At 39.4% G+C, this 56557-nt stretch carries 69 protein-coding genes and 3 pseudogenes (1 of these 72 only partly in view); 24 read left to right on the top strand and 48 right to left on the bottom strand.

The window, feature by feature from the left end; genetic code table 11:
• From AMD27_RS07010 to AMD27_RS06820, 39 genes are all read right to left on the bottom strand, one after another.
• Positions 1-820, bottom strand: partial view of a phage tail protein gene (locus AMD27_RS07010; protein WP_067658214.1) — the beginning only. It extends 1670 nt beyond the left edge of the window; the window shows 820 of its 2490 coding nt (coding positions 1-820); its start codon is at positions 818-820; its stop codon lies off the left edge, out of view.
• A 1-nt stretch (position 821) separates the two neighbouring features.
• Positions 822-1244, bottom strand: a complete 423-nt coding sequence (locus AMD27_RS07005; protein WP_171254787.1) for an NlpC/P60 family protein — start codon at positions 1242-1244, stop codon at positions 822-824.
• A 50-nt stretch (positions 1245-1294) separates the two neighbouring features.
• Positions 1295-4348 carry a hypothetical protein gene (locus AMD27_RS07000; RefSeq protein WP_067658208.1) on the bottom strand — a complete coding sequence of 1018 codons (3054 nt, stop codon included), beginning with the start codon at positions 4346-4348 and terminating at the stop codon, positions 1295-1297.
• A 58-nt stretch (positions 4349-4406) separates the two neighbouring features.
• Positions 4407-5264, bottom strand: a complete 858-nt coding sequence (locus AMD27_RS06995) for a DUF2163 domain-containing protein (RefSeq protein WP_067658205.1) — start codon at positions 5262-5264, stop codon at positions 4407-4409.
• The gene (locus tag AMD27_RS06990) at positions 5261-5908 is read right to left on the bottom strand and encodes a DUF2460 domain-containing protein (protein ID WP_067658202.1); all 648 of its coding nucleotides are present in this window, start codon (positions 5906-5908) and stop codon (positions 5261-5263) included. The genes AMD27_RS06995 and AMD27_RS06990 overlap by 4 nt, the downstream gene beginning before the upstream one ends.
• Before the next feature lie 12 nt (positions 5909-5920).
• On the bottom strand, positions 5921-9682 hold the full coding sequence (locus tag AMD27_RS06985) for a tape measure protein (protein WP_067658199.1): 3762 nt from the start codon (positions 9680-9682) through the stop codon (positions 5921-5923).
• A 143-nt stretch (positions 9683-9825) separates the two neighbouring features.
• Positions 9826-10380 (bottom strand): hypothetical protein, encoded by a 555-nt coding sequence (locus AMD27_RS06980; protein WP_067658196.1) that lies wholly within the window; start codon positions 10378-10380, stop codon positions 9826-9828.
• An 83-nt stretch (positions 10381-10463) separates the two neighbouring features.
• Positions 10464-10940, bottom strand: a complete 477-nt coding sequence (locus tag AMD27_RS06975) for a zinc ribbon domain-containing protein (RefSeq protein WP_067658193.1) — start codon at positions 10938-10940, stop codon at positions 10464-10466.
• Between the two features lie 75 nt (positions 10941-11015).
• A complete protein-coding gene (locus AMD27_RS06970; RefSeq protein ID WP_067658190.1) occupies positions 11016-11243 on the bottom strand; it encodes a hypothetical protein in 228 nt (75 codons plus the stop codon).
• A 26-nt stretch (positions 11244-11269) separates the two neighbouring features.
• The gene (locus tag AMD27_RS06965) at positions 11270-11581 is read right to left on the bottom strand and encodes a hypothetical protein (protein WP_067658187.1); all 312 of its coding nucleotides are present in this window, start codon (positions 11579-11581) and stop codon (positions 11270-11272) included.
• A gap of 6 nt (positions 11582-11587) precedes the next feature.
• Positions 11588-12355: a hypothetical protein gene (locus tag AMD27_RS06960; protein WP_067658184.1), complete on the bottom strand. Its 768-nt coding sequence runs from the start codon at positions 12353-12355 to the stop codon at positions 11588-11590.
• A 64-nt stretch (positions 12356-12419) separates the two neighbouring features.
• Complete coding sequence (locus AMD27_RS06955; protein WP_067658181.1) at positions 12420-12860, bottom strand: hypothetical protein; 441 nt, start codon at positions 12858-12860, stop codon at positions 12420-12422.
• On the bottom strand, positions 12853-13329 hold the full coding sequence (locus tag AMD27_RS06950) for a hypothetical protein (protein ID WP_067658178.1): 477 nt from the start codon (positions 13327-13329) through the stop codon (positions 12853-12855). The genes AMD27_RS06955 and AMD27_RS06950 overlap by 8 nt, the downstream gene beginning before the upstream one ends.
• Positions 13330-13336: 7 nt before the next feature.
• Positions 13337-13522, bottom strand: coding sequence for a hypothetical protein (locus AMD27_RS06945; protein ID WP_067658175.1), 186 nt, complete (start codon positions 13520-13522; stop codon positions 13337-13339).
• Between the two features lie 9 nt (positions 13523-13531).
• Positions 13532-13915 carry a DUF4054 domain-containing protein gene (locus AMD27_RS06940; RefSeq protein ID WP_067658172.1) on the bottom strand — a complete coding sequence of 128 codons (384 nt, stop codon included), beginning with the start codon at positions 13913-13915 and terminating at the stop codon, positions 13532-13534.
• 8 nt (positions 13916-13923) lie between these two features.
• Positions 13924-14316 carry a hypothetical protein gene (locus AMD27_RS06935; RefSeq protein ID WP_067658169.1) on the bottom strand — a complete coding sequence of 131 codons (393 nt, stop codon included), beginning with the start codon at positions 14314-14316 and terminating at the stop codon, positions 13924-13926.
• A gap of 13 nt (positions 14317-14329) precedes the next feature.
• Entirely contained in the window at positions 14330-15325 is a 996-nt protein-coding gene (locus AMD27_RS06930) for a DUF2184 domain-containing protein (protein ID WP_067658166.1), read from the bottom strand.
• 6 nt (positions 15326-15331) lie between these two features.
• Positions 15332-15802 carry a hypothetical protein gene (locus tag AMD27_RS06925; RefSeq protein WP_067658163.1) on the bottom strand — a complete coding sequence of 157 codons (471 nt, stop codon included), beginning with the start codon at positions 15800-15802 and terminating at the stop codon, positions 15332-15334.
• Positions 15803-15816: 14 nt separating this feature from the next.
• Positions 15817-17001: a DUF2213 domain-containing protein gene (locus AMD27_RS06920; RefSeq protein WP_067658160.1), complete on the bottom strand. Its 1185-nt coding sequence runs from the start codon at positions 16999-17001 to the stop codon at positions 15817-15819.
• Between the two features lie 25 nt (positions 17002-17026).
• On the bottom strand, positions 17027-17260 hold the full coding sequence (locus AMD27_RS06915) for a hypothetical protein (RefSeq protein WP_067658157.1): 234 nt from the start codon (positions 17258-17260) through the stop codon (positions 17027-17029).
• Positions 17261-17331: 71 nt separating this feature from the next.
• Positions 17332-18180: a hypothetical protein gene (locus AMD27_RS06910; RefSeq protein ID WP_067658154.1), complete on the bottom strand. Its 849-nt coding sequence runs from the start codon at positions 18178-18180 to the stop codon at positions 17332-17334.
• Positions 18181-18235: 55 nt separating this feature from the next.
• Complete coding sequence (locus tag AMD27_RS06905) at positions 18236-19045, bottom strand: phage minor head protein (RefSeq protein WP_067658151.1); 810 nt, start codon at positions 19043-19045, stop codon at positions 18236-18238.
• A complete protein-coding gene (locus tag AMD27_RS06900; RefSeq protein ID WP_081405943.1) occupies positions 18999-20378 on the bottom strand; it encodes a DUF1073 domain-containing protein in 1380 nt (459 codons plus the stop codon). Before AMD27_RS06900 ends, AMD27_RS06905 begins: the two co-directional genes overlap by 47 nt.
• 8 nt (positions 20379-20386) lie before the next feature.
• Positions 20387-21913 carry a phage terminase large subunit gene (terL, locus tag AMD27_RS06895; RefSeq protein ID WP_067658148.1) on the bottom strand — a complete coding sequence of 509 codons (1527 nt, stop codon included), beginning with the start codon at positions 21911-21913 and terminating at the stop codon, positions 20387-20389.
• Positions 21891-22364, bottom strand: a complete 474-nt coding sequence (locus AMD27_RS06890; protein WP_067658145.1) for a DUF2280 domain-containing protein — start codon at positions 22362-22364, stop codon at positions 21891-21893. The genes terL and AMD27_RS06890 overlap by 23 nt, the downstream gene beginning before the upstream one ends.
• A 60-nt stretch (positions 22365-22424) precedes the next feature.
• On the bottom strand, positions 22425-23066 hold the full coding sequence (locus AMD27_RS06885; RefSeq protein ID WP_067658142.1) for a putative metallopeptidase: 642 nt from the start codon (positions 23064-23066) through the stop codon (positions 22425-22427).
• On the bottom strand, positions 23035-23499 hold the full coding sequence (locus tag AMD27_RS06880) for a hypothetical protein (RefSeq protein WP_067658139.1): 465 nt from the start codon (positions 23497-23499) through the stop codon (positions 23035-23037). The genes AMD27_RS06885 and AMD27_RS06880 overlap by 32 nt, the downstream gene beginning before the upstream one ends.
• A 72-nt stretch (positions 23500-23571) precedes the next feature.
• Positions 23572-24420 carry a hypothetical protein gene (locus AMD27_RS06875; protein ID WP_067658136.1) on the bottom strand — a complete coding sequence of 283 codons (849 nt, stop codon included), beginning with the start codon at positions 24418-24420 and terminating at the stop codon, positions 23572-23574.
• Positions 24421-24530: 110 nt separating this feature from the next.
• On the bottom strand, positions 24531-24965 hold the full coding sequence (locus AMD27_RS06870) for a hypothetical protein (protein WP_067658133.1): 435 nt from the start codon (positions 24963-24965) through the stop codon (positions 24531-24533).
• A 141-nt stretch (positions 24966-25106) separates the two neighbouring features.
• Entirely contained in the window at positions 25107-25433 is a 327-nt protein-coding gene (locus AMD27_RS06865) for a hypothetical protein (RefSeq protein ID WP_067658130.1), read from the bottom strand.
• Between the two features lie 58 nt (positions 25434-25491).
• Entirely contained in the window at positions 25492-25971 is a 480-nt protein-coding gene (locus tag AMD27_RS06860; RefSeq protein ID WP_067658127.1) for a hypothetical protein, read from the bottom strand.
• Between the two features lie 2 nt (positions 25972-25973).
• Entirely contained in the window at positions 25974-26378 is a 405-nt protein-coding gene (locus AMD27_RS06855; RefSeq protein ID WP_067658124.1) for a hypothetical protein, read from the bottom strand.
• Positions 26375-26635: a hypothetical protein gene (locus AMD27_RS06850; RefSeq protein WP_067658122.1), complete on the bottom strand. Its 261-nt coding sequence runs from the start codon at positions 26633-26635 to the stop codon at positions 26375-26377. Before AMD27_RS06850 ends, AMD27_RS06855 begins: the two co-directional genes overlap by 4 nt.
• Entirely contained in the window at positions 26632-27567 is a 936-nt protein-coding gene (locus AMD27_RS06845; RefSeq protein WP_067658119.1) for a helix-turn-helix domain-containing protein, read from the bottom strand. Before AMD27_RS06845 ends, AMD27_RS06850 begins: the two co-directional genes overlap by 4 nt.
• Positions 27564-27902: a hypothetical protein gene (locus AMD27_RS06840; protein WP_067658116.1), complete on the bottom strand. Its 339-nt coding sequence runs from the start codon at positions 27900-27902 to the stop codon at positions 27564-27566. Before AMD27_RS06840 ends, AMD27_RS06845 begins: the two co-directional genes overlap by 4 nt.
• A complete protein-coding gene (locus AMD27_RS06835) occupies positions 27899-28195 on the bottom strand; it encodes a hypothetical protein (RefSeq protein ID WP_067658113.1) in 297 nt (98 codons plus the stop codon). Before AMD27_RS06835 ends, AMD27_RS06840 begins: the two co-directional genes overlap by 4 nt.
• Complete coding sequence (locus AMD27_RS06830; protein ID WP_067658110.1) at positions 28192-28449, bottom strand: hypothetical protein; 258 nt, start codon at positions 28447-28449, stop codon at positions 28192-28194. Before AMD27_RS06830 ends, AMD27_RS06835 begins: the two co-directional genes overlap by 4 nt.
• 48 nt (positions 28450-28497) lie before the next feature.
• Positions 28498-28758, bottom strand: coding sequence for a hypothetical protein (locus tag AMD27_RS06825; RefSeq protein ID WP_067658107.1), 261 nt, complete (start codon positions 28756-28758; stop codon positions 28498-28500).
• On the bottom strand, positions 28755-29003 hold the full coding sequence (locus AMD27_RS06820; RefSeq protein WP_067662837.1) for a YdaS family helix-turn-helix protein: 249 nt from the start codon (positions 29001-29003) through the stop codon (positions 28755-28757). Before AMD27_RS06820 ends, AMD27_RS06825 begins: the two co-directional genes overlap by 4 nt.
• Positions 29004-29101: 98 nt before the next feature.
• On the opposite strand from AMD27_RS06820, the gene AMD27_RS06815 reads away from it, so the two are divergent.
• The 15 genes from AMD27_RS06815 to AMD27_RS06750 all read left to right on the top strand — a co-directional run bounded on the left by AMD27_RS06815 (position 29102) and on the right by AMD27_RS06750 (position 36132).
• A complete protein-coding gene (locus tag AMD27_RS06815; RefSeq protein ID WP_228140726.1) occupies positions 29102-29851 on the top strand; it encodes an XRE family transcriptional regulator in 750 nt (249 codons plus the stop codon).
• A 10-nt stretch (positions 29852-29861) separates the two neighbouring features.
• Positions 29862-30077: a hypothetical protein gene (locus tag AMD27_RS06810; protein ID WP_067658104.1), complete on the top strand. Its 216-nt coding sequence runs from the start codon at positions 29862-29864 to the stop codon at positions 30075-30077.
• Positions 30078-30172: 95 nt separating this feature from the next.
• On the top strand, positions 30173-30475 hold the full coding sequence (locus AMD27_RS06805) for a hypothetical protein (protein WP_067658101.1): 303 nt from the start codon (positions 30173-30175) through the stop codon (positions 30473-30475).
• 55 nt (positions 30476-30530) lie between these two features.
• Positions 30531-30902, top strand: a complete 372-nt coding sequence (locus AMD27_RS06800; protein ID WP_067658098.1) for a hypothetical protein — start codon at positions 30531-30533, stop codon at positions 30900-30902.
• Positions 30903-30989: 87 nt separating this feature from the next.
• On the top strand, positions 30990-31214 hold the full coding sequence (locus tag AMD27_RS06795; protein ID WP_067658095.1) for a hypothetical protein: 225 nt from the start codon (positions 30990-30992) through the stop codon (positions 31212-31214).
• A 340-nt stretch (positions 31215-31554) separates the two neighbouring features.
• Entirely contained in the window at positions 31555-31986 is a 432-nt protein-coding gene (locus AMD27_RS06790) for a hypothetical protein (RefSeq protein WP_067658092.1), read from the top strand.
• A complete protein-coding gene (locus tag AMD27_RS06785) occupies positions 31986-32282 on the top strand; it encodes a hypothetical protein (protein ID WP_067658090.1) in 297 nt (98 codons plus the stop codon). The genes AMD27_RS06790 and AMD27_RS06785 overlap by 1 nt, the downstream gene beginning before the upstream one ends.
• An 11-nt stretch (positions 32283-32293) precedes the next feature.
• Positions 32294-33028, top strand: a complete 735-nt coding sequence (locus tag AMD27_RS06780) for an ERF family protein (protein WP_067658087.1) — start codon at positions 32294-32296, stop codon at positions 33026-33028.
• A 15-nt stretch (positions 33029-33043) separates the two neighbouring features.
• Positions 33044-33982 (top strand): hypothetical protein, encoded by a 939-nt coding sequence (locus AMD27_RS06775; RefSeq protein ID WP_067658084.1) that lies wholly within the window; start codon positions 33044-33046, stop codon positions 33980-33982.
• Positions 33979-34122 carry a hypothetical protein gene (locus AMD27_RS18710; protein WP_171254786.1) on the top strand — a complete coding sequence of 48 codons (144 nt, stop codon included), beginning with the start codon at positions 33979-33981 and terminating at the stop codon, positions 34120-34122. Before AMD27_RS06775 ends, AMD27_RS18710 begins: the two co-directional genes overlap by 4 nt.
• Before the next feature lies 1 nt (position 34123).
• Complete coding sequence (locus AMD27_RS06770) at positions 34124-34366, top strand: hypothetical protein (protein ID WP_067658081.1); 243 nt, start codon at positions 34124-34126, stop codon at positions 34364-34366.
• Between the two features lie 3 nt (positions 34367-34369).
• Positions 34370-34969, top strand: coding sequence for an HNH endonuclease signature motif containing protein (locus tag AMD27_RS06765; RefSeq protein WP_067658079.1), 600 nt, complete (start codon positions 34370-34372; stop codon positions 34967-34969).
• 76 nt (positions 34970-35045) lie between these two features.
• Positions 35046-35438, top strand: coding sequence for a hypothetical protein (locus AMD27_RS06760; RefSeq protein WP_067658076.1), 393 nt, complete (start codon positions 35046-35048; stop codon positions 35436-35438).
• A complete protein-coding gene (locus AMD27_RS06755) occupies positions 35435-35911 on the top strand; it encodes a class I SAM-dependent methyltransferase (protein WP_067658073.1) in 477 nt (158 codons plus the stop codon). The genes AMD27_RS06760 and AMD27_RS06755 overlap by 4 nt, the downstream gene beginning before the upstream one ends.
• Positions 35911-36132, top strand: coding sequence for a hypothetical protein (locus AMD27_RS06750; RefSeq protein ID WP_067658070.1), 222 nt, complete (start codon positions 35911-35913; stop codon positions 36130-36132). The genes AMD27_RS06755 and AMD27_RS06750 overlap by 1 nt, the downstream gene beginning before the upstream one ends.
• 131 nt (positions 36133-36263) lie before the next feature.
• On the opposite strand, the pseudogene AMD27_RS06745 reads toward AMD27_RS06750, so the two are convergent.
• Positions 36264-36716, bottom strand: a pseudogene (locus tag AMD27_RS06745) (SOS response-associated peptidase family protein); the annotation flags it as partial.
• Positions 36717-36755: 39 nt separating this feature from the next.
• Here AMD27_RS06745 and AMD27_RS06740 point away from each other — a divergent pair.
• The gene (locus AMD27_RS06740; RefSeq protein WP_067658068.1) at positions 36756-37724 is read left to right on the top strand and encodes a hypothetical protein; all 969 of its coding nucleotides are present in this window, start codon (positions 36756-36758) and stop codon (positions 37722-37724) included.
• Positions 37725-37757: 33 nt separating this feature from the next.
• Here AMD27_RS06740 and AMD27_RS06735 read toward each other — a convergent pair whose 3' ends face one another.
• Together AMD27_RS06735 and AMD27_RS06730 are read right to left on the bottom strand one after the other, a co-directional pair.
• Positions 37758-39200, bottom strand: coding sequence for an aldehyde dehydrogenase family protein (locus tag AMD27_RS06735; RefSeq protein ID WP_067658064.1), 1443 nt, complete (start codon positions 39198-39200; stop codon positions 37758-37760).
• Positions 39201-39375: 175 nt separating this feature from the next.
• Positions 39376-41538 carry a malate synthase G gene (locus AMD27_RS06730; protein ID WP_067658061.1) on the bottom strand — a complete coding sequence of 721 codons (2163 nt, stop codon included), beginning with the start codon at positions 41536-41538 and terminating at the stop codon, positions 39376-39378.
• 521 nt (positions 41539-42059) lie between these two features.
• Between AMD27_RS06730 and AMD27_RS06725 the strand changes: the two are divergent.
• Positions 42060-42815, top strand: a pseudogene (locus tag AMD27_RS06725) (IS5 family transposase).
• Positions 42816-43102: 287 nt separating this feature from the next.
• The gene (gene alr, locus AMD27_RS06720; protein WP_067658060.1) at positions 43103-44176 is read left to right on the top strand and encodes an alanine racemase; all 1074 of its coding nucleotides are present in this window, start codon (positions 43103-43105) and stop codon (positions 44174-44176) included.
• Positions 44177-44236: 60 nt separating this feature from the next.
• Here alr and AMD27_RS06715 read toward each other — a convergent pair whose 3' ends face one another.
• The 5 genes from AMD27_RS06715 to AMD27_RS06695 form a co-directional block, all read right to left on the bottom strand.
• The gene (locus AMD27_RS06715; protein ID WP_067658058.1) at positions 44237-44674 is read right to left on the bottom strand and encodes a BLUF domain-containing protein; all 438 of its coding nucleotides are present in this window, start codon (positions 44672-44674) and stop codon (positions 44237-44239) included.
• Between the two features lie 77 nt (positions 44675-44751).
• Positions 44752-45486: a proteasome-type protease gene (locus tag AMD27_RS06710; RefSeq protein ID WP_067658056.1), complete on the bottom strand. Its 735-nt coding sequence runs from the start codon at positions 45484-45486 to the stop codon at positions 44752-44754.
• A 19-nt stretch (positions 45487-45505) separates the two neighbouring features.
• On the bottom strand, positions 45506-46285 hold the full coding sequence (locus tag AMD27_RS06705; RefSeq protein WP_067658053.1) for a transglutaminase family protein: 780 nt from the start codon (positions 46283-46285) through the stop codon (positions 45506-45508).
• On the bottom strand, positions 46282-46884 hold the full coding sequence (locus AMD27_RS06700; RefSeq protein WP_067658050.1) for an alpha-E domain-containing protein: 603 nt from the start codon (positions 46882-46884) through the stop codon (positions 46282-46284). The genes AMD27_RS06705 and AMD27_RS06700 overlap by 4 nt, the downstream gene beginning before the upstream one ends.
• Before the next feature lie 33 nt (positions 46885-46917).
• Complete coding sequence (locus tag AMD27_RS06695) at positions 46918-48471, bottom strand: circularly permuted type 2 ATP-grasp protein (protein WP_067658047.1); 1554 nt, start codon at positions 48469-48471, stop codon at positions 46918-46920.
• A 228-nt stretch (positions 48472-48699) separates the two neighbouring features.
• On the opposite strand from AMD27_RS06695, the gene AMD27_RS06690 reads away from it, so the two are divergent.
• Positions 48700-49695, top strand: a complete 996-nt coding sequence (locus AMD27_RS06690) for a helix-turn-helix transcriptional regulator (protein ID WP_067658045.1) — start codon at positions 48700-48702, stop codon at positions 49693-49695.
• A 375-nt stretch (positions 49696-50070) separates the two neighbouring features.
• On the opposite strand, the gene mnmG is transcribed toward AMD27_RS06690, so the two are convergent.
• On the bottom strand, positions 50071-51954 hold the full coding sequence (gene mnmG / locus AMD27_RS06685) for a tRNA uridine-5-carboxymethylaminomethyl(34) synthesis enzyme MnmG (protein WP_067658042.1): 1884 nt from the start codon (positions 51952-51954) through the stop codon (positions 50071-50073).
• 256 nt (positions 51955-52210) lie between these two features.
• Here mnmG and AMD27_RS06680 point away from each other — a divergent pair, with 256 nt between their 5' ends.
• The 5 genes and pseudogenes from AMD27_RS06680 to AMD27_RS06660 all read left to right on the top strand — a co-directional run bounded on the left by AMD27_RS06680 (position 52211) and on the right by AMD27_RS06660 (position 56121).
• Entirely contained in the window at positions 52211-52558 is a 348-nt protein-coding gene (locus AMD27_RS06680; protein WP_067658036.1) for a hypothetical protein, read from the top strand.
• Between the two features lie 301 nt (positions 52559-52859).
• Complete coding sequence (locus AMD27_RS06675; RefSeq protein ID WP_067658032.1) at positions 52860-53756, top strand: bile acid:sodium symporter family protein; 897 nt, start codon at positions 52860-52862, stop codon at positions 53754-53756.
• Between the two features lie 107 nt (positions 53757-53863).
• A pseudogene (locus AMD27_RS06670) lies at positions 53864-54249 on the top strand (YiaA/YiaB family inner membrane protein).
• Between the two features lie 357 nt (positions 54250-54606).
• Entirely contained in the window at positions 54607-55536 is a 930-nt protein-coding gene (locus AMD27_RS06665) for a reductase (RefSeq protein ID WP_067658030.1), read from the top strand.
• A gap of 21 nt (positions 55537-55557) precedes the next feature.
• Positions 55558-56121, top strand: coding sequence for a flavoprotein (locus AMD27_RS06660; protein WP_067658028.1), 564 nt, complete (start codon positions 55558-55560; stop codon positions 56119-56121).
• The last annotated feature ends 436 nt before the right edge of the window (positions 56122-56557 follow it).

The following is a 56557-nucleotide window of genomic DNA, read 5'->3' as shown; positions in this document are numbered from 1 at the left end:
AAGTTACACCATTGCCCGTCACCGCACTGTCACCATAAGAGCGAATTTTAAATCCATCAGGACTAGGTACCACGGCACAATTCACCGCTTCCACAATTTCATTGATGATTTCAAATGCTTCTCGCTGTTCTGTCAAAGCAGGACTGATCAACAAATTAGTGGCTGCACAATAAGTTCGAAATTCAGATAAATCCGCCATATTTAGGCTAGGTGCTGCACCGTAACGTGGATTGGTAATGAGGTCTTCAATTACGTCAGCTGGATTGGCATCATGAATCGTATCTGAAAATGTAATATCACTAATCACTTCAAAATTATGATTCGATAAGCTTGCACTACCACCCAAATCATAGTTAGCACATGCTACATAACCAAGAAATGGATAATGGACTGCTTGATTTGGATGATATGAAGTTAAATATCCCCATACAGGATTTTGTTCTCCATCAAAGAGTTCGAAACCAATTTGATGAATTGGATCGAGCTGGACACCACCCTCAGTTTTTGTGATAAGTTGCTCTTTGTCACGCCACACAATGCCAATATCCTTGATTTTATTTTCACATAGACCCAGCATCAATGAAGCAGAATAAGTATATGTTGTGTTCTTTGTTTTAGTTTTACCCCCTTTACCACCAGATTTGGTTGTTGTGGTATGAGCAATAGACTTGAAATCACCATACCAAAACATATTGGCCGCCACACGATTCTTGCCATAAACCAATGGCTGTGTCAGACCATACGCAGACTGCTGAATTCGCATCGAGTTAATACGTTTATCAGACGTACTGACCGTTGTACTTCCAAATATTCCACCCATACTATTCTTTGAGCCTCTTCATACGAAAAAAGCCCGCAATTCTGCGAGCTAGACTTCCTTTAGTGCCATCTTGAAGTATTACTCCTTGATGGATATAGGAGTGAATAATCGTCGGCCATTCGACAACAATTGCACCATGACTGATGCACTTGCCAAAGTGATATAAAACGATGTCACCTGGTTGTGGTTTATCGACTTCAATACATACCGATTTGACGTGCTCTAAATATCGTTGTCCAAGCTGATGCATGTGCCAATCTGGTGGATATGGGCGCGGATCTAAGTGATCCATCAAGCCCACTTTTTCATAGACTTCACAGATCAATGTCCCACAATCTACACCGACACCTTTCACACGTCCCTGATGATGATATGGTGTACCGATCCAAGTCATGGCTTCGGCAACAGCTTCAAGATTTTTCATAATTCACCCATAAAAAAACCTGATCTTTCAAAGGATCAGGTTTTCATCATCTAACAGTTAATTGAAATCACACCAACATCAATATCGGTACTTATTTTTCCGTTTATATCTGTTACAAGTTGACCGTTTGAAACAGAAAATCTAGTACCTAATGCGGGGTTTTCGTTATCTGCTAAAACAAAGTGCGCTTGGCTGCGGTTTGCATAAATATAACCATGCTTTAATACTCGGCCTTGACCTTTCTTTACCCCCTCGCTTGTAACTTGCATTACTGGGATATCGTCTAGAGCTACGCCGTAAACTTTATCATTACCGTTCGCAAGTTTCACATAACCGGCTTGCTTAGTTACTAAACTACCTTTAGGAATAAAAGATTCAGTTTTGTTATAAATAGCTTCTGAAACATCCGTTATTGTAGGGTAATAATCTCGGCCATAACTTGTAAATTCAATTGTTACATCAGTTATTTGAGCATTCATTTCGGCAAGTATTTGCGCGTTGGTCATAGCTGAGTAATTTTTGTTAAAAACTATGGTTTTAGCAATACCATTAACAATGACCTCCAATGCTAAGTTGGTTACAGAACAATCCCCCAAGCGCTTAGCTAGACTTGTGTAATTAATACCATTGTCATAAAGATAAATCATTTCTGATAAGTCTTTACAGCCCCAAGCCATTGCGGGCATTCCCGGACTACCATCCTGAACAATATAGCTGTCTATAAATTCTCGACTATCTATATACAAACTTGAGATGGAATTTTTTTGATTATTTTTAATCAACTTAGAGTATGCCGAAGACTCTATATTAAATCGGACTGTATTACTCAGACCAACGGCCGTTGATTTGAATAATAAACTTTGACCAGATATGTCGTTTTTAAATAAAAACGGATCATTCCCGTATCCTGTGACCATCCATTCAGCATGATCAAATGAATCCCTATTTGTTTCTGTATTCCCTGTTAGCCATACTTGAACATAACCTAATGTGTACGCCATACCGCCAAAACTACACCCGATTAGTTCTAATTGATCCTCAAGTAAAGAGCCGTCACTTTGCATATAAGCAAAATAAACATTCTCCAAAGCTGTGAAATTATGACCTTTAAATGACCAATATGACGGCTTATCAAAAGCTATATTATTATGACAAGCAAAAGGAACATTCTTATCCGAAAGTGAACGGCCGCCAGTTATATAAGTTCTTTCACCTGACGAAGTACCACAACCCATTGCAGTTAATGAACCTTTATCGCCTTTAAAAATATAACCTACGTTTTCATATTTACGCGTAGAATCCGCGCCATTTGGATTGTCGATGTGAATTGTATAGCGTAAGTTTTTAGCAATGAATGTAATGTCTTTAATTTCGCTATCATCTGCATAATCGTATACAGTTTGATATTGCTCACGTGGATAAATATTTCCGTCTATTGACGGCCCTATGTCCGCATCACTATATGGAAGTTCAGCCCATACGATTGTATTGTTCTCGCCCTGCCCAAAAATATCAACATGATCTTTAGTTAGCACCATTGCAGGGTATCCGCGATAACCTAAAAACTCTGTAGCTTTGGTGATTTTGTAAAGACCTTTTTTAACCCAGATAATATAGCGATTATTAGGGCCTGCATCTGTAATGCTATCCAAGGCAAGTTGAATTGCATTTTTGCCCTTAAACTTAACTCTAGGATCTGAATCATTTAAATCCGCAGATACCCATATTTCATTAATTTTGACAGAACTAGAATTACCACTAACAATTAAATTTTTCGCTAATTTTACATCTGAAGAAACATAAGCTTCTGGAAATATTGCACTTTCTGCTATAACGACTTTATCGAGTTGGTTATTACCTACTGTTAAGCGAATATATTTTGCATTTAATGGCGTTATAAATCTTTTATCGGCTGGCGGGGATGGCATTCCAGATAGATAGGCCATTGATTCATCATAAAATGCAAATTGCTGAACATAATTTAACGATGTTTGATACTCAGTATTGGGCTTTATTTCATAAGGGCCTGCGGCTGAATAATCGGCGTTATAACCAAGCGCACCATTCGTATAAACCACATATCGATCAGGAATAATTTTATCAAGATCAAGAATATTTAAAGGAGATAACCCTATTGTTGATTCAACTAGATTCGTTAATCCCGAGATCTGTTCAGGCTTAACTACTAAGTGTTCAAAAGCAATGTCTTTTACATCTTTTACATCAGCAAAAACAGAGCTTTCAGCAAAAATAACAGTATTTAACTCACTATCTAGCACAGTGATATTAATAAATTTTGCATTAACAGGGGTCGTAAATTTTTTACTTGCAGGTGGAGAGGCCATTCCTGAAATAAAATTCATATTTGAATCGTAAAGTGCAAACTGTTGCGAATACTCTTGAGATGTCTGATATTCAGTATTGGGTTTGATTTCACATGGACCTATTACACTATAACCTTCAACATAATCCAGCTCACCATTTAAATATGAAACATATCTTGAAGGTGTCACCTTTGAGAAATCTAAAACATTAAGCTTATAGTAACTAAGCTTATTAAGATTAGCTTCTAAGCGATTATCAAAATCTTCAACTTGTTCAGATTGAAGTTTTAACTCATCTAATTTCAGTTCAAATGGCACGTAGATCGCTGGATATTCGCTTGATTTACATAACATGAAATCTGAGACGTTATTAGTTTCTAGAGTCAAACCAATAAACTTAGCATTCGAAGGAGTAGTAAATAAGGAAGATGGTAAAGCCGTTGATTTACCAGAAATGTATTTCATGCTTTCATCAAAGAATGCAAATTGCTGTCCGTAATTTAAAGGTGTTTTATATTCTATACCACCCTCTATTTGGTAGGGCCCTGCTGCCACAAAACTAGATGCTGCATCTCCAACTTCACCATCCAAGTAATTAAAATATTTCCCAATTTTAATTTTGGCTGGATCAAAAATATTCACTCCAGTTTTATATGCGATTACCTTGTCATTAGTCGCAACATGCTCTTGAATATATTTAATCAGCTGATTCTGGGCATTTTTGAAGATTTGTTCAGTCACCCCTGAACCAGTGAACTGCTCCTTACTTGGTAATGGCATTTTCTCACCCCATAAAAAAACCCAGCTTTTGCTGGGTATGGATTAATAACAAATTTAATTAAACGGCAGTTTCAGGAACCGGTATAAATGGTGCACCACGGAACCGGCTGAAATTATTGAATCGATTTTGGCAAGTTTCCAAACGCTTATCACATCCTGGATAAACATGAATACGCTGCCCTGTTTGAGGTACTTCCAACAATGGCAAAGTCAGCAGTAATATTCCAGATTCATGCATACGAATAGTTCGTTTTAAGCCAACATTACCACCGTCCAAGAATTCCACCACACCTTGAGTAAACCAACCTTGTGGCTGATTCACCTGGCATAAAATTTGTGCTGAAGTACTGCCTGACTCAATCGTCGTTTGCATCATGAAATTTTGACGTAATAGGCCGCATGCTGTATCAAATAACGTATTGGTACAGCTTGGCTGATACAGATTTCGTGGCATTTGCACGTTCAATTCATCCAGATCTGATGCAACACTCGCTTGAATAGAATTGCGATCAAGTTCAGGCTCAATAATTCGCCCTTCAAACAACTTGATAGTGCCGGCACTGGTATCCGTTGGTGTATTCATGTCCATAAAAATGCGCTCTAACTTAAAACGAGCACCATCTAATTGGCCATTATGAAATGCTTGAACAACGTTAATGCCATTCCACTTATTATCGTCGGTACAATCAATACTGATCGATAAATTATCGACTTCGATACCAAGTGAGAGGCTAATCCCTTCCCGACTAATAATTGGACCATCAGAGCTGTAAACGTGACCAGCAACAATAAGATCAAAGTCATAATTCGTATATCGAAAAACACCACCTTGCACTGTTGTAATGCTAAAGAGATCTGCCATTAGAAACTGATCTGCATCTAATAGACCAATTAACTTTGCTGAAGCTGCTCTCATATTTTCTTTCCCAATGAACCAATCATTTCAACTTTTGAGGCTTTCCAAAGCTTGGCCATAAAGTGAGTATATTGTTGCTCATCATCTTTAAAACGACAGCGATAAAAATACGTACCTAAAATGTGAATTTTTTGACCTTCATCTAATGGTTCAGAGAGCACAAACATACCGTCCTTTGTGACACCAACTGTGCCCGCACTCCACATAAGTTTTTGTTCAGGTCCCCACATATCCTTAGATACACTGTGATTCCACATATCTGGATTGGATGGTTGTGTATTTTCAAGCGTGTTTCCAACAGCAACTTGAGCTGAACCCTGCGTTTTATAAAGTTGATAAGTTGCGGTAGTACCATCACCAACAAATAAGCAATTAAATTCATTATCCTCAGGTGCTTTGTAGAGAAATGAATCAAATGCCCCTCGTCGTTCTTCAAAAAAACTTTGAAGTTTCTGCAATTCTTTACGTCCTTTAGACTCTCGTAAGAATCCAAAGGACATCGTGATTTCATACTTTGGAACAGCCTGATAACTGGCTCGAAGCTCTCGACCATTGATTGAGGTCATAATTTTGGTATTAAAAATGGGAGTCTTAGTAAGCTCCCATTCTAGTCCTGGTAATTCAGGAAAAATTTCATCCGACATATTAAGTCCTCATTACTTACCAAAATTACGGTTGTAACCTTTTAAGCCACCAGCCAAAGCACGGCCATTCTTTTTCATAAAACGCTTAATATCTTTCGAATCCCAAGCCTGAATATTAATCGATGGCATCATGGCTATATCACCGGCATATGCTGGCTGTTCATTGACAGCACCATTGGCCATCTGACGTCCTAATGCGCGAATCGTGTTGGCATGCTGTTTTGGCAAGACCATCTCTTCTTCATGCAGCTGAGTCATCGGATTCACACCTGCAGGAATATCATACCCTCCTCGAGCAGATGACACCTTACCAACAATGGCGGATACACCAGCAAAGGCAGCAATACCCGCTGCAACACCCAACGCTGGTCCTACAAATGGAATTGCAGACAATGCTGCCCATGCTCCGGCCATGGCTTCCCATGCGGACATCATGATGGATTTGAGTACTTCCATAAGTTTTAAACCTAAACGAGCAAAAACACCTGTTGATGTTGCAGCAGTTTTAATTGTCTCACCAGCAACTACGGCGGTTGCTTGGGCGGTTTGACCTGTTACTTCAGCAGTAGTTTCAGCACCAATAAAACCTAACTTCCTAGCCAGTTTTACAGCCTGAATTTTTAACCAGCCCTGTAGTTCTTGGGTTGCGGTTTGTATCGCAAAACTCGCCATATCTGTCAAAACAGCATTGGTTGCATTACGCCATGTCAATGTTCCATCCATCATGGATTGGATGCCCTGATCCCATAATTTAGAAACTCTTGATGTTAATTTTCCGAATCTTTTTTCAAAATCTTTCATTTCAGCATCAGAAATAAGACCTGGCGTTTTAACATCATTAACTGCTTTTTGACTGTCTAATTCTGAAATACTACCCGTCACACCTGCCTGACCTGCAACCTTGCCAGAAACAGAAGACTGTTGATCCTCTAAAGCCAATCGAGCTAGTAATCCATCACGTTTGATTTGATAAAGTTGATCTTCAAGCTGTTTTTCACGCTTAACTTTTTCAACATTTGAAATTAATCCAGCATCTAAATCAGCTTGAATTTGTGCCTTTTCCAGCTCATAAATTCTCTGCGCTTGATCTTGTTTAAATTGGATCTCTTGTTCGTAGATCGGCTTGATCTTATCGAATTCCTCCAATTTCAATTGAACAAGTTTATCGGATGCTTCTTTTTCAGCCTGTAGTGTATAAGCTCGTTTTTCGTCTGCGGTTGCGGTAGATTTACCAATTCGATCAATTTCATTCTTCAAGTCGCGTTCGATTTTTTCATGTTCAGAAGCGTACTTATAAGCTAAGTCTAAGCGTTCTTTTTCAGCCTTTTCAGCGTTTTGTGTTTGTTCCTCTAAGTAACGCTCATACTGAGAATCGGAACTAGATTTTTTATCTCCTTTAACTTTGTCATTTTTAACCAAAGCTAAATATTTATCAGCATCCGCTTGAGAATTAAAACTGACATGAATATGCCCACCTGTTGCACGTTTTGATGGATTCTTATACTCATCTAGAACTTGAGCATTTACTCCATTCTTACCAAACATCGCTTTTAAGTCAGAAGTAACTTGACCGCTTTTACTTGGGGTTTGTAAGCCAAAATCTAAAGCCAACCCCTTTGCGTGTTTGCTTGATGTGCCCTGGTGATATTTATCATTAAAAGCAGTAAAGCGTGTAATTTGGAATTTATCTTGAATTGCGCCAGCCAAATCCAACACACCTTGGTGAGCTTTACCTCCTCCATACGCTTCTGAGCTTTTAACACGCAGGTTTGAGTAAGACGTCGGCTCGTATTTCGATTCCTTACCTTTAGAGCCAGACTCTTTATTGTCTTTCGTATTAGAGCTTTGTGTCGCTTCAACCCCACTTGAAATTTTATATTTTGCAAGCGGATCACCATTTTTGCTAATACTCTTCCCTATATCAATCATTGAGCCTTGGACTTTAAGCAATGTGTTCATATTGAGAGAATTCTTAAGGGCGTCGGTTCTACCGTTAAGTTCTGCGTCTACTTGTCCTAGTGATGACTTATAGTTCTCTTCTTTTTGTTGATTTGTAGTGCGTCGATTAAATGGATCAGACACGATATCAACACCAGCAGCAACACCAATCGCTGCTTTTTGTACATATGATCTAGCTGTACTAAAAATATTACCTAACGCATTAATCTCATTAAGTGTTGATTGCCAAGAAGAAACCAAATAATCACCCAGGCCAGAAAAAGCGCCTTTCATGTTATTCATGTCATTCTGCGTACTAGTACTAAAAATGCTAAAGGCTGTCGACATACCACTCAAGGCTGCCTGAATTGCACCAGATTCCAACACTTTAATTAAACTATCAATTGCATCCTCAGCACTACCAACAGATCGTTTAATGATGTCACCGACACCCATGTTAGATACCGCACGAAATAGAGAATCCCAAGTATCACTGAGCGATGCAATTGCACCATCTAAAGTATCAACACGTTTCGACATTGCCCCTGCAAACTCATTCTCACCAATGGCTATTAAGTAGCTCTCAATCTCTTTGGCGTTATTACCAATTGTCTTGGTAACACCCTGAAATGTTAAAGACACCTTGTCGCCTTGCTGTTTCGCTTTAATACCAAATTCTTTTAAACGTTCAAACTCCCCAGTGCTCGCATCAGCGACAGCCTCTATCAACTGCATTAAATCCTTACCCATTGCAGCCGAAGTATTACCATAAGACATCATGGCACGCTCAGAAGGAGTTAAACCCAAATTCACTAATTTTGTAAATCCAATTACAGCCTGTTCAAGACTAAATGGTGTTTTCTTTGCAAAATCCTGCAATGTCGCAAAAGCTTCTTTTGCACCCTCTGAAGACTTTGTTGCGGTCTCTAGTTGAGCATTTAAAATATCAAACTCACGCTGGGTGCTAATTACTTTCTTAAGCCCAGATATTGCACCTGTTACTCCCATATAGCCAGCCGCCAATCCAGCAAACATTCCACTTATTCCAGCTATTATTGGGGGATGACCACCGCTATCCGATGGCCCACCACCACCACCACCACCTGAGTTAAGTCGGGTGCGAAGCAAATCAATACTGCTTTTTAACCGATCCAAAGACCCGCGCAGCATAGAGCTTGTAGCATCAACATTAATTACAGCATTTAGGTTTATGTTGGTATTGCGCAACTGGTTGATTGCGTTTTCAATCATGGTTCGTGCTTGTCTTAATTGCACTGCCAATGCTGGCAAATTCACAGTAATTCGAATTGCATTAGACAGGGTTGAGTGAAGCGAGCTTGCAATTGTATTTCTAGCTTGTTGCAACTCTGTACGTAACTGGCTTAGATCGATACCTAATTTGACTTTAACTTGCTGATTATTAATTTGATTCAAACGGCGTTGAATCTCATGCACATCAATATTTAATCGCACATTCTGAATCGGTAATGTTGACAATCTTGAGCGGATTAAATTTTCAGCACGGCCAATTTCTGAATCAAGCGATGTGGTATCAATTTTTAATTTAATTGAAGCATCATCTACAATACTGTTAATACGTGACTTAATCGTATTCGCGGCATTGCTTAGTCGCTGCTGAACGCCACTCATATCAATGTTTAAGCTAACATCAATATTCTTAAGTGAATCACGCACACCATCAAACGCATTCTTAATCGTATCTGCAATACGGTTAATATCAGCAGCTGCAGATTGAACTTTATTGGTTGCCTCACTCATGCCTTCGGAAAGTGCATCCGTAGAGGTTGTGATTTTTACTTCAACTTCGTTAGCCATTACTTTTCCTTAGGCGTAAAAAAACCGCCGTGAAGGCAGTTGTCTTGAAAATTAATATTAATTAACCAAACTATTTATTGCATTTTGCATAATCAATGGTAACTGCTATTTTGACACTAAATCTGTTCGATTTACTAACAAGTTTACTCAATCAATATGCCTTCATAGTTTGGAAGCAGTGTACATCTACAGGTTGGCTTGTAAATTTCCCAATGTGAAAATATGATATCTCTATCATCTATGAAACTGAATGACTTCCCACTCAATTCCTTGCATATATCTGGTGCGCGATCATAATTTCCATAATTAAATTCGACACTCTTAACCTCTAATCTTAATTGGCAATGAATACTATAAAGAGTTAAGTGTCTTAAAATAATCCAATTGCGATAAGCTTTATCATTTAAAAGCAAATCAACTTCACACAAAGGATCTAACTGAGATACCTCCAAAAACTTCGCATATATTTTTTTTGAAATTTTATCGTACTTCCTAAGCCATACCGACAGGCTCTCTAAAAACGGAATGATTGCTTCATCCTTAATATTGAATGAATCAACTGTAAAAAGTGGCTCTTTATCGTACTGTCCAATCAAACCCATTTTATTTGGCGTAAACTCTCTTACAATCAATTCCCGTTCGGCATTGAAAAAATTTTGCAACCACCAACCTGTTAAATCAATATTAAATAATTCCATTTAGTTTGCTGTCTTTCTGTGATTGAGAATATTCATAATATAATTTGTTATAGATTGCACTTTTATTGAAATTCAATATTTGTTTAGCAAGCCTCTTCCCACATTTGCTTAAAAGGAATAGTTGTGTCTTTGTTATTTTCCATAAAAAGAGTTTTCCCATTTGAAATAAATCTTACATAACCTGACATCCCCCCCATTCTATTTTCCCCATTTACTTCACCACAAGCTACCAATCCAAACTTACCAGTAGTTTTGGTTGAGATATTCCTAAATTTTAGTGAGTCTTCATTAAATGCTGTAGTTTTAATCAATCGCTTTGATGTAATTACAACAGAATTTTCATTTAATTCAGGATTTGAAATTTTATTAACGCTTTCATTAACTGTCGTTTCAACCTTAGGTTCACTCAAATATGATCCAATAAAAGCAAAAGTTACAATTAAAATCCCTATAAAGGCCAGTAATGAAATTGACTTTTTTTGCTTAATTCCGCAGTTAGGGCATTTATCAGCTTTATCACTTATCTGATTTCCACACTCTTTACAGTTTATTAAGGCCATTTACTGAGATCTTTATTGTTAAGTAATACAAACTCTAACCAACTGGCACATAAAAAACAATCAGGGCAACCGAAGTCACCCTTGAGGAAAATTAAAAAGCATTTCTTCTAAATCCTCATCATCATCATCATCTTGAGGTTGTGAATTATCTTCAATCCCCATAAATGCTTCTAAGATTCGACAAAGACGCTGAATACCGACATCGGCGGGAGGAAACTTTGTGTGATACTCATTTAACGCTCTAATCCTTGGTAAGTCCATTTGATCACGGATGTAATCGTATTCCTTACCTGTAGTCATCATTAAATGAGTATAAAGTTCCTCCCAGTCTATTCCCCCGATTCACCCGCATCAGCTTTATTATTTTTTAATCCTGATACTGCCATAACAGCACCCATCACTTCTTCCAGCTGATCCATATAAAGCATATCGGCTACATCTTCGCGTGTGATGTCAGGATAGTTACGCTTTAAAGATTTATGTGCAACATCGATCACTGTACCCACATCGTTCGGCTGAAAGCCTTGTAATGCTGGTAGAAGTTTTTCGACTGCGCCAAGTGACAACGGCGCAAATACAAAAGCTTGGCCATCAATTTGAATCGTAGTACCACGTGGGTTTTCAATTTCTTTAAATTGCATGAATAATTACTCCGAAGTATCCCAGTGAAAAACACGGTTAAGATCATCAGCCATCGGCTGAAATTCAAACTCAGGAAGATCGTAGTCATCCTGCTTAGAACTGAATCCAAGTTTATTACTGGTGCAACGGAAGAACTCCATACCCATAAACTTACCCTTATATTCACGCTGTAAATTCACGGCGAATTCAGGTGTATAGCCCATATCAAGGTTATTCACCAAGCCTGATTTAGCACCTGCCACTGTGGCAGAGTATTTAAAGCTGATAAATACCGTTTTACCCACATCCACTGTCGCAAAGATATAAGCGCCTGTCGCTTCATCTACACTGTACTGACCCGTTAAAGGCGTTCCACTCACACGAGTTAACGGAATGGCTTTCGCTGTAGTCACACCCATATCTTTAACAAACGTACCTGCATTGGGTACCACTGGTGTTAATGCACCACCTGTTAAGATTTTTTCACCATTAATTGTCTGCGTCACAACATTAAGACCACCTTCAGCAATCACACCGCCAAAGAAAATCGAATTGAGTAAGGCGCCATTGATACGTCCAATAGTCGCTTTACACTTGATTGAGCCTTTACCACGCGCTGCATCAACCGCAAATTGACCACGACCAAAAAGCTCTTTTAAGTCATAGGAAATATCAACCGATACTGACTGCATAACACCAATTTCAACAGGTGTAGGATTGGCAATAGGTTGACCATAAACATCAAGAATTGGTGTTGCGAATAACTTACCTGCACCAAATAAATATTGAGCCATTGTTTTGACCTCTCAAAAATGACGAAACCGCCATTGAAGGCGGTTATAAAATTAGGTTAGTTGTTTAATTGGTTGTTAAAATTTGGATCGGTATGATTGCAATACCCTGTCCATCAAGCATTCCATCTACACCTTCATAAACCTCAACAGTTCCCTCAATCCAGCAATGCTCAACCAATCCATTTAAGGTTTGGTATTCACACATCTCAGGATATTCAGGTTTAATTGCTTCACGGATTCGATCAACATACATATTGATTTGTGTTGAAATTGCGCATGTAGGATCATTTTCATAAACATACAAGTACAAATCAGCACTCATAATAATTTTTGCATTCAAACCCTTTATAGGATTTTCAGCCTGATTCCCTTGAGTGACAAACAATGCAGGGCGTTGGTCATTATTTACATGGTTGAAATGTTTTAAACGCCTACTAACTGAAATTACACCTATGATATTTGAAAGCCGATCAAACAAGGTTTGGTAAATACTCTCACTATCCATTTAGACCTCGCTCAATTGCTTTGTCGATATTTTTAGGCACAATTTTGGCAATTTCATCCAATGAATCACGCATGAAACGGCGCTCTTTAAACTTAACAGTTCGACTATGCGCTTTAACCAATACATCACGGGGAGTAATTGGCTTACCAAATACTTGTTTAATATGTCTCAGATGTTCCTTAATACCCAAAGATCCTGACAATCCAAATTCATGGATAAAGGCATATTTAACATGAGCACCACCTGCAGAAACAATGCCCTCAATCAATCCGCCTGTTTCCTCAACTCTTGAAACAAGCGAACCACGCAAACGACCAGACTGAACCTTTAGTCTTTGACCACTCAACATATCTTCTTGAATCACTCGTTGAAGTTTTAAGGTTAATGCAGTGATTGTTCGGCGTATTTCAATTTTGACTCGATTATTTTCTTCATTCAAATGAATGCGAATATCTACGGAATCAACCATAAACCACCTATTTTGCAGTTGTTACAGTCACAGCTTTTTTAGGTTCTTCAACATAACGACTAAATTGCAAAGGCTGTAAAGCGAAATAGATGTCTTCATTTGATGAAACAATTCCACTTTTCACTTCATAACTAACACCTGAAATCGTAATTGATTCAGCTTTATATGAAGTGGGTGCTAGATACTTAAACATGTCTTTCTCCTAAATAACAAAAGCACCAACACCCAAGCTATTAGGATTAGTGCCTTTATCATCAATTGGGATTGAATTTTTTAACGCCAAATAACGTTGGCCATAAATACTTTGATCATAAAACGTATCTTTTGAGGATCGAGAAAAACCAACACTCTGACCCGCAATAGACATACTTGAAGCATTTGAAATAGCCATACCACTTGGATTGGCTTTTTGAACTTTAAGAATATGTGCCGCATATAGACCTGCAGCACGCTCCTTTAATTTTCCAAACTCAATAACCGATACAACCAGTTCAGCCTCTTCTAAAACTTCGATAATTTCAGAATCGCTTGAATTGTAGATTTGAGAATCAGATTTAAATTTTTCCCGAAACGTCTGTAAGTCCATACGTCACCTTATTCAGTGGCTTGAGCGAGTTTCGCCTGCAGTTGCTCAAAGGTTTCATCTTCAGTAAAGGTAATTTCAAGATCAGTGAGTGCTTTACGCACATCATCAATCGTGAGCTCAGTCCCTTTGGGGTCATCGCCCTTGCCTTTACCATCATCAGGCTTGCCAGATTGAGCACCTTTACCACGACCACCAGACGCAGATTTAGATGCAGTAGACTCCGCAATTTCTTCAACCGTGAGTTCGCCTTCATCAATCAGATGTTTAGCGAACTTATTCTTTTGAAGTGCCTTATGCTGATCAGCTTCAAGTGCTACGGCGATACCCATTGGTAAAGTTGCAACACCAGAAAAAACAAAAGCGGCATTAGAGCCGCTGTATGTATATGAATATTTAGCCATGAGCTTTTAATCCTTATGCATGATCAAGGTAACGAAGAGAATCAACACGTTTTAACCAAACGCCCTGGTATTTGTAGTGACCTGGTACTAATACATCTAACCCTTTCGGTTGCGCCGTCAAGAATTCCACGCTATTACCTTTGAACTGGATACAAGACGGATCACGGCGATAGATGATTGAACGATCAGCACCAGCGGTACCTTTACCATTACCTCGACCAGAACCACGAATGGTCAGTGATTTGCCTTGAGTGGTAAAGATGTTCTTTTCAGTGATCCAATCTAAGAATGTCTTGCCGCCTGAATCAGCCACAATACGGTTCGCAAGGTTTGAATACTGATTTGAAGCCATGATGTAGGTATCTGGCTCAATGGATGAATCACCATCAAATTGTGTAGATGCATCTGAAAGCGAATTGTTAAAGTCAGATAGGACCTGTTCAATGCTCGCCGTAGCCCAGTCATTCTGACCCGTAACAATCGTTACGCCTGTCTGGTTCAAGAAACCGTTCACTTGGGCCAACTGTCCACTTGCATTGGCTGTGGTGTAACCATACCAAGCCACATTCGACATGTGCTTTTCAGCCGCCAGATTTGCAGCTTGAACCTTGTCCGATTCAAGCTGCAGGTTCATGGCTTGTGCTGTGGCCAATTCAACGATCGAGTACTGATAACCAATCGTGCCGATTTTCACGGGTAGTTGCACAGTATCGTATTCAACTTCTGCCAGTGGAATATCATCACCGGTACCAGAATAATCCTTACCAATACCCACGCCTTTTTTACGCGACAAGATTTCACCACCGCCGTATACCGCCTGGACGTTAATCACAGGAATAAACTTGGCATAGTCCAATACTTGCTGAAGCTGAGGTGTGATGTCGTTTTGCTCTTCAAGCTTAATGAAAAGCTGTGCAAGTGCATCCATATTAAACGCATCACCAATCTGTGCCTGAACGGCGTATGAGATCGGCGTCAAACGCGCTTTCATTTTGACTAATTTGCTCATGTTTTATTAAGCTCCACGAAGATTAAGAAGGGCTAAGCCATCTGCACCAGTTATGGTTTCCCATGTTGCACCTGGTAATTCAGTACCATCCAACGCTGTAGTCGATAAAGACCCCAACGGAGCTGCTTCAGTACCATTGGCAGTTTTCACATAGACGGTTGCTGTGATGTCGATAACCGGTGCTGAAGGTTTTACCCAAATCGCGCCTGAAAACATCGTAGGTGGAATATCACCAGCTTTATAAGCCTCTTTACCTGCAGCATTCTTACCGGACTTACCCACGCCGTGTCGAACTACAACCCCAAAACGTGTGGGTGTAGCACCTGCTACAGCTTGAATAGACTTGCCGTTAGTCGTGCGGACAACGACATCGCCATCATTCACGAGTGTTAATCCCGACAATGGCAGAGAGAGGACTGATTCATACGCCGTTAAGCGTCCACGCTGTCCTACTACGGCGTTTAATTGTTGAACCATGATTTAAGTTTCCCTTAAATTGTTTTGTATGCAGCAGATTTATCAAAACCTTTCTTTTCATTCGGGTCTTGATCGTTATTTTGCCGTTGCTGTTGTTGATGTAATGCATCACCTACTGCATTGCCCGGAGTGGTCGCTTTCACAGCGGATAGTGCACGAAATACCGTATCGATCTGATCAGGCTTAGCGTCCCCCACAGTGACATCACCAAGTACAGCACTCACTAAGGAGTCACCAGCTTTGGCAGCAATCACATCACGTTTGATTTTTTCGCATGAACAGCCATCTGTTTTGATACCTGGTACCAATGCAACGGCATCTGCAATGACTGATGCACGTTCAGCAACGACCTGATCAAGCTTTTCAGGTGTGATCTGATTCTTCTCAAGATCACCAACTTTCTGCTTAAGCTGGGAGTTTTCAGTGTGCAATGTATCAACGACCGCTTGTACAGCTGGCAACTCATCACCAACTGCAAACTGCTTATCACCCACTTTTAATTTTGCAACTTTCAAATTCTGAAGCTGATCTTCTTGTTGCTTTAAGGCATCTGCTAGCGCTTGGTTGTCACCAATCTCAAAGCGAATACCGTTAACTTTAACTTCCATCTTTTTCCCCTTTTGGTTTGGTTTGTGGTCACCGACACGACAATCACCGCCACAGCGACCGTATTTCACCAGCGCCACGTGATTGCCTTTAAAATTGATAAATTTAGCTTGATACGGCGTACCGTCTGGCGCCGTGCCTTGCTCAATGACGAGATCGGCTGAATAGCCCAATGAGATTTCTACACGCTCATTATTTTGAATGGCGTTAATGCTGTTCTGATCCTTAACAATCAGATCACCCATCATGAATTCACCTTCTTGGCGGACGTTTTCACATTCACCAATGTGGTAGTCCTTCCAATTGGAAGCATTGATTTCATTCTTGGGTGGGTGATAGTCCGTTGCATCTACGCCGTCGAAACTTTCAATTACTTCAGGTTTAAATAAGTCATCGGCTGATACATAGACATTGATGACCTGATCCGCTGAATAGCCTTCCAAATTTGGAAATTCATAGGCGTAGTACTGACGCACTTGAGGTGCTTTGGCCAAGCGTACGTTGACGCATTTCAAATACCCTTCTTGAGTAAATGAGCGTGCACTTTCGCTTGGTGCAAAGTCGCCAATTTTGAGTTGGTATAGGATTTTCATAAATAAGGCTCAATAAAAAAGAGCCCTATCGGCTCTTTGGTTCACATGAATACAAATTTTTAAATCTTTTCTCAGATATTTCACCTATCAAACGTCCTAGCATGCTTCCTGCTTTTTTTAATGCTTTCTGCCAAGGCTCTAAATTCCAAGTAACAGAATAATCACCGCAACCATAATCAAAGCCAATATATCTACTATTTTTATTTTGGGCTTCTAAACGTCGATAAAAACGCTGTTTGGAGTATTTCTTTCTGCGCATGACATCACCTCTATATGGACAATAAAAAACCCACCTAAGTGGGTCTGATTAATACATTTAAATTAAAGTATTTAATAGTTAAGAGTAAATCTATGATCTGTTTCTTTAATGACATAAACACATCTTTGATTTATATCATTAATCTCTAAACCTATTGTCACAATATCACTTTTTTGTTTTTTTGGATCTGATTCAAAAATTTGGTCTATATTTAATGATATATCTTCAAATGATTTTTCAAAAATCATCATTAATTTCTGTAATTTATTCATTGCTAGTATTGGTGTTCCATCACCCATCACTCCTGAACCCGGTGGAAAATATTCTGTTCCATCTTGTACGGCTATGAATGCATTGCAATTTTTTGCTCTCAAGGTCTTGTATTCCTCTTCAGTCAGAGGTGATTCATGAGAACCATATTTATATTTTATTAATATCTCAGGCCAATTTTTATGGATCGTCTCAATAATATCTAAATCACACCAATCGCTATGTGAAAACAAACCAATTATATGGGCTTTAGTATCGGTAAAGTGAATAAATAATAAATCACCTGTACGTTTTACAAAACCATCTTTTTCTAAAATATCACCTAAATGAAAATGCTGAATCCCCCAGTGAGATAACATATCATCATTATAATCAAGAGTTTTCAACCTTCTACTTTGGTATTTCTTGAGTTTTTCACCTTTAGTTATATCACTAACGATTTGATTGTAAGCATACAAATACTCCTGAGGAATTAAAATATTACTCAGCTCTATTACTTTTCTTGGACATATTTTAAGCATACGATGCTTGTATCTATGGTACAACTTCATTGCTGTTTGAGCATCAGACTTATAACAACCAAATTCATCTATTAATTTTTGATGACAATATTGCTCGTAATCTTTAAGAATTTCATTCTTCAGCTCCATAAAAACACCATAAATAATTAATAAATATTAATATTTTATAAAACACCTACTGAATTTAATCAACTAAAATATCATCATAATTCGGCAACGCCGTGCATCGGCATTTAATCTTTTGACCAGGATGACCACCCTTAGGCGGTGTATCCCATCTAAATGTCTGACCATGATGACTAGCGCATAATGGTCGTACACGATCGTCATTGGAGTCTTGCCAATCGTATGTTTCCACACCCATCGATTCTTGGCGCTTCTTATTAATAGCGCCGTTGATTTTGCCCATCTGGTCGGCTGCAATCAGCCGTGCACGATTGTCAGTGCTATGACCCAGCTTTTTAATTTCTTGCGCCAATTCCTCATTGGTCTGCCCTGTTTGCAAAGCATTCATCACTAAAGCTTCAAGCTTATCGGTGTATTGACTGGGAATCGATTTAATCAGAGCCACATTGACTTCGACCTGCTTATCAATCTCATCCTGAATATCGGCACCACGATAAAACGGCGTGAGATCCACACCAAGAATAGACTTCGTGTGACTGGCTATCTGCTTATCCACTTCCTTTTGAGTATCAGCGACAATCTTAGTGGCCAAAGGACGTGAAACTTCGATCGTGTACTTGATCATCTTTTCACGTAACGCCGTGAATAAATCAGAGACCCAACCATCCCCAATGTTCTGCCCGACAGTAGGCACAACGAAATCCTTGGTTTGTTCCTGGCAAAACTTAGACACTTCCAAAAGCTGACGTGTATATAACAGCTCAACACGGCGGTTCACTTTGACAGGTTTTGGTTTTGCCTTGCGCCCCTTTTTACTTTTCTTAAGTTGCTGAAGTTGGGGCTTCAGGATCTGTATTATCGTCATCATTTGGCTTCACCATGGTTTCCAGCTCTTTGATGTGCTTCTCATCGATGACAGAGTAAACGCCGTCTATTTGAAGCTGCCGTGCGATCTGAGGCTCAGTAATGATTGCCATGTTCAAATACTTCTCATCTCGTTCAGCATTGGCTTTTTCCACCTCTGAGCGGACTTTAGCGTCTAGTTGCCAGAGTGGATTAAACACCACATCCAGATCAGTAAACTGACGGCCAAAAGTAGACTGGCAAATCACAGCGAGTAACTTCATCAGGATAGGCTTGAAATGCCATTCTTGTTTGGTCGCAATCGAGTCGTAATAGTTCCGAGTGTCATGTTCACCGGTTGCATTCATACCTGCAGGAGATTGACCAAAAAGGATCGTGTATGGGATATCTGCCGCACCCGCCGTTTGAATTGAGAACTCACGCATCATGTCGGGCAATCCAGCAAAGTTATACGTTTTTGACTCGTACTTTTCTTCAGCATCAAGAACCAACATACCATTTAAGCTTTTCATTAAGCCTACCGACATGAATCGCTCCATAACGCCTTTCATATCCTCTCGAATCTTATCGACTAGATTAGGAGTACTAATCACATCAATCTTAGATTCATGAATCAAGCTGGCAGATCCGCGTTTTACGCTGGCATGATCAAGTAAATCCTCAAAAACTTCTTGCAGGATGCTTTGCGGTTCTTCATTCACCACATCTGCATGTGCAATACGAATTAATCGTGAATGATGTATGCGCTTCTTAGCATCATTGCCCATTTTTAAATCATAAAATTCTGGCTGTTTCAGCAGTCCACAGCATGCTGACGGCGGCAAATATGTATTTTTATCCGCCTTGATGTACTTCTTCTTAATGACCGTAAAGAATTCCAAACGACCAGCGCCCAGTTTACTGATATCTAGTAGTTGATCTAATGTAGCGCCGTCTGCCGTTCCAAGCAGGATATATGCTTCGCCGTACAGGCGGGAAAGTATCAGACCTGATAAAAGCACATGCTCTAAGTGAAACGCTTTACACGCTTCCTCAAGCCTTTTTAAATCACCGCCTTGAATCCCCTCATAAAACCATCCAGCACGAAGCATGTCTGATGCAGGACGATTTACCACACGTTTGGCTAACCAACTCTGATATACCGCTTCAAGTTGATCATCGGATATATCTTTACGGACAAACTGACCATGTGAGGCTTTGTCACGCTCAGTACCAATATTAGAAACAAGATTGGTATAAGCACCAGCATCGCCAATCGCATTGATTGCTTGTTTTACTGCATCCGCTACAAGGGTCTTAATTTTACCGCCTGTATCAGACCTTTTATCTTTAGCCATAAATACCTCTAATCAAATACAGTCGGTTTTTTTGCAAGTGAATCGTTAATCGCATCAATCGTTGGATCCCATTGGTCATCATGCTCATGAGTGAAATCCGCTTTTAAGCCTTCAATTTCTTCAACATAGTTCAGCAACCAAGGCGCATGGGCTGGAAGTACCACACGGCGATCCTCGACGTAAAAAACCACATCCATCGTTCGTGTCAGTTTGTCTGTATTACGTTGGATTGCTTTGATGGGTAATGTAGTTTCACGCGAAATATTTTGGATCAGCATCGTTCCAGATGCCTTATCTTCTATGGCCATATAACGAAGTTTGCCAATCTTGGTATTACTTTCCTTATGCTTATTAATAAAAGCCTTCGCTTCCTTAATCAGTTCAGGTGCTTCCCACTTACCACGGCGCACATCAATGATGTAAAGCCGGTTGTCATAGCCGAGACCGGCACACAAGAACACTGAGTAATCGTTATGCTCTTTGACCTTTTGCGCCGTATCTGCCCATATTCCACGCCACTTCAATACAGGTAGCTCAAGGTATCGATCAAACCATTCAGCCTTAACGAGGTCACCACCGAGCTTTTTAGGGTTTTGCTGGTACTGACTACTGAAGGTATATCGCGACACCGTAGCGCCGTCTTTATCCTCACCACCTTTCTCTAACTGTAGTAACGACAGCAATGACTCTTTTAATGGCCAATAGCTTTGACGACCTTTGGCATCACGCTCGACATCACGTGGTACCAGCTTTTGAATACGCTGAGGTAACTTAGAAATGTATGCCTGATCAATCAGAGCCGGTATTGAAATTTGATGCCATTCACCCGGCACGTTTCCAGTCATTACAAAGTTAGTGGGATCCTCAACGTGTAGCCGTTGCATGATCAAAATAATCGGTGTGGATGACCTAGCTTTACGTGAATTGACCGTATTTAAAATTTTACGATTTGCCTTGTTACGTGCCGTCTTACTAAATGCGTCCTCAGGCTTAAGCGGATCGTCCAGAATAATTGCACCGGTAAATCCTGCATCTGCCAAAGTACCTGCACGGCGACCCGTAACCTGACCACCCATTGAGGCTGAATATACATGCCCTGCTTCATAGCCATCTACAGTCGTTTTCCAACTCGCCTTAGCATCTGTACTGGTCGAGATCTTCACAGGCCATAAGGCTTGAAAATCTGCCGATTTGACGATGTTTCTTGCCGTAGATGACACATCCTCCACAAGTGATTGCGAGAATGATAAATACAAGAATCGCGACCGCTGGTTTCGCGCAATACCACGTGCAATCAGATTCGTCAGTAATTCAGTCTTACCACTGCCTGGTGGAACATTGATGACAAGATTGGGAATCTCACCAGAAATGACTTTATCAATCGCATCACAGATATATTCATGATGCCAATTGACCATAAACTTAAAGCCCATACGAGGCAGAAAAAAACGCCGTGTAAAGAATAGATGTTCTTTCTCACAGCGTTCTTGTTCGATTTGAAGTTCAAGCAGGCTAGTATTTACTTTCGAGTTCATTCCACACCTGCCTTACTTGCTCTTTCGTGGCAGTCACATAAGTCGTATTTTCATTTTGAATAGGTCCGCCGTCTGGGCCCGTTATTTCTTGCTTTGTCGTACGTGCATCTGTTTCTTGATAAGCCAACTTCAGCAGATTTTGTTTGGATACTTTATTCTTTCCAGCATCCTCATACATTTTTTGAATTTCTTTCAAGCGAAATGCTTGGTTAGCGATCGGAATATCAAAAATATTCTTACAAAAGTCCCCACGGGTCTTATCAAACAGATCCTTTAGCTTCTTGCTGAGATTACGACCTGCATACTTGCTCGGGTCATAACTATGACATTGTTTTCGATCAATCTTTATCTTGTAAATTTCTTCTACCGCATCTGCCACTTGTTGAGGGGTTTCAAAGCAAGCAAGTGACTGGACTATAAAGATTTTTACAGGCTCTTTAAGTGCCGCCATACTCACCTCTTTGTCGTTCTACGTCGTACAAGATAGGCAAAAAAATAGAGCCTTTCAGCTCTATCCAATCACACAGTTCCCACAGCACGCAGCAATATTAGTTTCAGATACAAACGGTGCATTCTTGGCAATTTCGATAAGTCGCTTAACGGACTCATCAGCACCCCATCGTTTTGTCTCACCAAAGAACACTTCGACATCGTGACCAGCTAAATAGTGCTTAGGTAGGCCAGTATGATCGCTGTATATAGGTTCACCGTCCTCATCACGTTCAACCCCAATGTGATAAAGCTCATGCTCGATCAAACGGCAGAATTCACGATCTGAAGTCTGTTCGCAAAATGCTGCATCTACAGTAATTAAGTATTGAGGTACAAAGCCAAACCAGTCACGCATCTGCTGTTCTTGTCTTGCCTTTTTCCATCCGCCCTGGTTAAACATCACTTTTTCACATTGGCCAAGCACCATGCGCTTTTTCGCTACGGCGGCAGATGAAGCCCAAGCGAATGCTAAAAAGGTTTCGTCATCGTGCAATAGCTCAGCAATATGATCGTGATCAGGATTATGTAATTCACCACCAATGGTTAGCCAGTTTTTAATGACCCATTCTTTTAGATCCACGGCGGGTGCCAAGCGGATCGCTTCTTCCTCATCAGCCTGATCAATTAAATCAGTCGGTGGAAATGGTCTGATCTGTTCCATCTTCGAATCTCTTTAATTTTCTAAGAAAGTGCCGTGCCTGATAACACTCAATCTGTAATGGGCCTGATTCTTCAATCCTATAACGTTCCGCAGACTCTAATCGAACAACTGTCAAACCCATTTCTGCGGCATCATCGTAACGATCCAAACTCCAAGCTTTATCTTTCAGCTTACCTTTGCGACCGCCTGACCAAGGACCACCAGATATTTCAACTAAAATCCTGTGTTCAATCAGATGAAAATCAAACCGCCAATGCTTTGTGGATTTAAACTGAAATTTCTTTTCGTACTTGATTTCAAGAATATTCAACGCTTGCTCAAAGTATTCTTCAGCTTCTAAGTATTTTTCTTTTGCTTTAGGTAGTGGTTTAGAGCGAGGTCTTATTTTAGGGGGACGTTTCTTGGTTGCCCAAAAATAATCTTTTTCATCCATAAATTGCGCCCATAAAAAAAACCTCCCGAAGGAGGTTTAGAACATTGATTTCCAAAATTTTAATAACATTCTTTAATTGCTAACATTTAATATTGTTGATTTTAAAACAATATTAGCAATTATTGAAAATTTTTCCTTATTGAAAATATCTACATTTTGTATGCTTAGCTGTTGAGCGCTAAATTTTAGAAGATCAATTAGTTCTTGATTGATATACTTAGCATCATAGTTAATTGAATTCATAAAAAGTAGGTTGTTAATTAACACAACACTACTTCCAAATAAGTAGTCTCTAGAAACTTGTAAAGCGGCATAATCAATTTGAAGCTCATCAAAAGTTAAAACCAGTTCATCAAATGTATGATGTGTCGCTTTTGTAAATTCTTTCTCAAAGAATAACGCTATTATAACAAAATTTAAGTAATTCAATGGATTGTTGAAATGTTTGGCATTTTGATAGAAATTATCTGAAGTTGAAGTCGTATTTTTTGTTGATTGTGGACTTATATTGTTATTCAAAATTGATATATTATTACTAAGAAAATCTATTTTTTGGTGATTTTCTCTAAAATGTAACTCTATTTGGTTAGAGATATTAACCATACTATCTTTTACTATTTTCATGTCCTCCAAAGCTTCTGCTTGAATTGCAAGCTTATCACTAATAGTATCCAATGAATTTAGTTGTTGAGCTAACGTATGACTTGAATTTTTTTGTTGCTGAGACTCACCATAAGTATATCCAATTGCTAAAACCGCGAGAATAATTGATATTATTGTTCCTGCAAAAGATACATACCCCAAAGCACTACTATTGTCAGCGTATATAAAAGAAGCAAACCAAATAACACCTTGCACTATGGAAAGGGTTATTATTAGATGTATCCACTCTCGCTTAGTAAATTTTATCCCACTACTCATGTCTTTTAATCCAATATATTATTTTCATTGAATTATATATAAATTTTTAAATAATTGAGTAGTATTAACTAGAAATAGCATGCCCTATCCAGCTGAGCTAATAGCGCAATTTAAAAACTAGTTAGATCATCATTTGTGAGCTTTTGATATTCTGTAATTCCAACATGTAAATGCTTGCGTATGCTTATCAAAACAGTTTTTACTGTAACATCCTGAACCCTTTCACGAGCCAAAAGATCCGCTAAGTCTTTCGCAATACCATCAGGAAGCCACAAATAACATTCGAAAGATAATAGATTTAATTCCTTTCGCTGCTCTAGGTCTGGATTCGGATATGTTATCCAGTGCGTTAAAAGCCTAGCAACCATTTCAGCTTTCTTTCTAACTTCAGTTCGATATTTATATTCTTCAAATTTTATAGCGTACTCATGTTCGATTGACTTAGTAAGTCTCACAACAAACCATTCTCGCTTCAACCAGAGCACAAATAAAACCAAGGCAGAACTTAAAGTAGATAACCCAAGATAAGCAATAAATTGATCCATTTTTATTCCAATTAGTATCCCTACCCAATGATACAAAAAAAGCCCACATTTCTGTGAGCTTCTATCATCTGTGCAACTTACATACTTCGTGCACTATAAGTGGAATATGCCATATCCTGTGTACACAGGCAAGCCATTTAATCACCTAATACAGTCATCTGGGTTAAGATTGTAGAATATAGCTGTGATTTCCTTAGTTAAGTAATCCAAAAAAGCAATTTGTTCATTTGGTTCGGGTGTTTCGACCAACCAAAAGGTGTATTTATTTTCATCAACAACATATTGGATTGTTTCGTTATACGTAGATATATGAGCCTCAATCTGCTTTAACTCACCAATAAGAATCAAACATCTCATTAAAAAGTAATCTTTTATGATCGGTTGGCCTGCAATCTCATAATCCATTTTAGCTATTCTGTATATAGCACAACTAAAATCATATATTGCCTGATCGGGTGTGGACTTCATTTCTAGATCTCTTAATCTCATCATCAGTTGATAAACTTATATCAGATTAGATTGAGTTTTACTTTTGAAGAAGGTCAGAAACAAGATTTGGATAACGCCCGGAAATAAATGCTAATCCACATTTCACATCCTGGCGAATCTGAATGGTTGATGTATTAAACATCGTAGCCACTTTGCGTAATTTTTGATCCTCTACGCATACCTGCCATATAGCATCCATCCAGTCTTGAAGCGGCTCACTCTCAATAGCTCGAATATCTAAAACGATACGCTGAAATGCACGGGCTTCATTATCTGTAATCTGGCAAACAACCCCACGGCGGTGATAAGGCTCTTTAAATCCATCATCATTCATATAATGAGCAAGTAAAGCTTCCCGTTGAATTAGTGTCAGCTTTTTAACGTTCAAGCACTTATAGAATTTTCTTTTATTTTCCGTGTTACCGTTGATCCAAGCACCAAACTGACGAAACCAATCCTCCGTACTAAACTTAGACCAATCCGTTGTCTGCATAATCGTTGCCACCGCTACACCCATGTTTATTCCCCCACCATCTTCTCAATTTGCTGTATAGCTAAACCTGATTTCACTTGCTCTGTGCTAAACCGTATAACCTGATAACCCAACATCGTTGCCGCGTTATATTTTTCCATATCACCTAAATATCCTTTGCCTCTGATATGTCTCCCTCCACTCCAGATCCCACCTTCAACCTCAACCAAAATCATTTTTCCAACCAAATGGAAATCAGCTCGCCATTTCCTGTTTTGGTGAAACTTAAATTCTCTCTCAAATTCGATCCTGAGCGCTTTAAGCTGAATTCCTAACAACGACTCACCTTCACTTGCTATCTGCTTACCACGGCGCGGAGATTTTGATTTACGCGCATTCTTGTTCTTGGTTCCGTACAAACTTTTGTATTCATTAAGGGAAATACTCGTCATTCAGATTTGCCAAGTGCGATATCAGCAAATAGTTTTCTTGCAGATGCACTCAGTAAAAAACCCTGTGGGACACAACCATCTTTTTCAACAAGTCCCCAATTTGCCAACCCATTCAAATATCGCTGTAGGCTTCGAATGGAAACGCCCATGTTCGGTTGAATCTCATCGTAAATTTGTTTTACAGAGATTCGGACGTTGGTCGTAGACATGATTCTCAGGATCATCAAGTTTGTGATGGTGCGATCAGCTTCAGTCATGCTGCATTCCCCTGCAGAGATCCACTGAATCCAACTTGCTTGAGATACGATTCCCATTTTTTCGCTTGCGCTGGGTTTTCAAGTTTCACGGCGATACGTGCTGCAAGTTTGTCGTATGACTCCCCTGGTTCACTGAACTTCCCTGCGAACTCAGGGTGGTGAGAAAGTTTTTGAGCGAAGATCTGAATTTGTTTTTCAGTGAGTCCTGTTGAATTTGCTTTCGGTGAACTCGAATTTCCAAAAGCGCCTGAACTTGGTTTTTCAGAATATTTGGTTTTGTAGGCGTTGATCAGCCAATCAGCGAAGTGATAAATCATCAAATCATCGCTCATGGATTTTCCAGCGTTGTAAATTTCAAATGCTCGTTTTTCTCGTTCAGCCCATTTTGAATTCATGATGGATTCAAAATCGATCCCGTCATCGGCCAAGTAAATTTCTTCACGAAGTTTTTTAAAGCAAAACCACGTTTTTTTATTTTTAGATTCTAATGGGAGATTCATTGGGAGATTCTGTGTCCCAATAACGGTACTGGTCTCGGTACCGTTATTGGGACTACTCCCCGTACCGTTATCGGTACTAGTACCAATATTGGAACCAGTACCTAAATTGGTACTAGTACCGTTTTTACCACCAGTTCCCTTTTTGGTACTTGTTGAACTTTCTTCACGCCCTGAAATACCAACCAGTTGATAGACTTTGACTCCGTTTCCAATAAGCTCACCAGTGAATTTAATGAGTCCCTGTTGCTCTAACTCATCTAAAACTTTGATGATCGTTTTACGGTTCATTTTAGTATCTTTGACGATACGCATAACGCTTGGGTAACACTTATGGCTCTCACCTGCTCGATCAGCCAGAGAAAGTAAAATTAGCCGCTGTGTAGCGCTTTTAACATTGGCTTTCCACGCCCATACACTTGCATCTAAGCTCATGGTTTAACTCCCAATTTTACAAGGCCGCGCATTTCCAGCTGACGGACAATCCGAGGTTCTATAAAATCGTTGTTGATTTTGTAGCGAATTCTTGATTTTTCTTTGACTTGAATGAGTTGAGCACCATCCTGTATTTGGCGGCGTAGAGCTATGGCTTGCCCCCCCATTTTGGTTGTGTGCTCGAGGAGATAAAATCTCTCTTGTGCCTCAATTGCAGCATTCATTTTTGATAAAGGCATTACTGCAAGCTCTAAAGCGGTATAGATCCGAACGGGTTCTAGTAAATTAATAATTCTTTCTTGAGCGACAAAAGTTGTTTTAGGTTTTTTGCTCATTTATCACCACCCTTTGGCTTCACATATCCACCAAATGCCATTACTTGATCTGCTTTAATTAAACTCGAGATAACTTGATGCGCTAACCAAATCGTTATGCGAAAGCGATATGCCATCTTTTGTGCAAGTTCTTCCTTGGTCACTGCAGCATTGTTTTCGTTATAGCCACGGCGTTTAAGATTGCCTCGCTTAACCACATAAACTTCATCCAACAACTGCAGCGTCGGTTCATAAAATGACTGCACACTCTGTTGTTGTTTAAATTCAGGTTGTTTTTGAAATTGTGTATTCATGACACCTCCGCTATAGATCGCTCTACTGCAGATAAACGACGCTTCGCCATAAGTTCTGCAGGTGATGCCAGTTGAATATCAGTGCGATGTACGAGTTGATCACCTTCCAACCAATAATATTCTGCAGGTTGAAATGCCTCGACCATCTTGAGGTCATCAATTTTGATATGGTTCATGTACACCACGACATCACCAGTCAAGAAATCTGTGTCTGGATTGTTTTGGATGACTTGTTGTGCTAAATTTGATTTCATATTCAATGCTTCCAATGTTTTGAATTATTGAAAGCCTGATTCTCTAGATCAGGCTTTTTTAATTTCCGAATGTTCGATCCGTTCGCTTTGTTCATATAAGTCAAAGCGTTCTCTAGGTATTCCAGATACCTTTGACATAAGCTTTGCATCATCTTCACAACGCTTCATATCCAAAATGGCTAACCATCTTAAATACTGGCTATTTGACCAGCCTCGTTCATACGCTTCTCGCGCAATATGCTCTGCCACACGATCAGATAGGTGCGTGGGCATACATACGGTTTTTTTTGTGCTATTTCTGCGGGTCATACGTTCACCTGCGCAAATTCTCTATTGTTCTTTTTCAAACCGATTTTTAAAATCTGACTTTTCGACAACCTTCCATCTGTCATGTCTGAGATTTTTTGAGCGTAATTTGTTTCGCCTTTATATTCGGTGTAAGGAAGTGTGTTTCTCTCAATCCACTTGTATATAGCTCGTTCTGTAACATTTACGGAATTTGCAACATTTTTTACACCGCCAGCACTTGAAATTGCACTTTTGATAGTTTCCATAACCCAAACCATATTGAACTTATGGTTCAACTCTAACAAGAACTGATAGTTCTTTCAATACTTATTATTATTGAACCATTGGTTCACTAAGGCTTTATATGAATAACTCAATGGATAAGGTTAAGGAAGATTTTGCAAAACGCATTAATGAAGCCATGGAGCTGAAGGGTTTCCCTGTACGTGGGCGAGCTCGCGTATTAAGCAAAGAATTCGGAATATCAGATAAGGGAGCTGGAAAGTGGCTTAAAGGCGAAGCCATTCCCGAGACGTCAAAACTTCCTCTCTTGGCATCATTTCTAGGAGTAGCTACGGAGTGGTTGATGAATGGGACTAGACCACCCGTAAGCGACGGAGGGATTCGAATTTCACCTATTAAATTTAGAGATAGTGATACAAAGGAATCCAATGTCAGAATCCCTATTTATAGGGATATAAAAGCATCTTGCGGCACCGGTATTGAGAACTTTTTAGAAGATGTAAGTGAATATCTGGATATAGATCCATACATTCTGAAAATTATGGGTGTGCAAACCAAATCAGATAATTTAAGAATTATTTATTCAGATGAATACAGTATGTGGCCTACCGTAGCGCCTAACAGCCCCTTGTTTATTGATATATCAGATAAAGATCCTGATGGTATAAAAAATGGCAATGTATATGTTTTTACTCACAATCATGAGTTAAGGATGAAGCGGATCTTTGTCAGCTATGCAGGCAGTAAGACTGTAAGGTTAGCCAGTGACAACCCAGATAAAGTTCGTTACCCAGATGAATTTATTACTAATGAACAATTAAACGAAATTAATTTTGTTGGACGTCTTGAATTGGCTCTAGTTAAGCCTTAAAGGAGTAAGCATGAATAACAGTGGCTTATTAATTAATAGAATTATAGATAAATTGATTAGTGCCTCTGATGAAAATCAAGAGTTATCACTATCTGTTGAAGAAGTTCACGAATTAAGAAAAGAATTAGGTGACACTGTTTTTATTCCAGTTATGACAATGGAAGAAATGGCTAAGAAGTGTGAAAGTGGTGAAATAGGCGTATCACCCTTTAATCATGATAAATAACTGTAAACCAGACGCAAGCTATTTGCGTCTGAACAATATAACTCCAGTTTTGTACAACAATTAATTAAACTTATCAAAAAGTTAAGGATAATACAATGATCGCAACACTGAATAAATCCAAAACGGCGCTAACAATTAATCGTCAAGAGTTTAAATTGGCATTAGGTAAGATCGGTACAGGAATAGATAAACAAATAGCCTCGCTCAAAAAAGCCAAGCAAAGCTATGACGCTGCGGAAATAGCACGTGAGATCATTAGTGAAGCAAATATCTTTGAAGCCATTATTGAGGGCTTTAATGAAGCGGAAGGCACAAATCTAAAGCTGGCTGATATAACAAATATTGACTTGGCTCAAGGATGGTTAGACGAGTTTGTAGAAAAGTATTCAGATATATAAATTTTTTAAAAAAACTGCGAACTCGACGTCTGATCTTAAACGGAGATTAACTTAAGTGTATGGTTTACCGAAAGAACCTAGTTTTAAAATGCCTAAAATTCCAAGGCTTGATTTAACCATTGAAGAAATCAAATCAAAATCTGATGAAGAACTTTTAAAATACTTGAGTGGCGAGGATAGTCCTGGATTGATTCCTGCTTCGCTCCTTCAAGCTATTAGCTATGAATTAACATCTAGACAAATAAGAGAGTCCAGTAAGCCTCATTGGACGGTAACACCAACATTTATTGTTGGGTGTATTGCATCTGTGTTGGCTGCTATCTCAATCCTAGTTACTATCTATTTTTCAGTTTTTTATAAGGCAGAAAATAATGATAAACATACAGATCAGAGTTACGCTGTTGAAAAAAATAGTAGCCCAAAGTAAGCGTTTAACAACTAAGGATTCATTTTTATTCATAACAATTACCTTGCCGCGAACCCGAGCGGCTTTTTGATCGGGTGGAGAATTTAAATGGTTGATAAAACTGAAATTAGTAAACCTATTGAAATCAAAGATAATTCTGTTGAGCGAATCGCTTATGAGTTGATGCTTAAAATATCTGAAAATGAGCACATTAGCGATAAAGCTAAACATCACAAACCCTCTGTTAGAGAGTATTACTTGAATCTTTATAATCAGTGTTACAAAGTGGTTGATTATAAAGACGTTAATATCTCCAAACTGCTTGAGGATTAATTATCTTCTTTCTTAAATAATTTATTTTCAATTTCATTAACGCAGTTAATTATTTTTTGCGGATCAATACAACCAGTATTAATTATTTCAATTACGAGCTTTAGTTTTTCATTGTGATCTAGCATGGTGAAACTCCAAATAACCCACCCTGTGTGGGTTTTCTTTTGTCTATTAAAACATAAAATTGAACTAAAAATTCAAAATAACAAATTAAAAGAACTATTGGTTCTTGACTTAATTGAACCAATAGTTCATATTCATCTCACAGATAGCAAAAAGCCCTGACACTTTCGACGGGATCAGGGCTCAACGTAAACACTTGCAAGCTTACGAGGTAAGTATGAACACAAAACTAAATCCAATCAACTCTTTTACTGTTGCAGCATTCGCTGCTTCTGTATCAATTGGTGTATTAGCATTCACTTACGAGCCCAATTCATACCAATCAACCCCGAATCCTGCATCTCAATCAACTGACTCAGAATATGCCCTTCAAGCTCTGACTATGAGCTCAAATACCCAAGGACAAGCAACCATCAACCTTGACGGATTTAAAGTTCAAGTTGCATTCGAACTTGAACCATTCCCAGACAGCTACGGCGTACCCGGTTCAGAATTCACCGCTGTAGAAGTAGTAGATCTTCATAACGTGAACGTATTCGATGCCAACGGCAATCCATACAAAGACTTCACAGATCACATCGACCATCGCTATATCAACCTACTCATCAAAGGTTATATCGAAAAGCATCAATTAGTGGAGGCAGTCTAATGAGCACCAATACTAATTTTTGTGAATACCAAGGTCGTGATGACAATGGTTATTTCATGGTTCGCTTAGGTCACACCACTTACAAGTACGTGGCTGGCACTATTTATAAACAAAACGCAGATGGTTCATTTTCAAAACTCTCGCTTGAAGAAGATGTAGCAAAACCTTGGATACGCCAGAACCTTGATCGTGAGATCAATTTCCAGATGCGTAAAGCGCGTGCGGTTGCACTTCAATCAAGCTACATCCCATCTCACGAACGCAAAGCTTACAAGCGTCGTACTGGCTTACTTTAAGGGGAATGATCATGACAAATTCGAATACTCAAGCACCATCAGAAAATAACTTAAATGCTTTACAGCAAATCCAGTTGGAATTAAAAGCACCGAAAAGCAAGCGTAATACCTTTGGTAACTACAATTACCGTAACTGCGAAGACATTCTTGAAGCGGTAAAGCCCCTACTGCAAAAATATAATTCGACCCTCATCATCACAGATGAAGTTCAGGAAGTTGCTGGCGTGGTGATAGTCAGTGCAAACGTGATCTTTACAGATTCATTCGGCACAGCAACAGTCGTAAAAGCCCATGCAGGAGTAGAGGTTAATAAGAAAGGAATGGATGTTGCGCAGACATTCGGTGCATCAAGCTCATATGCGCGTAAATATGCCCTAAATGGCATGTTCCTCATTGATGACACCAAAGACTATGACTCGGATGAATACCACAATCAGGTTAATAACGGCACTACCAAAGAGCAGAAACAACAGCAGAACTATCAAGCTCGCCAAAATAACCAAGCTCCACAACAACAGCAAACGAATACACCCAAAAAACCAAAACGTACACCAGATCAACTTTTTCAAGATGCTCTAAACGCCATACGTGATACGCCAGATAAACAGGTGCTTAAAGCTGCAATGAATAGATTTAAGGGTACTACTTACGAAGCAGGTATTACCAATGCGTGTCGTGCTCGAGCAGATCAGATGGGTTGGCCAACACAAAGTCAGTCTCAACAAAACCAACCCGTGCACCACTAATCAGGATAATAAGAAATGAATATTTTAAATGGACAAGAAGCTTTTGCAGCACTGACCACTGGCCAAAATATCGAATGCCGTCATATGCAGTCTGGTGACTTTAATGACATCCGTAACTTTCCAGCAACGGTTTACGTTGATCCAGAATACGAATTTCGTATTGCAATTAAGTTCTTCACCATCGGTGAAATGCAGGTACCAGAACCCATTCAAGAAGCACCCACGAAAGGTACTCAATGCTTTGTACCTTCAATTTTAACTGAAGTGCTGAGTAAATCCTTTAAATGGAAAAGCTCTGATTCTGATTTAGCGCTTTTGCAACGTGGCCAAGTTCATCTAATGCAAGAGCATGCCAATACTCATGCCTTAGCGCTAATCACGATAAGTGGTGGATCTATTGAAGCACCTGCAGAAACCACCTCAAATGATGTTGAAAATAAGACATCTGATGAAACTAAGGTTTGGAAAACATCAGCACAGGAAACTCATGAGCTCTTAGCCGAGACTCGTGAAATGGCTGAAGCAATAATGAATGAACCTACTCACGGTCCAGCTTTAAATTCATTTGCTTTGGAAGTGGATCAAGAAATTGCAGCTGAACAAGCGATCAAACACCAAGAGCATTTGAGTGAAATTCTAAATGATATTGCCTTGGCCAACACACCCGCTGAAGTTAATGCGCATATTCGTTACACAAGATCATGGACTGAAGAGCAACGTAAACCAGTTATGACTGCAATTAATAAACGTCTAGTTGAGCTTACTGCGATCAATCCCGTTGAGGTTTCACAACCACCATCACTCATGGTACGCATTCAAAGTGCATTAACCGAACATGAATTAAATGAACTACTTCCTGAAGTTCGCTCTCGCCATCCTGACATTCAACCTAAATTAATGGATTGCGTTAAGAAGCGTCGTTTTGAGCTTGAGAATCAGGTGGTGACATTATGAATTTCAAATACTCCTCCTCTACCCGGACACTCACAGTGTTCGGGGCAAAGATGACGCATATATTCAATAACGTGGGTGTGGGTGAAATTGAGCACTTAATCATAGATGCAAAATTTAAAGAAGCGACTTGGAGAAATTAAAATGAATAATACCCCAATGGATCTAAACATGGTTTTGTTTGCTCAACTTGAGCGCCTCAGTAATCCAGGTTTGAAAGGTGGTGAATTAGAGGCTGAAATTCAAAAATCTGTAGCTATCGAAAAAATTAGTGAGCAAGTCATTAAAAATAACAATATGCGTTTAAGTGCCGCAAAATTAGTGGCTGAATATCGTGGCATTAAAAATGCTGATTCAGTTGAAATTCCACAAAGCTTAATTGGGTGATATATGTCAAAAGGTGCTGCAATCATATACACCCAAGCACAATTGGAGTTTATAGAATCTAATTGTATCTTAGGGAGAAAAGAGCTGACTGAAAAAGTGAATAGTAAATTTGGAACTTCTTTTGCAGTTGATCATATTAAATCCCTGTGCACGCGTAAAAAATGGAATACAGGTAAATCTGGTTGCTTTCAGAAGGGATCAATACCTTGGAATACTGGCACTAAAGGAGTCTGTAAACCAAACTCTGGAAACTTTAAAAAAGGCCAGATTACTTGGAATAAAAAACCCATAGGGTACGAACGAATATGCTCTAAAGATGGCTATCTTCTGATTAAGATTGCCGAGCCTAATGTTTTTGTCCTTAAGCACAGATTTATTTGGGAGAAAGTAAACGGCCCTATACCTGACAGCCATACCCTTGCCTTCAAGAACATGGATAGAGCTGATTGTCGTTTAGAGAATTTGCTTTTAATGAACAAGGCAGAGATGGTTCGATATAACCAAAGTTTTCATAAGTTGGCTACGCCTGAAAGCAATGAGTCATGTCTATTGATGGCAAAAATCAAAAACCGTAAACATCAAATCCAGAAGCAGGTGGCGTAATGGAAATAGGACTTTTACTTACTGAAATAGTAATGGTGATTTACGGACCAATACTGATTGAGATCGGGAGCTGGTGATGGACACTCAACGTGATGAAGCTTTTGAAGCTGAGTTTGCAAAGACTAATTTTTATAAAGGAATGGTTGAGTCACTAAAAAATAGCGACTGCCCTTTGACTTCTATTTTTGAAATGAGAAACGGTAAATATCGCAATTTATACATTCAATTAGCTTCAGAAATTTGGCAAGCAGATAAAACGAATACGGTGGAATGGTTTGCGTACGAAACTCAATCACCACGTATTAATGGGCGCTATCTAATTTTTGCCCAAGGTGAGCAATTCTGTGCTGATTTTGAAATTGGATATGGGTTTTCTTCCGCGGAAGATGGTACGGCATTTATTCAAGAGTTAATTACACACTGGGCTGTACCTGCAAGCAATCCAATCGAAGTAGAGGAGTTGCAGTGAACGCAAAAATACTTGACCCCTGCTGTGGATCTCGAATGTTTCACTTTGATCGGAAGAATACTGATGTTGTGTTTGGTGATATCAGGAAAGAAAGCCATATCTTGTGTGATGGTCGCTCATTAGAAATTGCACCTGATATTGAAATGGATTTTCGTGATATGCCATTTCCAGACAATTCATTTTATGCAGTGGTATTCGATCCACCTCACCTTGTACGTGCAGGCAATAAAAGTTGGCTGGCTCTCAAGTATGGAAAATTAAATCAAGATTGGCGTGAAGATTTAGCCAAAGGCTTTTCAGAATGCTTTCGAGTACTCAAGCCAAACGGCATATTAATTTTTAAATGGAATGAAACGCAAATTAAAGTTAGTGAAATTTTGGCTTTAACAGATCAAAAACCATTTATTGGACACTCTAGTGGTAAACGTGCAAATACGCATTGGATCACTTTTATGAAATTGGAGGGATTGTGATGGGAGTTGCAATTGATTTAACAAATACTGAACGTCGCATTTCTACTGCTGAGTTTGCCTTGCGAATGAATATTTCAGAAAAGGAACTTTATGCCAGAATTAATGATGGTCGGGTCAAATCACCGATGAAGGATGGGCGAAAAAACTATTGGCTGAACAGCTATGTTTTGGAGTGTATTGTAAATACAGATGGTGATAACATGGACACCATGGATGCGTAAGTACAAGTATAAAAAATAGGTCGCACTTAGCGGCCTTTTTTTTTACAATAAAGCTAAATGTGAGTAATATTGTGAGTAATAAGACTATTAAAATAATAATTATATTTTAAAAACAAATACTTATATTAACAATGATGACTTGCATCCATGGTCAGCATCGCGGCAGAACGAATCACTTCACCTTGGATTTTTGCAATTTCATATAAAGCTGCAATAAAAAATCCTTGACCATCTCGACGTCTAACGCCCCAACGCTGGGGACGCCCGTTGACATATTTTGCTTCGTAAAACTCAGAAACAGGAATGACACCAAACTTACATTTCAAAAAGGCATTTTGAAAGCTTCTTTTCTCATGCAACGTTTCATTGCGAGCGTTATAGGTATATTTAACTGATGATTGATCTTCTGCCCATTTTGGAATCAATCCAAAATTAACCGAACGCCACTCTAGGCAGTGATGAGATTTAAATAAAAGTGGCGTCTGATACGATGGATAAATTTCATCTTCATACTCAAAAGGAATATGCGCTAAACCTAAAGCCTCTAACTGTTTAAGCGTAATGGGTTTGTAATTTGCACACATATTTGAAATACTTAATCCAATTTTAAGTTAAAGATAAATATGAAAGTTTTAACATTTAGCGCTATTGTATTTATTTTCCATTTAATGATATGCCCACCATCAAAAGCTGAAAAAGTTTCGATTTCATTTACGTCTTTCTTGCCTTACAGCATCCAGCAAGTGTACTTAGGTGAATATGCTTTTACACTGACGAATATTAATGAAGTAGACATGCCTATAGGCCGTTATCAAATTCACTATATAACAACACGAGATTCGCGTAAAGTCAGCTCAAACAGCCATATCACAGTATACAAAGCAAAAAATCAGGATAAAAAAATTGAGTTATCATTGATTCTTTTACCAGACGAATCTGTGATTGATTATTCAAATGTCATTGTAAACTCACCCCATGAATTACCTGAACAAAAATTCCGAAAAATTGCTGATAAAAAATTTAAGAATATTCAAAATACATATATCAAACGCGATCGTATTCAAATCATCTTGCCTAGTATGGATACCAACAACGTGACTGAATACGAACATAATTACTCATGGCTACCCAGCATTTCTGCACAACGAAGCCCATGTACGGGAACATTCAAATTGCATCCACATGATGCTTTATCCTATATCACATCAGACACAAACAAGCTTAGTTTAAGATACAAACAAAAAGGTAAAACCAAACACGCTGACTTTGAGCTGTATGAAAACAACAATGAAACCCCAATAAAACAAAGACTAATAAAAGCCTCAACCCAATTCCACGATGGTATTAAATTCGAATTGATTATCAAATCTATCGAGAAGCTTCATGTGACCAATCATGTTGAAGGAATCGCTAATTACAAAATGCACGTCAACGTCGTTATGCAAACAAAGAATAAGAAAAAATTTAATTTAATCAATCGCACTATGTTTTTTCAAGAATTTTGTAGCTTTGAAGATAATAACCTTTTGTACTATAAACCCATCAAAACACGCCTTTGGGATTCAATTTTTCCTGATTTTCAATGGCGTTAATCACCTAGATTAAAACCATTTTGGGCTATGTGTTTATTTATCAATGGTCACCCAATGCGTACGGCTGAACTCTTCTAAAATCCAGTGCCCGTTGAAACGCCCGAGTCCAGAATTCTTCTCCCCACCAAAAGGTGCAGTAGGATCATCTGCAACCGAAATCGCATTGATATGGGTCATCCCGGCATCTATACTTAAGGCAAATGCCAAACCGCGTTCTTTATTTGAGGTACACACGGCACTAGAAAGTCCAAATCGGGTGTCATTGGCGAGTTCTAAAGCATGTGCTTCATCTCGTGCCTTAATTACAGGTAGTACAGGTCCAAAACTTTCTTCTTGAGCAAGTTCTGATTTTGGGTCTACGTCTATAAAAATATGCGGTGGAATCACATTGCCAACAATATCACCACCTAAAGCAAGTTTAGTGCCTTTTGAAACGGCTTTATGAATGATCTCTTTAATCTTTGCAACTTGATCAGCATTAATAATGGGACCTATCAGTGTTGCCTCTAATGTCGGATCTCCAAAAGAAATTTGTTTTGCACGTGCAATTAATTTTTCTACATAAGCCTCATAAATCTGTGCATCTACAATCACACGGTTGGTACTCATACAGATTTGACCTTGATGTAAAAAACGCCCCATGACGGTGAGTTCAACGGCCAAATCTAAATCTGCATCATCAAGCACGACAAGTGGCGCATTACCACCTAGCTCTAAAGCCACGCGTTTTAAATGTGCTCCACTTACAGCAATTTTAGCCACACCTTGTCCAACTTCGGTTGACCCAGTAAATGAAATCAATTTAGGTATAGCATGCTCGACAAAATAGTCCCCTATTTCACGTCCTGAACCTGCGAGCACACTCAGCACACCTACTGGCAATGCTGCTTCTTCAAAAATCTTAGCCAAAAGTAATCCGCCTGTAATAGGCGTATCGCTGGCAGGTTTCAGCACCACACTATTGCCAATGGCGATCGCAGTCACAACTGAGCGCATGCTCAAATGAAACGGAAAATTCCAAGGACTAATCACCGCAATTACGCCCAATGCTTTTTTATAGACCCAGCTATGACGCTGTGGGTCAGGAGATTTTAATTTGCTATCCAGCAATCGGCTTGGGAATGTTGCAGATTCACGGATAATCGCTAAAGCCGCCTCAACTTCAATATTAGCCTTTAAACGGGTGCTGCCCGATTCTTGTATCAGTAAATCCACAATTTCAGCACGGCGCTTAGACATAATATCCGCCACGCGTTCGACTAAATTTTTTCGCGCTATAGCATCGGTTTTTGACCATGTGCCAAAAGCCTTTTGCGCTGCGGCGTACGCAGCATCCACGTCTATTGTACTTGCCGCTTGTAAGTCTAAAATCGTGGCTTGATTAAAAGGATTTATATTTTTTATCACATGCGTTGATGTGCCCTGAATCCATTTTCCGGCAATATACTGCGCATTATTAAAGCTATAACATTGCATGATCTGACATCCTGTTCTGACTGAATGAGGATTAATTGAATGACACTCATCTGTACTTTAGAATGTATTTAAGTCAAGTTCTAGTCAACTTACCAATGACATAAACTTGAAGACTGTTGCTTACATAAATAAAGCCTCCGAAGAGGCCTTATTTACTTAAAGTTTAGTGATAGGTTTAGTCACCTGTATAACCTTTTAACTTTAAACGTGCCGCATGTAAAAGTGGCTCTGTGTAACCAGATGGCTGTTCACCGCCTTTAAACACAAGATCATAAGCCGCTTTATAAGCATAACCGTCAAAGTTAGGTGCCATAGGCGTATACAGTGGATCATTGGCATTTTGCTCATCCACAATCTTCGCCATACGCTGCATCACTTCTTCAACTTGCGCCGCAGTTACAATGTTATGACGCAACCAGTTTGCCACATGCTGTGAAGAAATACGTAAAGTTGCACGGTCTTCCATTAAGCCGACATCGTTAATGTCTGGCACTTTAGAACAACCTACACCCAAGTCAACCCATCGCACCACATAACCTAAAATACCTTGCAGGTTATTTTCAAGTTCTTTGGTTTTTTCTTCATCCGTCCAGTTGGTGTCTTTTGCAAGGGGCGGCGTTAATAAATCATCCAGTGGCAATGCCTCTGTTGCCAACAATTCTTGTTGACGGTTAGACACATTAATTTTGTGATAATGAATCGCGTGAATCACTGCGCCTGCTGGAGATGGAACCCAAGCACAGCTTGCACCTGCCTCTGGATGTTCTGTTTTGGTTTTGTACATATCCAGCAACATATCTGGCTTTGGCCACATGCCTTTACCAATTTGCGCTTTACCACGTAAACCTGTTTGTAAACCGACCATCACGTTACGGTTCTCATACGCGGGGAACCAGATTTGACCTTTCACTTCACCTTTACGAACAAATGGACCTGCTTCCATGAAGGTATGGATTTCGTCGCCTGTACGGTCCATGAAACCTGTATTGATGAAAATAGTACGGTCTTTGGCTTGTGCGATACAGTTTTTCAAGTTCACAGAAGTACGGCGTTCTTCATCCATAATCCCGATTTTTAAAGTCTTCGCAAGTAAGCCAAGCGCTTTTTCAGCACGTTCGAACAGTTCAACAGCAAACGCAACTTCTTCTGGACCATGCATTTTCGGTTTAACGATGTACATTGAACCTTTGCGCGAGTTTTTAATCTCGTTCTCACCCTTGATGTCTGCAAAAGACAAAAGTGGGGTGATCAACGCATCCATGATGCCTTCATAAATCTCTTGACCATCCACAAGAATCGCAGGGTTGGTCATCAAGTGACCGACGTTACGAAGCAGCATGAGTGAGCGACCATGAATCATGGTTTCACCGCCAATCAAGTTCTTGTGCGAGCGATCTGGGTTCAATGAACGAGTCACTGTTTTGCCATTTTTCTCAATTGATTCTTCCAAAGTGCCTTTCATCAGACCTAACCAGTTACGGTAGCCTTCCACTTTTTCTTCAGCATCAACTGCTGCAATTGAATCTTCTAAATCTTGAATGGTGGTAACAGCAGCCTCTAAGACTAAGTCTTTTACGCCAGCAGCATCAGTTTTGCCTACTGGACTATTGGCATCAATTTCAATGATGACATGCAGACCGTTATTTTTAAATACGATTTCAGTGGGTGCAGATGCTTCACCATTGAAACCTACAAATTGAGCTTGGTGTGCTAAAGTGGTTTTAGAACCATCTTTAAGCATGATTACGAGCGCATTGTGATCAACTGTGTAGCGGGTTGCATCCGCATGTGAGCCTGCTGCAAGTGGGAAAGTTTCGTTTAAGAAATTCTTCGCAAATGCGATCACTTTGTCGCCACGGACGGGGTTATAACCCTTACCTTTTTCAGCGCCACCCTCTTCAGAGATGACATCGAAGCCATAAAGGGCATCATAAAGTGAGCCCCAACGCGCATTCGCTGCATTTAAGCAATAACGTGCATTACGTACAGGTACCACCAACTGTGGACCTGCTAAAAGTGCGATTTCTTCATCTACATTTTCTGTACTGATTTTAAAATCTTCTACTTCTGGTAATAAGTAGCCAATTTCTGTCAGGAAAGATTTGTAAGCTTGGAGTTCAAATGTGTTATTGCGGTGCCATTCATCAATTTTTGCTTGAAGGTCTTCACGCTTAGCCAGAAGTGCTTTATTTTTTGGGCTAAGATCAACAACGACTTGTTCAAAGTTTTTCCAGTATGTTTCGCTGTCTAAACCAGAACCTGGTAATGCTTCATTTTCGATGAAATCGTAGAGTTCTTTAGCAATCGCTAACTTGCCTTTTTGAATACGTGCAGTCATTGTCTTTCCTGATATTGCTACTTTTTATACAAGAGAATCTAGTATACCCATTTATAAATTGCTGAATACCAATATCACATTGCAAAATAGTGATCATTTAATTTGCGCATTTCGTGCACACTTTAAACATCTGCTCGCCCTGCTTTGTATCATCAACAATTTAAATACCTTTTTACAGTTTATAAAGTTTTCTAAATGTAGGAATTAGACTTAAGTGCATGCTGAATATGAATATATTCATGTTCGGTCAAGTTTTCATCTACTCCACCTCGATTAAGCCACGAATCTACCGCGTTGTCGATAACATCAGCATCACTCAATGGTATTTTTATCTGTATTTATAAAAGACCAAGAAAGTTATGAGAACACTGTAGCCAAATTTAGCGCTTTTGCTGATCTCATTTTTAAGCTCTATGTGCTTGACTCATTAGGGCGTGTCCTCATTTGAAGTATATATTTCACTCATCAGTTTCATTCTATTAAAATAGCTTAACTCGTTGTCTAGAATTAAGCTTCAGATCATGTCACGTAGAGTCATCACAGACGAAATTTGGAATCAAATCCAACAAACTATGCAATTTTATGGCTGTTATCGTTCACGTAAGTAATAGTAAGAATATTATGGAAGCCATCCTATGGAAGCTTCGCACTGGTGCTCCTTGGCGTGATGTTCCTGAAGATCTTTGCCCATGGCAAACGGCTTACAACCGGTTTAATCGTTGGGCGAACAAAGGGCTCTGGGAGAATTTGTTTTTAAATTACGAGGCGTATTGGATAAAGAATGGGTATTCATTGACGGAAGCTATATCCGCGCGCATCAGCATGCAAGTGGAGCTCGGCATGGTGAAGAAAGCGCAATTGGAAAATCAAGAGGTGGAGCGACTACAAAAATTCACCTTGCCGTCGATGCGAGTGGATATCCGATTGATTTTGAAATCACTGGCGGTGAAGTCCACGACAGTCAAGTTGCAAGCCAATTAATTGAATTGGTGGGTGAAGCAGAGTATTTGATTGCAGACAAAGGCTATGATTCAGAGAATATCCGGGAAGTTGCTCGAAATCATCATATGATTCCGATCATTCCAAGAAAATCTAATAGTAAGAAAGTAAACGTTGAATTTGATCATTATCTTTATGGATTAAGACATCTCGTTGAAAATGCGTTTGCTCGCTTAAAACATTTCCGGGGTATTGCCACTCGTTTTGAAAAGTTAGCTCGTAATTACAAGTCAATGTTATTTTTGGCTTGCTCATTCATTTGGTGTAAATCCAAATGAGGACAGACCCTAGTTCATTGTGCAACTTTGACTTTGGTCAGTCGGTCGGTCGGAAGCAGAATGCTAGCTCATCTTGCTTCCTTCAGTGTTTTAATCTCTGTTGCACTTTATTTGAGAATCTAAGAAATAATTAATACTCAAAAGTGGCGATAAAGCGCTGAATATTTTGATACAGAAGCATACAATTAACCCAAATTTATATCTCATCTCAAATAAAAGCATATTCAAATCGATATTTGATACTTGCTCTATAGAGATATTTTATCGTTAGATGAAGGAGTATTCGGGTGCGCCAAGCAACAGTATGTATTGACAGCGAAGCACTGCAATACAATTTAAACCGTGTCAAACAACTTGCCCCTACCGCCCAAATTGTGAGTATGGTCAAGGCCAATGCATATGGACACGGTGTAAAAGACTGCTTAGCAGCCTTAAATGAAAGCGATGCCTTTGGCGTTGCTTGCTTAGAAGAAGCATTAGAAATTCGCAAGCTTGGTTACAGCCAACCTGTAACACTGATTGAAGGTGTGTTTTCTGAAGATGAAATGCAGATCGCCATCGAACAGAAGTTTGAATGTGTGGTGCATCAAACTCAGCAAGTCGAATGGCTGATTGCCCAAAAAGACGCGTATATTGCACAGTCTTTAAAAGTTTGGGTCAAACTCAATAGCGGTATGAACCGCCTAGGTTTTAAAGCTGACGAGATCATTGAAATCATTCAAACCTTGAAGTCGGAAGGCTTCAATTGTGTACTGACCATGCATTTTGCCAATGCGGATACCGAGCAACACCCACTCAATGAAGCACAAAAAAATCAATTTTTAGCAATAAAGGCAGCCTGTAAACCTATTCTGGCTTCCTGCTGTAACTCAGCCGCGATTCTTAAATGGCCTGAATTGAATTTTGATTTTGTACGCCCAGGAATCATGTTGTACGGCGCTTCTCCATTTGCAGATCGATCCATTGCAGATTTAGACCTAAAACCAGTCATGAGCTTCACTGCGGAAATCATTGCACTCAATAGCATTGAAAGCGGTGAATCCGTTGGATATGGCTCACATTTTGTCGCTGAGCGCCCAATGAATCTCGCGATTGTCTCTATAGGTTATGGGGATGGTTATCCACGTGCTTTTCTTAAACAGAATTTTGTTGCCATTCAAGGTCAACTCGCCCCTGTCGTTGGTCGAGTCGCGATGGATATGATTGCCATTGATGTCACAGGCTTGAGCGTTAATCTAGGCACAGAAGTAGAGCTTTGGGGTCAACGTCGTTGGGTAGACGATGTTGCAAAAGCCAACGGAACTATTGGTTATGAATTACTTTGTCGTTTAAGCAATCGCCCAAAACGCAAGAGGATGTGAATTTTAGAAATCATTTATCTAAAAATCTAAGGCTTAAAAAGCCCAATTCATTTGGGTTTTTTAACACATTTCTGATAGCTGAGTTTCACTGGCTTTTGCAGCTGTTAAATAATCTATTAACCGATAGACATCTTCTTGAGACAATTGATAGGGATGAAAGTGAGAATACCCTAAAGATTGGAAATATTGCTGTATAGGACTATTACGTCCCACAAATTTCATCGACCACTCTGAAAAAGAGGCTTTTAAAATAGATCGAGATTCAAATAGTTTGATTTGGTAATGACGTGAATCTAAATGCAGTTTCGCCAGTAATTTTTCTACATTCTGTACTTCACCTTCCAAGCATTGAAAAAAATAACCATCGGCATGGTACAACACCCCTGTAAGCCCATGCAAAATATTAAAATCACGTGCTTCCGATAAAATATTTCTGAGGTCATTCAACAGTTGGGGCTGTTCCGATGTTGCACGACTTGCGTAACAGATTTGGATCATTTCAGCCTCTTATGATAAATTCAACTAGATTCATCAGTGCTTAATGTAGAGTTGAATTTATCAAGAAGCACAAAGCATTATTCCCAATAATCCGATGTAGGCTCAGGCAAACTGTTTAAACCTCTTCTTAAGGTGTCCGACCATTCACGGCTAATCTGTACGAAATAAGGGTCTTCTTCATATATCCGCTTTCCGACTGGAATTTTAAAGCTGTCTTTTTTATAAATTACACTGTCTAAAGGTAAGCCGACCGAAACATTTGAGCGTAAAGTAGAGTCAAATGAAATAAGTCCACAGCGCATTGCATTGGATAGTGAGGTTTCATAAGACAAAGCACGGTCTAATATGGGTTTTCCATATTTACTTTCGCCAATTTGGAAAAAAGGTGTATCGCTGGTCGCGCTAATAAAGTTGCCTTGCGGATAAATATTATAAAGCTGCATTTCTGCACCCTTGATCTGACCGCCCAGTAAAATATTGCAATAGTAACTACTTTGTTCTTGTTGATCTGAGGTAACATCTGAAATGACGCGCTTTAAGATATGCCCAACCAGTTGTGCTATTTCAAACATCGTGTTGACACTATAAAGGTTTGGCTCTTGCTTTAAATCAAGTTGATTTTTTAGATGCCCAACGACTGCTTGCGTGGTAGCTAAATTACCTGACGTTTGAATCGTAATAAACCGCTCACCCTCAATGCCAAATGCATAAAGCTTCCGAAATACGGAAATATGATCCACTCCTGCATTTGTTCTGGTATCACTAATCAATACCAAACCGTCTTTTAAACGCATTGCGCAACAATAGGTCATCTACTTTCCTTATGTGATTTTAACAAGGCAATACTTGTACAATCGAACTCATACTTTCAATACCACCTTTTTCGCGAATCCCTCTTACAGGTGCAACATCCCAATAATCACGACCAATTGCAACATAAATATGTGAACTTGGTGTGTAAAGTTGATTACTTATGTCAAAACTATGCCAAAAACCGTCTAGATAAAATTCCGCCCAAGCATGACTGGCCAAGTGACTACTGTCAGGGACATATAAATACCCTGAAGCATAACGTGCTGGAATACCTAAAGATTTACACATCGCAATAAATACATGACTATGATCCTGACATACACCTTGCTGATGCTCAAATGCTTCTATTGCTGTGGTATTCACCACCGTGCTATAGCTGATATACGGCATATGGGCAAGTAACGCTTCAGATAACCGTTGTAAATTTTGATAGCTGATTTGAGGAACATAATGTGCTGCAAAGGCTTTCATTTCAACATTGCAGAGGGTACTTGGGGTTAACTGTAAAAATAATAAAGGATTAAGATCTGTCTCAATGGCATACATAGATTGAGGATTAATCTCAACAATACCTTGCGCCATAATGGTCAAATTTTGATAAGTATAACGCTGAGTACTGGTCAACCACACATTTTGAAAGGAATCAAACTGGCTTTGGGTTTTGCCTGGCACACTGACTGCCCATGACAGGACCTGCTGATGTGCATTCGACTGCGGGGTCATTTTGATGTACTGAATACTGTTTTTCGCATTTTCTGTGTATTGATAATGCGTTTGATGATTGATCATCAGTTTCATACCCCCACCTCAAATAGGTATTGCACTTGATCATTCAGCTGATAAAAGCTGTTGCTGTTGGGATGCTCTAATAAATGTTGCCATGCCTCATCTAAACTATCCCATCCCTTAAGTTTCAACATTTCAATTAAGCCACTTAAAGACTGAATGCTTTGAGTAAAATCTTGGCTTAGACGTATTTGACGATCTAAATTTTCAAACAATTGACCCAAGCTAAAGAACAAGAAAATATCTTCATTTTCAGCTTCAAGCACTTCACTACATTCATCCACCACGCTGCAAATATAGCCGGCATGTTCATTGGCGGTATTGATCATTTGTTTCAATTCACCATACGCTTTAATGGATAACACACCGCGAAGGTCTTGAATATTATGCGTTACAGATTGAAATTGCTGATGGAAAGACGCAGGTTGTTCGGGATTGAGCGTTAATTCATTCAAACTACTGGCATTAAAGGCAGGTAAGCAAAATGCATGCGCATATTGAACCGCTTCTTCATCGGTTCGAAAAGGAAATTGTCCGCACAAATATTGTATACGAGATAAATAACGTCCAACCCAGTAAATATTTTGCGCATTACTGTTTAATATAATCATGTCACCCTCCTGGCTGATTGAAAGAATGAAGCATTAAGAATGAAGCGTGTCGACCACCCATGTATCTTTAATCCCTCCCCCTTGTGACGAATTGACCACCAATGAGTTGGGCTGCATAGCGACGCGAGTCAAACCACCGGGTACAATTTCTGTTCTAAACGGTGAACTTAAGATGAAAGGTCTTAGATCAATATGCCGCTCTGCGATTCCACACTCTGAAAGCGTCGGTGCAACAGATAAAGCCAATGTCGGTTGTGCAATATAATGATGCGGATTTGCCATGAGTTTGAGTTTAAATGCATCAATTTCTTGCATGGAGGCTTGAGGTCCAATTAACATTCCATAACCGCCAGATCCCTGTGCTTCTTTAACCACCAACTGATCTAAATGGGCGATGACATAATCGAGTGATTCGGCTTCACGGCATGGATAAGTCGGCACATTATTTAAAATGGGGCTTTCCCCCAAGTAAAACTCAATCATTTTACCCACATATGGGTAGATCGACTTGTCATCTGCAACCCCCGTACCGGGTGCATTGGCAATGACAACATTATGCTGAAGATATGCGGACATTAATCCTGGAACACCTAAGCTGCTGTCAGGTTTAAAGCATAAAGGGTCAAGAAAAATATCATCCACCCGCTTATAAATTACATCGACACGTTGCTTGCCCCATACTGTTTTTACATAAACCTTGCAGTTTTCAACAAAAAGGTCCTGCCCTGTAACCAAAGGCACATCCATTTCCCTTGCTAAAAAACAATGTTCATAAAATGCACTGTTATATCGTCCTGGCGTCAGCACCACAATAAACGGCTGATCAACATGGGCATTTTCTTGCAAAATTTCTTTTAATAATTTTGGATAATGTTCCACCCCGTGCAGCTGACTGGCTTTGCACAGCTCAGGCATGAGCTTTTCACTAATCTTACGACTTTCCAGCATGTAGGAAACACCCGATGGTGTTCTCAAATTGTCTTCCAAAACAAAAAATTCACCGTGTTGATCACGGACAATATCAATCCCACTGATTTGACTGTAGATCTTACCTTTGACCGCATGTTTATGCATTAAAGGCAAATAAGCTTCATGGCTCAATACTTGTAAATCTGGCACCAATCCCGCTTTTAAAATGGCTTGATGATGATAGATATCATCTAAAAAAAAGTTAAGTGCTCGCACACGTTGCACACAGCCTTGCTCGATTTTTTGCCACTGCTGCTTAGCAATAATACGCGGTATGAGGTCAAACGGAATAATACGATCTGTTCCCTCAGACTCGCCGTAGACGGCGAATGTAATCCCTTGATATAAAAAATGCTCCTTGGCTTTATTATTTAATGTTTTTAATTCATCCAAACTATGCTCGCAAAGCCACGCTTCAATTTTCTGGGCGGTCTCATTGGAGATCGTCTGATCATCTAACATTTCATTAAAAAATTCAGATTTTAACTGGTCAAATAAATATGCTGTACTGTTGTGTGTAATCTCAATATGTAGAGATTTTTCAAATGTAAGTGCGTCGGCATCTGATGCAGCAAAACCACTTAAATCGGAAGTTGTATCTTTCTTTTCTTTAAGCATACAATCCTCTTAATTGTTATCTATTTTAAATTTATAAAAGCAAAATCAGTGCCAAACTTGAGTTTGTGCTTAATGTATTAATCCATGATTTCAAAACTGAACTCAATGGCAAATTTGCACCGAGTTGTTTCTAAATATAGAAAAAGAAAGTCACGCTACGCTTGCTAAAAGTCTTGAGTTTTTCTATTGTGTGCATGAAACCTCTTTTGTCATTGTTATTTTTAAATTATGTCATCACAAGAAAAAGAAACTTCGAATAGCCTCTATCGACAATGGCAAATACTGTCTCGTCTCTCAACTGGGAAATGGATGGGCACTCGTGAACTTCAAGAAACTCTACAACGCGAAGGCATCGATATCAGCTTACGTACCATTCAGCGGGACTTAAATCAGATCTCACAGCGCTTTCCCATTGAAAGCAATAAAACCGTACCCCAAGGTTGGCGCTGGCGCTCAGACGCCCCTATACAAAGCTTACCACATATGACCAGCTCACAAGCGGTCACGTTTATGATGGTGGAAGAACATTTAAAACATTTACTCCCTCCCAGCCTGATTGAAGAAATGAATCCTTGGTTTGATTTGGCACGCCGTAGCCTATCCACCCAGAACAATGTTCGCCAATGGATTAATCGCGTGCGAATTGTGCCAGGTAATCAACCCCTCATTCCGCCTGTGGTTGAAAAATTTGCGCAGCAAGCCATTTATGAAGGACTGTTACAAGACAAACAAATCGAATGCGTTTATCGCGCTCGTGGTCCTCAAGGTGAAGATCGTACTTACATCCTTAATCCACTGGCATTGGTACAAAAAGGGTCCATTATCTATCTGATTTGTACACGTCACGATAAAACTGAAGTTCAAACCTTTGCATTACACCGTTTTAAATCCGCAACAGTACTCGATACACGCGCTTTACATCCTGTCAATTTTGATATTGATGCCTACATTGATTCAGGGGCATTAGGGTTTAGAGTCGATTTTGATAAACCGACCAAACATGTTGATCTTGAACTGATCATGAATGAAGCAGATGCACTTTACTTTACAGAAAGCCAGCTCAGTAAAGAGCAGACCATTGTCAAAATTTCGGATGATTTATACAAAGTCAGTGCCAGTGTGCCGTTTACCTCGCAACTGGTGTGGTGGCTTCGAAGTTTTGGCAAAAAAATTATTCGTATTGAACCATTGAATGTGTTTAATGCGGTTCATGAAATTGAATAAAAAAGAGAGCCTGATGACGGCTCTATAGGAAATTTTTTATTCATTTTAATTTTTAAATTTAGTCTTCTTAATATTGAAAAAATTTACACGATATCTGCGCCCCGCATAATCGTGTAAAGATGAAGTGTCTATATGGATATGGGCTACATGGTACAGCATGCGAGATCATATCCATTGTAGCGAATTGATTTCATTGTCATGGTCTTTACCTCAGTTGTTGGTGTAAATCTAATGTAGCAATTCATTTTAAATTTGAAAAATAATTAGATTCGCTTAAGTTTTCTTTTATTCTGCTTAATCATTTTTAAGATTTACTCAGTCGCATTAAAAAAGCCCACATCAGTGAGCTTTTTCAGTATTACTCAAAATCATCTATTAAGCTGATTTTTTCGCGAGTGCAATGTTCTTACGGATGGTGATCATAATCAGCTGAACAGCAGCAGGTGTTACACCCGGAATACGACTGGCCTGCGCCAAGGTTTCTGGGCGAACATCTTTTAATTTCAACGTAATTTCGCGCGATAAGCCAGAAACAATATCGTAATTAAATTCTGCTGGAATTTTGGTGTCTTCAAGGCGCTTCATCTGCGCCACATCTTCATGCTGACGGTTGATATAGCCCGCATATTTCACCGCAATCTCAATTTGCTCACCGACAAATGGCGTCACTTCTGAACCCGTTAATTCCGCAATTTGCGCGAAAGTCACATTCGGACGTTTCAGTAAATCAATCGCACTTGATTCCTTACTTAAGTCAGCACCGGTCATCTCAACGAATTTCTTACCCATCGGATTGTTCGGCGCTGCCCACAAATGTTGTAAGCGCGCTGTCTCAGTCTCTACTGCTTCCATTTTCTTACAGAAAGATTCCCAACGTGCATCATCCACCAAGCCCATATCACGACCAATCACGGTTAAACGCTGGTCTGCATTGTCTTCACGTAGCATCAAACGATATTCTGCACGTGAGGTAAACATACGGTAGGGTTCTTTGGTACCTAAAGTGATGAGATCATCAACCAATACACCCATATAGGCTTCATCACGCTTAGGTGTCCACTCCTCTTGCTCCCACGCACGGCGTGCAGCATTTAAACCTGCAAGTAAACCTTGTGCGCCTGCTTCTTCATACCCTGTGGTACCGTTAATTTGACCAGCAAAATATAAGTTCGCAATGGCTTTGGTTTCCAAAGTGAATTTCAATGCTTGCGGATTGAAATAATCATATTCAATGGCATAACCTGGACGAATGATATGCGCATTTTCCATACCGCGAATTGAGCGTACCAATTCAAACTGCACATCAAAAGGCAATGAGGTTGAAATACCATTTGGATAAAGTTCGTGTGTGGTTAAACCTTCAGGCTCTAAGAACACTTGATGCGAGTTTTTATCTGAGAAACGATGGATTTTGTCTTCAATCGATGGGCAATAACGAGGACCGACTCCTTCAATCACACCGGTATACATCGGTGAACGATCGAGTCCGCCACGAATAATGTCATGGGTTTTTTCATTGGTATGCGTGATATAACAGCTGACTTGCTCAGGGTGCATAGATGCATCCCCCATGAATGACATGGTCGGTGATGGGAAATCACCTGGCTGTGCTTGCATCACTGAGAAATCAACGGAACGCGCATCAATACGCGGTGGGGTCCCTGTTTTTAAGCGACCCACAGGAAGATTCAATTCACGTAAGCGATCTGCCAAAGCAATCGACGGTGGATCGCCAGCACGACCACCTTTGGACTGCTCTAAGCCCACGTGAATAATGCCGCCTAAGAATGTACCCGTGGTTAAGACCACTGTTTTACAGTCAAAGCGAATACCCATTTGGGTTACGACACCTTTAACACTCTCGCCTTCAATGATTAAATCATCTGCAGATTGTTGAAATATATCCAAATTAGCTTGATTTTCAAGCGTCTCACGAATAGCCGCTTTGTATAAAATACGATCTGCTTGCGCACGTGTTGCACGAACAGCGGCGCCTTTGCGTGAGTTCAAAATACGGAATTGAATACCGCCTTTATCGGCAGCCAGTGCCATTGCACCGCCTAAGGCATCAATTTCACGGACCAAATGTGACTTACCAATACCACCAATGGCAGGATTACAGCTCATCTGCCCTAAAGTCTCAATATTATGAGTTAAGAGTAAGGTCTGACGCCCCATACGTGCCGCAGCCAAAGCTGCTTCTGTACCGGCGTGTCCGCCACCGATAACAATGACATCGTAAACTTTAGGATAATGCATAGTGGTCTATTGGGAGATAAAATAATGACGTAAAATTATAGCAAATTTTGTTATCTATAAGACAGATTCTGATTTTTTTATTGGTTTTTTTTGTGGCGCAAATAATGTACATCAATTTAACTACAAAGTACTGAATTTTTGCATATTTACTGCAATAACATACAATTTTAATTAAAACATTACAGCTTAATCACTCATTGAGCCGAGTTATTTATATAGCATATTTAATAATAAGCTCAGACCCAAGGGATCGATCATGAAAACTCAAGTTCTGCTCACAACAATAATGTGTACACTCTTTTTTAGTGGTTTCAGCCAAGCCAATGACAAGGTTGAAAGCACGTATGATGCAAAAAAATACCAACAAGTTTGTCAGGGAAAATCTGAAGGTGCTGAAGTCAGTTTTGCTTATAAAGGCATTATTTGGAATGGAACCTGTCAACCGCAATTTATCCCAGCCAATGCTAAAGGTCTTACAGGTAATGAAGCTCAATTAAATTCAATCTGCCGCAGCGACGCAGCCACCAAATCGATTAATATTGAAGGCAAAGACTATAAAGGAAAATGTGGCTTAGGCTATGCTCCTCCTATGCCAAAACAATAAATACATTCAAAATCATTTAAATGGTGCCTGTAGAAATGTATTTTCTTCAGGCGCTTTTTTTATATAAGTCGATCTCGAAGCGCTCATTGAATCCACGTATAGCCTCATGCGTTCAAGAAAGGTTCTATAAATGAATTGCTTTTGTTTTTTAATAACGCTAAAAATAAAATAGATTCAAGTCTTAAAAGCGTGTTCTAAAATAATGCATTCAAAATAGTGAATTCATTAAGAAAGACAATGTATTAAAAATAATGTACAAAATAATTGACTCACAATAAGAATCATAGATTAGGAAAAATCCATGGATACAGGAATCATCACTATTATGCTCCCACTTGCACTGGCTATTGTTATGGCTGGTTTAGGTTTGGAGTTAACTTTAAAAGATTTCGCCCGTGTTAAAAAACATCCCAAAGCAGTATTGATTGCACTTTTTGCTCAGCTGGTGATTTTGGTGGGTATTGCCTTTGTCATCTGTAAAGTTTTAAACCTTCCGCCCCTTTTGGCCGTAGGTTTAATGTTGCTGGCTGCCTCTCCAGGGGGTGCAACCGCGAACTTGTTTAGTTTTTTATATAAAGGCGATATCGCGCTCAATATTACCCTGACCGCAATTAATGCGGTGATTGCGGCGATTACGTTACCGTTGATTGTTAATTTCGCAATTGCACATTTCATTCAAGATTCAACCCAGATTGGCTTACAGTTCAGCAAGATTTTACAAGTCTTTGTGATTATTTTAGTGCCCGTTGCACTGGGAATGCTGATTCGGCATTACGTCCCACATATTGCGCAAAAGCTTGAGAAACCATTGCGAATTTTTGCAGTCGTGTTTCTGGTGTTAATTATTTTGGGTGCAGTACTGTCCGAGCGTGAAAATATTATGCAGTATTTAACTCAAGTCGGTATTGCGACTGCACTGTTCTGCGTCTTAAGTCTGAGTGTCGGATATTTCTTACCGCGACTGCTGAACGTGCCCAGTTTTCAAGCGCGTGCATGTGCATTTGAAATTGGTATTCATAACAGTACTTTGGCAATGACCATTGCCTTAACCATTATGAATAGTCCAGAAGCCGCTATGCCCGCAGCGGTTTATTCCATCTTTATGTACATTTTTGCTGCCATTTTCGGCATGTTGCTCAATCGCTTTGCGCCGATAACTCGCGAACAAGCCGATACGGTTCAGTTACGACATGAATAATTTATAAATAAACTATATAACCCGAATCGCGGATAAGAAATTGACTTGGAAAATAAGAGGACTAGAACCATCAATGGAACCATTGGCTTAAGCAGGATTAGGATTATATTAATAAACCGACCTGCGCTTTTATCGCAGCCAGTTAGGTTGCACTACTTGCAGGTGTTGTTGTTTATGCTGTGGGGCTGTTCAATGCCAATATGCAACTCAATGAAAAAGGCTATTATCTAGTGGTGATTCTTTGTGCCTTATTTGCGTCGGTGTCTTTACAAAAAGTGGTGCGTGACAAACCTGAAGGTTTAGCCGTACCCCCAATTTATTTTGGGCTGTGCTGGGTATCGGTCATCATCTGTATTGGTCTTTTGGCGCTGTAGCCGTCCAGAAGAATATTCGAGATTTGGAGTATTTAAAAACCCATTCGTCTGCGGCTATTGCTCGCTCTAATACGATGTCAGAAATTCAGCCAACTGAACAAGACACTCCTTTAGAGTAAATAAAAGGCATCGTTTGAAATAGTTATACACGCGATGCCTTTAAGCTCATTATTTTATAGATATTTTGATAAACTTTGTTTGCTTGCCTACCTCGTTGCAGTATGTAACCGGCGCCGTTAAACACTCCAATATTCGCCATAAAGATTCTGTTAGACAATCTATTTTCGAAGGATATGTTTTGACCTAAAATAATATGTTCCGAAAAATAATTATTGCTTCTGAATAAAATTACCTATTTAAAACAACTGGTTAAGTGATTAGCAAGAATGATCAAATCATAATTAGCACTTTTGCAAACCCTATCACATTTTTAAAGACTAATATTCATTTAAAACAATTGCAATATGGAATGGATGATGGCTTCTATCGACCTAGATAAAATGCTGGAAAAAGTCAAAAATACTCAATGGACCTTATCTGATATCGATTGGGATGCGCCAGGTCGTGAACTGGTCACTGCTGAACAGTGGCCTAAGCTTAAAGACTTTATGGCGGATCTGATGTGGATTGAGCACGTAGGGGCGCGTGCTTTTTCAGCCATGTCCCCAAAAGCACCGACCGAGACGCTACGCGAAATGTATGCCATTTTCCATGCTGAAGAGCAGCGTCATGCCAATGCTGAAATGGCGCTGATGAAACGTTGGGGCATGCTCGATGGTGATATTCCCAAGCCCAATAAAAATTTAAGATTGATTATCGAATGGTTAGATACCTACGCAGATGACATGCCCTTTTATATTTTGGGTGCGGTCATTCCAATGCTTGAAGTGGCACTTGATGGAGCGCTGTGTACATTCTTACTTGATACGGTCGATGACCCTGTTTGCCATCAAGCTTTCGAACTGATTAACGGTGATGAAGCGCGGCATCTGGGGGTTGGTTTTAGTGTGATGGAAGCACAGGGTGTTAACAAAACCATGATCGAACTTGCACAAATGGCTGCTCGTGCTGTAGATCCACGTATGCTCTTGGGTATTTTGGCTTATTTGCCATTGATCAATAAAATGCGTGATAATGTTATTAAACTTGGATTACCTGAAGAAAAACTTTACGCAGCGATGAATAAGTTTTCTCGTATTGGTGGTCGTACTGTTGAAGGCCGTCGTAATCCATGGTTCCAAATCATTCAATTTCATGGCAAAAACGTAGTAGATCGTAATAAAAAATGGTTCCATATGCCGATTGATGCCATGGTCAAAGTAACCGATAAGATTCCAGAAAAGTCTTTACCGCGGGTGCCAACTTGGATATATGAATTAACAGCAGAACCGAAAGCCATAAACTAAAACAACAATTAGGGACTCAAAATGAAAAATAGGAATAAACAGCACACGGATGCATTTTTTCAAAATACGCCTGAGCATTTTAAACACTACACAGGAAAAATCATTGCCGCAGAAGACATTAAATCACATGACTTTACAGACTTAAAAGTGGCGATCATTGGTGCAAATCAATTGTCTGTGTCACTCCTTGAACACATTTGTCAGAAAGCGCAATTTGTAAAAGTTTTTCAAATGGCACCCCATTTTGTTTTGCCACAGACTGAAACAGGCGTGCAGCGCTTAGTGTCGCATCCACTGATGATTAAAAATCGGCGTTTATTCAACAATCGAATTAAATCACTGCTTGCGATTCGTTATTTGGAATCGCAAGTCTCAGACACATGGCTTAAACGGCAATTGATGCCTAACTCAGCAATGGATAAGAAAATATTTTTCAAGTCAGATCACTATTATGCTGCATTACAGCGTGAAAACTGCAAACTGATTACTTGGCCGATCGTGAAGATTAGTGAAGATGCTATTCAAAGCATGGAAGGCGTTGAACATATTGTCGATGTGATCATTCATACTTATGAGACAACTTAACGCTATTCGCTCAACTATGTTTAAGCCCTATTTAAGCAATTAACATTATTTAAGCAATTAAATAGTAATCAAATAAGGAGTATAACGAGCTCCTCATTTGCTATATTTGAAGGTGTTGGTTTATAAATAGGATTCATCTGATCTTTATAGAACACAGTCGCACCTCATGTTTAAATCCGCCCCTTTTAGGAAATTCATGATTGTAAAAGTATCAGGACGACCTGATTCCTTTTTTCAGTGATTCCGCTTTTTTCGAAAACCTCCACTGTTAAAATAAAGATTTGCCAAGGTTGGGGTATCAAGCGTTTAAAATCCAAATCGGCTTTGTTGCACAAATATTTAAACTACTGATTTATAGTGATTAGTTTCTAGATTAAAAATTAATAAAACCCACTAAAATCAATTCTTTACAAAATATTTATGCAACAAAGTCATC

It is taken from the genome of Acinetobacter sp. TGL-Y2, from assembly GCF_001612555.1.
GTDB lineage: Bacteria > Pseudomonadota > Gammaproteobacteria > Pseudomonadales > Moraxellaceae > Acinetobacter.
Note: the sequence above shows the minus strand (reverse complement) of the source record. Positions and strands in the feature narration are given on the sequence as shown.

Excerpts from the sequence above, each read along its gene's own strand:
- AMD27_RS06845 (WP_067658119.1), bottom strand. The coding sequence starts at position 27,567 with ATGAGCTTAGATGCAAGTGTATGGGCGTGGAAAGCCAATGTTAAAAGC.
- mnmG (WP_067658042.1), bottom strand. The coding sequence starts at position 51,954 with ATGCATTATCCTAAAGTTTACGATGTCATTGTTATCGGTGGCGGACAC.
- AMD27_RS06690 (WP_067658045.1), top strand. The coding sequence starts at position 48,700 with ATGTCATCACAAGAAAAAGAAACTTCGAATAGCCTCTATCGACAATGG.
- AMD27_RS06910 (WP_067658154.1), bottom strand. The coding sequence starts at position 18,180 with ATGGAGCTGAAGAATGAAATTCTTAAAGATTACGAGCAATATTGTCAT.
- AMD27_RS06900 (WP_081405943.1), bottom strand. The coding sequence starts at position 20,378 with ATGGCTAAAGATAAAAGGTCTGATACAGGCGGTAAAATTAAGACCCTT.
- AMD27_RS06790 (WP_067658092.1), top strand. The coding sequence starts at position 31,555 with ATGAACACAAAACTAAATCCAATCAACTCTTTTACTGTTGCAGCATTC.
- AMD27_RS06915 (WP_067658157.1), bottom strand. The coding sequence starts at position 17,260 with ATGCGCAGAAAGAAATACTCCAAACAGCGTTTTTATCGACGTTTAGAA.
- AMD27_RS06835 (WP_067658113.1), bottom strand. The coding sequence starts at position 28,195 with ATGAATACACAATTTCAAAAACAACCTGAATTTAAACAACAACAGAGT.
- AMD27_RS06775 (WP_067658084.1), top strand. The coding sequence starts at position 33,044 with ATGAATATTTTAAATGGACAAGAAGCTTTTGCAGCACTGACCACTGGC.
- AMD27_RS06705 (WP_067658053.1), bottom strand. The coding sequence starts at position 46,285 with ATGAAACTGATGATCAATCATCAAACGCATTATCAATACACAGAAAAT.
- AMD27_RS06990 (WP_067658202.1), bottom strand. The coding sequence starts at position 5,908 with ATGTCGGATGAAATTTTTCCTGAATTACCAGGACTAGAATGGGAGCTT.
- AMD27_RS06965 (WP_067658187.1), bottom strand. The coding sequence starts at position 11,581 with ATGCAATTTAAAGAAATTGAAAACCCACGTGGTACTACGATTCAAATT.
- AMD27_RS06970 (WP_067658190.1), bottom strand. The coding sequence starts at position 11,243 with ATGATGACTACAGGTAAGGAATACGATTACATCCGTGATCAAATGGAC.
- AMD27_RS06840 (WP_067658116.1), bottom strand. The coding sequence starts at position 27,902 with ATGAGCAAAAAACCTAAAACAACTTTTGTCGCTCAAGAAAGAATTATT.
- AMD27_RS06785 (WP_067658090.1), top strand. The coding sequence starts at position 31,986 with ATGAGCACCAATACTAATTTTTGTGAATACCAAGGTCGTGATGACAAT.
- AMD27_RS06930 (WP_067658166.1), bottom strand. The coding sequence starts at position 15,325 with ATGAGCAAATTAGTCAAAATGAAAGCGCGTTTGACGCCGATCTCATAC.
- AMD27_RS06860 (WP_067658127.1), bottom strand. The coding sequence starts at position 25,971 with ATGGGTGTAGCGGTGGCAACGATTATGCAGACAACGGATTGGTCTAAG.
- AMD27_RS06710 (WP_067658056.1), bottom strand. The coding sequence starts at position 45,486 with ATGACCTATTGTTGCGCAATGCGTTTAAAAGACGGTTTGGTATTGATT.
- AMD27_RS06665 (WP_067658030.1), top strand. The coding sequence starts at position 54,607 with ATGGCTTCTATCGACCTAGATAAAATGCTGGAAAAAGTCAAAAATACT.
- AMD27_RS06695 (WP_067658047.1), bottom strand. The coding sequence starts at position 48,471 with ATGCTTAAAGAAAAGAAAGATACAACTTCCGATTTAAGTGGTTTTGCT.
- AMD27_RS06680 (WP_067658036.1), top strand. The coding sequence starts at position 52,211 with ATGAAAACTCAAGTTCTGCTCACAACAATAATGTGTACACTCTTTTTT.
- AMD27_RS18710 (WP_171254786.1), top strand. The coding sequence starts at position 33,979 with ATGAATTTCAAATACTCCTCCTCTACCCGGACACTCACAGTGTTCGGG.
- AMD27_RS06920 (WP_067658160.1), bottom strand. The coding sequence starts at position 17,001 with ATGAAAATCCTATACCAACTCAAAATTGGCGACTTTGCACCAAGCGAA.
- AMD27_RS06885 (WP_067658142.1), bottom strand. The coding sequence starts at position 23,066 with ATGGAACAGATCAGACCATTTCCACCGACTGATTTAATTGATCAGGCT.
- AMD27_RS06980 (WP_067658196.1), bottom strand. The coding sequence starts at position 10,380 with ATGGAATTATTTAATATTGATTTAACAGGTTGGTGGTTGCAAAATTTT.
- AMD27_RS06780 (WP_067658087.1), top strand. The coding sequence starts at position 32,294 with ATGACAAATTCGAATACTCAAGCACCATCAGAAAATAACTTAAATGCT.
- AMD27_RS06760 (WP_067658076.1), top strand. The coding sequence starts at position 35,046 with ATGGACACTCAACGTGATGAAGCTTTTGAAGCTGAGTTTGCAAAGACT.
- AMD27_RS06950 (WP_067658178.1), bottom strand. The coding sequence starts at position 13,329 with ATGGTTGATTCCGTAGATATTCGCATTCATTTGAATGAAGAAAATAAT.
- AMD27_RS06935 (WP_067658169.1), bottom strand. The coding sequence starts at position 14,316 with ATGGCTAAATATTCATATACATACAGCGGCTCTAATGCCGCTTTTGTT.
- AMD27_RS06700 (WP_067658050.1), bottom strand. The coding sequence starts at position 46,884 with ATGATTATATTAAACAGTAATGCGCAAAATATTTACTGGGTTGGACGT.
- AMD27_RS06995 (WP_067658205.1), bottom strand. The coding sequence starts at position 5,264 with ATGAGAGCAGCTTCAGCAAAGTTAATTGGTCTATTAGATGCAGATCAG.
- AMD27_RS06795 (WP_067658095.1), top strand. The coding sequence starts at position 30,990 with ATGGTTGATAAAACTGAAATTAGTAAACCTATTGAAATCAAAGATAAT.
- AMD27_RS06830 (WP_067658110.1), bottom strand. The coding sequence starts at position 28,449 with ATGAAATCAAATTTAGCACAACAAGTCATCCAAAACAATCCAGACACA.
- AMD27_RS06675 (WP_067658032.1), top strand. The coding sequence starts at position 52,860 with ATGGATACAGGAATCATCACTATTATGCTCCCACTTGCACTGGCTATT.
- AMD27_RS06805 (WP_067658101.1), top strand. The coding sequence starts at position 30,173 with ATGATCGCAACACTGAATAAATCCAAAACGGCGCTAACAATTAATCGT.
- AMD27_RS06960 (WP_067658184.1), bottom strand. The coding sequence starts at position 12,355 with ATGGCTCAATATTTATTTGGTGCAGGTAAGTTATTCGCAACACCAATT.
- AMD27_RS06810 (WP_067658104.1), top strand. The coding sequence starts at position 29,862 with ATGAATAACAGTGGCTTATTAATTAATAGAATTATAGATAAATTGATT.
- terL (WP_067658148.1), bottom strand. The coding sequence starts at position 21,913 with ATGAACTCGAAAGTAAATACTAGCCTGCTTGAACTTCAAATCGAACAA.
- AMD27_RS06815 (WP_228140726.1), top strand. The coding sequence starts at position 29,102 with ATGAATAACTCAATGGATAAGGTTAAGGAAGATTTTGCAAAACGCATT.
- AMD27_RS06880 (WP_067658139.1), bottom strand. The coding sequence starts at position 23,499 with ATGGATGAAAAAGATTATTTTTGGGCAACCAAGAAACGTCCCCCTAAA.
- AMD27_RS06750 (WP_067658070.1), top strand. The coding sequence starts at position 35,911 with ATGGGAGTTGCAATTGATTTAACAAATACTGAACGTCGCATTTCTACT.
- AMD27_RS06770 (WP_067658081.1), top strand. The coding sequence starts at position 34,124 with ATGAATAATACCCCAATGGATCTAAACATGGTTTTGTTTGCTCAACTT.
- AMD27_RS06740 (WP_067658068.1), top strand. The coding sequence starts at position 36,756 with ATGAAAGTTTTAACATTTAGCGCTATTGTATTTATTTTCCATTTAATG.
- AMD27_RS06735 (WP_067658064.1), bottom strand. The coding sequence starts at position 39,200 with ATGCAATGTTATAGCTTTAATAATGCGCAGTATATTGCCGGAAAATGG.
- AMD27_RS06765 (WP_067658079.1), top strand. The coding sequence starts at position 34,370 with ATGTCAAAAGGTGCTGCAATCATATACACCCAAGCACAATTGGAGTTT.
- AMD27_RS06955 (WP_067658181.1), bottom strand. The coding sequence starts at position 12,860 with ATGGATAGTGAGAGTATTTACCAAACCTTGTTTGATCGGCTTTCAAAT.
- AMD27_RS06975 (WP_067658193.1), bottom strand. The coding sequence starts at position 10,940 with ATGGCCTTAATAAACTGTAAAGAGTGTGGAAATCAGATAAGTGATAAA.
- AMD27_RS06850 (WP_067658122.1), bottom strand. The coding sequence starts at position 26,635 with ATGACTGAAGCTGATCGCACCATCACAAACTTGATGATCCTGAGAATC.
- AMD27_RS06715 (WP_067658058.1), bottom strand. The coding sequence starts at position 44,674 with ATGATCCAAATCTGTTACGCAAGTCGTGCAACATCGGAACAGCCCCAA.
- AMD27_RS07000 (WP_067658208.1), bottom strand. The coding sequence starts at position 4,348 with ATGCCATTACCAAGTAAGGAGCAGTTCACTGGTTCAGGGGTGACTGAA.
- AMD27_RS06855 (WP_067658124.1), bottom strand. The coding sequence starts at position 26,378 with ATGACGAGTATTTCCCTTAATGAATACAAAAGTTTGTACGGAACCAAG.
- AMD27_RS06985 (WP_067658199.1), bottom strand. The coding sequence starts at position 9,682 with ATGGCTAACGAAGTTGAAGTAAAAATCACAACCTCTACGGATGCACTT.
- AMD27_RS06905 (WP_067658151.1), bottom strand. The coding sequence starts at position 19,045 with ATGATGACGATAATACAGATCCTGAAGCCCCAACTTCAGCAACTTAAG.
- AMD27_RS06730 (WP_067658061.1), bottom strand. The coding sequence starts at position 41,538 with ATGACTGCACGTATTCAAAAAGGCAAGTTAGCGATTGCTAAAGAACTC.
- AMD27_RS06660 (WP_067658028.1), top strand. The coding sequence starts at position 55,558 with ATGAAAAATAGGAATAAACAGCACACGGATGCATTTTTTCAAAATACG.
- AMD27_RS06870 (WP_067658133.1), bottom strand. The coding sequence starts at position 24,965 with ATGGATCAATTTATTGCTTATCTTGGGTTATCTACTTTAAGTTCTGCC.
- AMD27_RS06945 (WP_067658175.1), bottom strand. The coding sequence starts at position 13,522 with ATGTTTAAGTATCTAGCACCCACTTCATATAAAGCTGAATCAATTACG.
- AMD27_RS07005 (WP_171254787.1), bottom strand. The coding sequence starts at position 1,244 with ATGAAAAATCTTGAAGCTGTTGCCGAAGCCATGACTTGGATCGGTACA.
- AMD27_RS06890 (WP_067658145.1), bottom strand. The coding sequence starts at position 22,364 with ATGGCGGCACTTAAAGAGCCTGTAAAAATCTTTATAGTCCAGTCACTT.
- AMD27_RS06865 (WP_067658130.1), bottom strand. The coding sequence starts at position 25,433 with ATGAAGTCCACACCCGATCAGGCAATATATGATTTTAGTTGTGCTATA.
- AMD27_RS06925 (WP_067658163.1), bottom strand. The coding sequence starts at position 15,802 with ATGGTTCAACAATTAAACGCCGTAGTAGGACAGCGTGGACGCTTAACG.
- AMD27_RS06820 (WP_067662837.1), bottom strand. The coding sequence starts at position 29,003 with ATGGAAACTATCAAAAGTGCAATTTCAAGTGCTGGCGGTGTAAAAAAT.
- AMD27_RS06940 (WP_067658172.1), bottom strand. The coding sequence starts at position 13,915 with ATGGACTTACAGACGTTTCGGGAAAAATTTAAATCTGATTCTCAAATC.
- AMD27_RS06825 (WP_067658107.1), bottom strand. The coding sequence starts at position 28,758 with ATGACCCGCAGAAATAGCACAAAAAAAACCGTATGTATGCCCACGCAC.
- AMD27_RS06875 (WP_067658136.1), bottom strand. The coding sequence starts at position 24,420 with ATGAGTAGTGGGATAAAATTTACTAAGCGAGAGTGGATACATCTAATA.